This is a genomic window from Legionella navarrensis (assembly GCF_052527415.1).
Map to the genome: position 1 here is coordinate 1 of NZ_JBNVZR010000018.1, position 57,671 is coordinate 57,671.

A 57,671-nucleotide genomic window follows, 5' to 3' on the forward strand; every position below is an offset into this window, starting at 1 on the left:
CTCCTTTGCCCACCCTACCCCTGTATTTAATCAAGGCGCTCAGGATGACGTGGGGAGTTACAAAAAATGACTTGTGAAAATTAGATCTTACGAATACCATACAGCCGCTTTGGATGCGTTCACCGTATAGCTCTAGCGTTTTACTAATAAGAGTATTTAAGGAGTATTGCTCATGGATTACAGAGGTAAAAAAGTATCGAAATCTCCTGTAGGACAACCACACAAGCGTGAAAACTCAGAATACCTCGCCCATCATAACAGAGCTCTCGGTAAAGCCTGGCAACGCAGAAACGAAGAGAGTACATCGGATCTATCTACCCTGCTTCAAGGAATTTTTTGTCCAGTACCAGGCGGGCCCAGGGATCGAAGACGTCGAAACTGGATGTTATGCATCACTGTCGCGTTATTGTGCTCGGGGGCTGTGATAGCCGTTGTACGCGACATCCAGGATAGCACACCCAGTTCGTCAGAGCCTCCGGATGCGTCGGATGGCGGTCGAGCGTCTATTGATACATCCAGCGGAAGCAGTGTTATGACAGTTTCTTCTGATACAAGAAGAAATACGGCCTCCTTTCGCTTTTTTGAGCTCCCTTCGCGCCCGGCAATGCCTGCCGTTCCAATCTATCCACACACACAAGGCAGCATATTCGTAACAAATAACCAAGGCCAGGACTTTCATTTAATTGAGAGCCATTCATCGGAATATCCGGGATCGGCACATGATTTATCATCTGCACATGATTTATCCTATGATGATTTCTTTCGCCGTTGCATTTTTGAACAGTTGGGCATAAGGCTAAGTGACGGGAGCGGTGGATTTTATACTCACCATAAACTGCGCCATCAAATTGAATACGGAGATACGGGTTTCGCCAGACACCTTGTGGCGGCCATGATCAGGATAAGAGTGAGACACCCATATGCGTCGTCTGGTTTTTCTGATAAGAAAATCCAGGATGCCGTAAGGGCGCATGCAAATGCCATAGAAACCCTGTGCTATTTATACATACATTACTGGAGTGAAGGGTTGGAATTAACATTAGATGCCTCTGACATTTCGCAGATGAAGGACATCTTTGAATTGCTTGTTCACTCATCGCTGCCAGTGGGTAGTGAGGCTTTTTATATCAATAAAGACATGTATTCCCAGCTGATGTATATTTTCCTTGACGTATGCAGGGAAACATTAAAGGCTATTGAGGATGAACCCACCATGGCGAGGTACAAGAATGATATTTCCAAGGTGTTTATAAATCAGTTGGCCTCAACAGTTAAGGCATTTGAGGTTAACCTGAGGACACTTGAGCAACGCATGTTTGATTCCAGCTGCGGCGAAGAGTGCGATGAGGGTACGTCAATTGCCGTATCCACAAGCTGTTCTGAGCACGAATGTCTGAAATTTTTTTAGGTAACTTCAATCCATATTTCAGTTCTTGACGGATACCTGCCCCGACTACCAGCCCTCAGGTGGTGTATCTGAACCAAATCGGCAGTACACGGTTCAGGTACACCATAAATTTCCACAAACCCACTTGCGACTCCTCGGTACCGGATGGGTCGGTTTTCAATTCCGGATAGGCAATGCCAAAGCCGAATAATCCTGGCCCGATGATGCCTGTATGGGGGTTGTATTCTACCTGCTCGTAATCACCAATGATCAGCGAGTTGCGCCGCTGGAATCCTACGGCATAAATCACTTTGTCGCATTCCGGCAGATAACGGGCAATATGATGTTCGCTGGTGTTATAGCGGACCAGATTATCTGGCAGACGGCCATCAATGTTTTCGCGAGCCCAGGTGGCGGTCTGGCCTTTCAGGCCTGTGTTGTCAAACAGAATCCAGTCGCCCATGTCAATCGCGTAGCGGCAGGGTGAGCGGTAGAAGTTAATGACTTTTTGAACACCCAGTTCGACCAGATGCCGAACGATGATAATGGCGGAGTGAGAAGAACCAAACACCGCGTAGGTTCCCTTGCTGTTGACAGCCTCCGACAGACGCTCTTTATCAATGGCGGTTTCAAAAGGGATGACGTCAACACCCGGATAACTCAGGCTGGACGGCACGGAACCCGTTGCCAGGATGACGTTGCGCGCCTTGAAGTGTTGCGTATCAGACGACAGCGTCCAGACCCGATCAGCCAGATCCATGCGCCGGATGCTGCCTTCCATGCTGACCACTTGTTGACGAAGATGATCGGAAACCCATTGCAAGGGTTGCACTACTTCATGCAATATACAGGTCTCGTCGAGAGGCAGATGATTAATTGAAAACCGGGTCGGTGCTTCCTGATACGAAAATGAGTGGGCGTTGCGCAGAAAGTCGGTAAAACGGCCTACGGATGTGTTACTGGATACGTTTTTCCACAGGCTACCCAGATCGCCCACGTGGAAATGAGGATCAACCCATAATATGGTGTCTGGAGCAACGCCGTTATCCAGCAGTTTGCCCACAGCAGCAATACCGGCAGGGCCTGCGCCAACAACGGCCCATTGCATGTGTTTTTTAATTGACATGTCAGCTGTCCAGTTAGAAATGAAATGTCATCCATTATGATCGATAGACAGGAATTATGAAAGTTAAATCCCGATTTGTCTGCAGCCAGTGTGCTGCTGTTTTTTCCCAATGGTCTGGTCACTGCACACAATGCGGCGCCTGGAATTCCGTCAGTGAAGAACAGGCACCCTCCGCCGGGCGCAGTATGCGCATGGGGAATTACGCCAATCAGCGCTCAGCCGTGACCGCAGTTGAGGATGTCGTGCTGCACGATAACAACGATGTACGTATGGATTGCGGTATATCGGAATTGAACCGTGTGCTGGGCGGTGGCCTTGTGGATGGATCGGTGGTTCTGATCGGGGGTGATCCTGGCATTGGTAAATCGACTCTGTTACTGCAGACCCTCGCTAATTTATCCCTGCAGCAAAACGTGCTGTATGTCACGGGAGAGGAGTCTCTGCAGCAGGTGGCCATGCGCGCCAGGCGGTTGCAGCTCCCCTTAAGCGGCCTGCGTCTGCTGGCGGAAACCCAGGTGGAAACAATCCTCGCTCATGCTGAAAAAGAAAAACCGCGGGTGATCGTGATTGACTCTGTGCAGACCATCTTCACCGACAGCCTGAGCTCCGCTCCCGGCGGCGTGGGGCAGGTGCGCGAATCGGCCGCCCAGCTGGTTCGCTTTGCCAAAATGACGCAGACGGCTGTGTTTCTGGTTGGTCATGTGACCAAGGAGGGGGCTATCGCCGGCCCGCGTGTGCTGGAGCATATGGTGGACAGCGTGTTGTATTTTGAAGGTCAGAGCGACAGCCGATTTCGCGTGATTCGGGCAATAAAAAACCGTTTTGGCGCGGTCAACGAACTGGGTATTTTTGCCATGACGGATCGTGGCTTAAAGGAAGTCGCCAATCCTTCGGCTATTTTTCTGTCCCGTCAGCCCGATCCCACACCAGGCAGTGCTGTGATGGTTACCTGGGAAGGTTCTCGACCCATGCTGGTTGAGGTCCAGGCCCTGGTTGACGAATCGCATGGCCAGCAACCTCGACGTGTTACAGCCGGACTGGAGCATAATCGGCTGGCCATTTTGCTGGCGGTTTTGCATCGGCATGGCGGGATTGCTACCTTTGACCAGGACGTGTTTATTAACGTCGTGGGTGGCGTGAAAGTGACGGAAACCGGCAGCGATCTGGCCTTGCTGGCCTCCGTGGTGTCCAGTTTACGTAACAGGGTGTTTGATCCCGAAACCATTATATTCGGTGAAGTTGGGCTGGCGGGTGAAATCCGTCCTGTGCAAAGTGGGCAGGAACGCCTGCGTGAAGCGGCCAAGCATGGATTCAAACGTGCCATCGTTCCCTTCGCCAACGCACCAAAACAAGGCATGCCAGGCCTGGAACTGGAACCGGTAAAACATTTGCAGGACGTATTGCAGAAGTTATGACAGATTTTATCAACCAAGGGTAACACCATGATTATATCAAACATTAAAGCGCGGGAAATTCTGGATTCAAGAGGTAATCCAACAGTTGAGGCCGATGTTACTCTCAGCAGCGGTGATGTTGGGCGTGCCAGCGTGCCGTCAGGGGCATCAACCGGAAAACGTGAGGCCTGTGAGCTGCGGGATGGTGTGAGTAATCGTTATGCCGGTAAAGGGGTAAGCCGGGCAGTAGAGCATATTAATCGTGATATCAACCGCGCTCTGCAGGGGTTTGATGTCAGGGATCAGGAAGCCCTCGATCGCCGCCTCTGCCTGCTGGATGGCACGCCGAATAAATCCCGCCTGGGCGCTAATGCCCTGTTGGCAGTCTCTCTCGCTTCAGCACGAGCCTGTGCCCAGGCGTCAGGTCAGCCCCTGCATCTGGCTCTGAATCAGGGTGAGCCTCTGCTGATGCCGGTGCCCATGATGAACGTTCTGAACGGTGGCGCTCATGCCGATAATAACGTGGATATTCAGGAATTCATGCTGATGCCTGTTGGCGCAACCAATTTTGCCAGTGCTCTGCAAATGGGAACAGAAACCTTTCATGTGTTGAAATCGGTACTCAAACAACGTGGTTTAAGCACCTCCGTTGGTGACGAGGGCGGTTTTGCTCCCAATCTGAGCTCCAATCGTCAGGCACTGGACATGCTCACGCTGGCAGTTGAGCAGGCTGGTTTCAAGCCGGGACGTGATATGGTGTTTGCGCTCGACGTGGCTGCTTCAGAACTGTATCGCGACGGCCAATATCATCTGACTTCAGAAAACCGGGTGCTCGACAGCGATGGCATGATTGCTTATTACCGTGAGCTCATCGCCAGTTATCCCATCGTCAGCATTGAAGACGGCCTGGACGAGGGCGACTGGTCAGGCTGGCAGCGCTTGACAGCAGAATGCGGTAAGGAAATACAGCTGGTCGGCGATGATTTGTTCGTCACCAATCCGGGAATTCTGCAGGAAGGGATTGATTTGCATATGGCCAATGCCATCCTCATCAAGCTCAATCAAATTGGTACCCTGAGCGAAACCCGGCACGCGATTAATCTTGCCCGGCAACATGGTTATGCCTGTGTCATGTCGCATCGTTCCGGGGAAACGGAAGATACATTTATTGCCGACCTTGCGGTGGCCACGGGCTGCGGTCAGATCAAAACCGGTTCCCTGTGCCGCACGGATCGGGTAGCAAAATACAATCAGCTGCTGCGTATTCAGGAAATGTCCTCGCCCGCCTGGCCGGGCATGCGCGCTCTGGCGCCCATGGCTGCCGGGCTAAAAGAATATTCATGAGTGTCGTCCCCGCGCAGGCGGGGACCCAAGGCACAATGTAGACAACCCTCCATATTCCCTATATAAATACAATGGTTATTTCTTATTTAAGTTTATTTTGGAGTCTTTATGAAAAGGATTTTTACCGGTGCTTTGTTTTTTATGCTTACATGTCCTTTAGCGCATGCTGATAGACATGTACAAGGGAGTATTAATGTTTGTTATACAAATAAAAACCTCTCTAAAGATATGATTTATTCTTCTTATAAACAGTTGATAGAGATTGATAATATTTTAATGAAAATGCAAGATGATGCCGTAAAGTCAGCGAACGCATTAAATTCAACAAGTGAGCGATATGAGTTTGATGTAAATTATCAATCGAAACTGGAGGCATTAAAACAGCTTATAAAAGCAGATCAATACTTAAATCTTACTCCTTCACCTGATAACAATATAGAAATAACTACGAAGACAGCTACTGGTGAATGGGTATTCACGTCACTGAAGCATCTTGATATGGATAGCCTGGGACTAAAAGGGATAAATTTAAAGACCAGGGCTAATGCTGAACAGGCACTTCAATATATTGAGAGAGCAGTCACTATTGTTAAGCAGCAGCTTCCTGATTCACAAGATACATCAAACTGGCTTGTAAAACCTTCTGTTAATCAGAATGCTGATGAAAATGATATTATTGATTGTCTGTATCTTAATAATGAATCCGAAAAACAAAAACTTCTGTCATCTGTTGCTGAATTGAGATTTTTTATAATAGAACGGTTGATGAAATTGATAGAGCTTACAGATGAGGCGATGATGGAAGGCGCCGATCAGCTGCGGGTAGATTCTGAATTTCAGCAAACGCTTAATTATTTGTTTACTGATATAACGCATTTCAATATATTGAAGAAAAACAGTGTATTAACTAATAGCGAAATCAGCAATCATAACAATGACAAGACTTATAAATTTTCGAAACTGAGAATAAAACAATTTAAGTTAGAGAAAAGTCATATTTATGATATTAAAGAAGCTCACGTAGTATTAGCTAATATTCATAAAATGTCTGACTATATAAGAGACATCATACTTCAATAGTTAAGGCTGATTAGAGGTCCCTGACTGCGCGCTCTGGCGCCTGGGTATCTGGATTAAATCGAGGGGCCTGAGGGAGCGCTTTCTTCGTCCGGTTCAGGAGGATTCTCCACTACGCTGGAGGACGAAGGCGCTGCCTCAGCAAGGGCTTTGAGGGCGATGGCCATTTGCAGGGGTTGGGCAAACTGTCGCGACAACAGGCCAGATATCTGTACTTCAAAAAAGCGATCAATCTGGTTGACCAATAGAGAGACACCCTCTTCTGTTCGCAGATCCGACTCTCTGACAAATGCTGGAAGCGCCGACTGCAGTAGGGTGAGCAATGGCTCGGCTATGTAGAGCTTATCGTAGATAAAGCGATTCGTGTAGTTATTGGCCAGCATGGTGGGCTCTTTCACTACGGCATCGTATTGTCTGTCGTTAACGTCGAGACCTGAGGCCTGCAAGCGCTTCACGAAATGATCATTGGCCCGCTTGATGCTGGCAATGGCGACCGTGTTAGCCTGGCCGACAATGCCGTTTGTGTCCACACCGGGCCAATTTTCTTTTATAATCGCCTTCAACATTTTTGAGAACAGTTGCTTTCCCAATATCCTGTCCTGTTCGGAGTCGTATTCCTGGGTGATTTGACTGATTTGCTCACGTGATTGAAATTCAAGTTTGCCAATGTCACTGGTCAGTTCGCGTATTTTCTTTACGTTGTTCGTCACGCGTTTTTTCCGCTCTTTATCCTTCTGGATTACACCAGCCAGACGCTGCAGTGTTTCACCAATGCGCTTTTCGACAGCCAGTTTTTTCAATGAAACGGTGCTGCTGCCCAGAAACGCCAGTTTATTCATCAGAGTATCGCGCCGTTTTTTCCATTTTTTTTCTGTTTCATCCCGGTCGGGAAGGGCTCTCATGACCTCAAGAATAACGCCTTTGAACCAGTCAGACAGCGCCTTCTGCATGGCGGAATCATCCTTTGATGAGCTCATGCTGCGCCAGGTGGGATCGATGCTGTCGTCGAACAGGCTTTTAAGTTCATTAAGAAGCTGGCGTTTGAGCGGGTATAATTCAATATTTTTTTCTACTGCTGTGGTCAGCAAATGAAAGGATTTTAAGGTATGAACAGGGAAGTTGTTCTGGTCAACTCTGACCCGTTTCGCAATGGCGAGAAATTCACCTGTTTCGTGTATAAAGGTATCCCGGTATTCGTTTTGAGTTAAATTGGCTTTGTCCATGACGTGATCCAGACTCAGGTTTTTGGACTGTTGTGGTGTAAAAAACCTGGGCGACGTGCTGGATGAGCGAGAAGGGATCAGGGGCGATGCCCGCTGGGAGGTGTGCGTCGTACTGGTTGAACTGCCGTCCTGATTCGAGCTGGATTGAGAGATCTCGCTGGCTGATGATGCTCTGTCAGCCATTGCGCACTCAACAAGACGCAGCCAGATGCCATTACCCGGGGTTCTTAATTCATCCGTCTGTGTGATGATACTGATAATTAACTCAAAAATGGGCGACGGATGACGCGCCAGAAAGTCTGTCATGGCCTCTTCAACCGGATCGTAAAACTGGGCAATCTGGGCTAACCGGCTCAGGTTGCTCTTGATTTCGTCTTGTTCGACACGTGCTCCTTCCTCGCTTCCTGCAGCCCGGCCTGGCCGGTAAAGAAAATCAGGAGCATCTCTTACCTGCTTCAGGGCTTTTGATATGGCGGGGTTTGACGCGATAAGAGGATTTTCATCTATTTCCACGCAGAGTCGCGTCAACAGATCGGCATCCATCACATTCACTGCCTCAGCCAGTCTGTTTTCTATTTGCTGATTAGAGGGGAGGGCATGCTCGTAATTTCGAGTGACGATAAGCAATCTTCCCAGAAGCTCTTCCAGCTCGTGTAATCTGGCTGGAATAGACCGCTGCCCGTCGATGACCAGATGTACGCTATACCCACCCTGTTCGATGAACTGACGGGCGTCTTTTATCTCGATGTGATTTTGGTCAACGCCGACACCCGGCTTGTCCTTGAAGATCTGCCGGAATACCTCTTGGTGCTCTGGGGGAATGTCAGAGGTGACTGTGTTCGTGTCCAGGTTGAGCGTCCAGACCAGCGGTTTTCCATTATATTGAATTTCCTGTAAGGAAATATACATAGTGACGCCTGCGTTGTTTTGCATCGTATTGTCTCTATAGTATAAACCAATTGTTCTGTTAATGCATTTTCTGGTTATTTTATGATCCATTCTGGGCGGGGATCGATGTCTACAATCTTCGCTGACTGGCGTTTTCTACGCAGAAAGTGATACCTTTCAGATTCGCTGTGTTTTAAAGGCAGCAGCGGCTTCGGTAACTGGTTAGCTTCCAGAATACTCCGCAGTTCCAGCAGGGTGCTTTCACTGATTTCTGGGTTTCCGTCCGTGTTCAGTTCATGGATGTTGGAGAGGCGCAGTGCCGGAAACAGCGATTTGATTCTGGCATCGTCAAGGTTGTTGCCCGCCAGGCTGAGTGCGCGCAGGGTTTGGGGCAACCGGCTCAGAGCCTGAGCAAAAAGCGATGTATCCATCATATCAAAATAGTTAGATGCCAGAGAAATCCGGGTCACGCCGGGAGGCAAAGAGAGAAGATCGAAACCTGGCCTGTCTTTTTTCTTCATCCGGTATAAGTCATTATGACTTAAATCCAGCTCCCTTAGAGTCGGGGAAAAACCAGACAGAAGATCACTAAACTCTTGTTTGCTCAATTGATAAAGTCCATTTTGACTCAAACTCAGACTGCTTATGGTCTTAAGTTTTCCCAGATCCTTTATCACCCGGGAGTACATTTTTGCTTTGAAAAACAGATGGTTAGTGCTTAAATTCAGAGTGGTCACGTGCATTGGAATGGTTTTAAGAATTCTGCCCAGACCCTCACCCGCCTTATCGCCCAAAAAATTATTACTTAAGTCGAGTGACTGGTATTCTTCGCCAATCGAGGCAAGCGTATGAACCGTTTCCTGCCATAATTTAAGATGCAACTCTTGTTTCGACAAGTCGAGATGGGTGCTGGGGTCGGGCATGGGCGAGCTCCTTTCATCAGTGTTTCGTACAGGCTTCGGCCTGAATAGGTGTAAATTTTTACCAGATTATAGGTTTTTTTGGATAAAAAATCTACACTGATTTGATGTCACGGCCGTTGAGGGCCATTCTGAATCGGTAGCCCGTATTAGCGACAGCGTAATACGGGAATAACATGCCACCTGTCCCATATTCCCGCAGTCGCTAACAGCCTGATTAAATCGTTTCACCGCCAATCGGTCGATTGCAGGCGCACAGTTTATCGGTCTGCAACCCGTCAAGAATACGCAGAATTTCCTGTGGATTACGACCAACATTTAAGGCATTAACGCTGACGTGCTGAATGATGTTGTCGGGGTCAATAATGAAGGTAGCGCGCAGAGCCACACCGGCAGCAGCATCGCGCACGCCCAGGCCATCGGTTAACAGGCCGCGCGTGTCGGCAAAACTGTATTGGTTCAGGCCCGTCAAATCCTTGTGCTCACGCCGCCAGGCCAGTTTGACGAACTCATTATCGGTGCTGCCGCCTAGCACCACGGTATTCCGGTCAGCAAATTCTGCCTGCAGTCTGGCGAATTCCACAATTTCTGTGGGGCAGACGAAGGTAAAGTCCTTTGGGTAGAAAAACAGAACCTTCCATTGACCAGGAAAGCTGGCTTCTGTGATGGTTTCAAAGGCACTCACGCCATTTTCTTCGTGATGATTAAAGCCCGGTTTGACCGCAACAACGGAAAAGTCAGGAATATGCTGGCCGATGGTTAACATGATGTGTCTCCTCAATAACAATTAAGTCTCAACATAAGTATATTCAGCTGCTATAATTATTTAAAATGAATAAAACAAATGATTGTAATCGGTATAAGCGATGAATAGATTGCCCAGTCTTAAACAACTGCATCATCTGGTGACCCTGTATGAGCACCAGCATTTTGGCCGTGCTGCTGAGGCCTGCTTTATCAGCCAGTCAACCTTGAGTGTATCCATCACTAATCTGGAAGACGTGCTCGATACCCCTCTGCTGGAACGGGATCACAAAAGTTTTTTGTTTACTCCCATGGGAGAAGAGGTTGTGCGCCGTGCCCGTTTGATTTTGCAGGAATGCACTGAGCTGAGTGAATATGCCCGCAGCCAGGGAGAGCCTATGCACGGTACTCTGCGTCTGGGCTGCATTCCCACGATTGCTCCTTTTATTCTGCGCGATCTTCTGGCGGCCACACGCAAGGCTTATCCCAATCTTAATCTGCTGATTCGGGAAGACACCACCGACAATGCCTTGAAATGGCTGGCCGAAGGGCGCCTGGATCTGGTAATTCTGGCTCTGCCTTACGCTACGCCCGGCATGAGCACACGGGTTATCGCGCGTGATCGTTTTCGTCTGGTATTACCGGCAGGCTGGCTGAAAAAGGGGTTTGACAGGGATATATCCTGCTGGCCGGATCACAGCATCTTTCTGCTGGAAAAAGAGCACTGCTTAACCGGGCATGCCATGCAGGCCTGCCGGTTACAGGACGGAAAAAAAATCAACCCGTTTTTTGCCACCAGCCTGCATACGCTGACGGAACTGGTTGGCAGCGAGCTGGGGGTGACTTTTTTGCCGGAGCTGGCCATTGCCAAAGGTATACTGGATGGCCGCGATCTGGTCTCTCAGCCCGTGCCCGGTGGTAACGCCTGGCGGGAAATCGGGGTGGTCTGGCGGCCTGCGTCTGTGAAGCAGCAGGCCTGTCAGCTGGTCAGTGATCTGCTTGAGCAGGTTCTTAATGGAATTTTGAGTCAGGTGATACATTCAGACCCACCGATGGCGGTTTGATTGTCATTGAGGTCGGGTGATAGAAAAATCCTGCACTGGAAGAGCTTGTGCCTGTGCTGCCTGCGGGCCATGAACAATCCTCCAGGCACGATGCTGGCATACTGCCCATGTAAGGCGACTCTTTTTTCGGTTCGTGTGAGGCATGTGGACGATGGGAGGGCGGTTCCTTATCAGCATAAGCGATAGGGTCGGGTATGGACGATGATGCCGCACGACTCGTATCAGGCTGGCTTTCTTCGAGTTCAGGTGATCCATGTGGCTGACATCCTGTCTGTTCGATATAAATATCATACGTTTGCTCTGTGAGTTTGACGACTCGGGCATCGTATCGGTATATGGCCTGAATCAGCTTGAAAAATGCGGAAACATAGGTCGCATGGTTGCTCATATTCAGATCATCCGTTGCTCGTGGTTTCAAAAAGGCAGGTACGCTCGTTTTATGGTTGCCACGCAAAATAACCGGGAAAATGCCATGGGCTTCTTGAGTCTCTATCGCATCGCGATATTCAATGCGTGCGAGCTCCTTGGACAAGGGGTTGCCTGGATCTAACAAGGGAACGTCAGGGGTACAGATCACCAGGATAAATTGCGCCCTGTCTCGACCATCGATATTGTCCAGGAATACTGAAATGCTACCGGCCCCATGATCGATGATATCCAGCTTGACGGTAAAACCAGCCTCCTTTAAATGCTGCGCCAGCCTCAACACCCGGCGGCGATTAATATCGCCAATTTGCTGATGGGAATGCCAGATAAAAATGCTTATGTCTTTAGGCGAAGGTTCTAACGCATCCAGATTCTCTTTTAATATCTCCAGATTATTTTTGAAAGAATTACACCGTGTTTCGTATTGCTTGCGGAGATTGGGATCCAGCTCGGAAATGAGCATCAACTCATCCAGCTGCCCGATAATTAAACTTAGCTGTAACGGTTGCATAGTAGACTTTACACGCTCCGCCTCATTACGAAAAAATTTATCATATTCAGCTATTTGCTTTAAAAAAAGGCTGGCTCCTTTTATTAAAGACTCAGTTAATACCCAGTCTGAATATGTTCTCTTCAGAACACATAAATGTCGTTCTAATGAGCCGAGCTTTACTCTCATTTCAGTCAAAAAATTCTGCCATGTTTTCTTGTAATCAGGATCAATGTCGGATAGTAATCCATGATCCTGAAAGGCGAAATCTGCTTTGTCGAACCATTCATTGAACAATTCAAACTGCTCTGTATATTTTTTACATATTCCAGGCATTTTTTCTCCTTGTTTTGGAAGCGCGGTTATTCAAAAAGGACTAAAATAAACCAATCTTAGCGAAGCGGACTATAACAACATTCACAGGTGAATAACCCCGTAAAAAATACGGGATATGCAGATAATATGCGTCGGTGGCCGGGGCGGGCCTGCCAATTGGTACAGCCCCAGGTATTGCTTTTGTTATCACGGCTCGTTGTCATCAGAGCGATGAACCACATCTTCTGATTTGCTCTTTAATACGAAACATGCCATTTTTATAAATTAACTCTTGATTGACACGGATCGCTATGTGGCTTGTCTGGGTGGCGTTGTCCCGGCCCTATACCTTTATTGTTATGGCCCTTATACTGCTTATCATTGGTCCTCTGGCCATCCTGCGCACACCCACGGATATATTTCCAGCGATTGATATTCCTGTTGTAAGCGTGGTGTGGGGATACAATGGTTTGCCACCTGATGACATGGCCAAACGTATTACCACCGTATTTGAACGGGTAGTGCCAACGACTGTTAACGATATTGCTCACAGTGAGTCGGATTCGCTGCTCGGAACCAGCGTCGTTAAGCTGTTCTTTCACCCCGGTGTTAACATCGACGTAGCCCTGAGCCAGGTAATCGGCGTGGCGCAGACCATACTGAAACAATTACCACCCGGTGCGACCCCACCCCTGGTGTTGAGTTATAACGCTTCAACGGTCCCTGTGATGCAGCTCCTGCTGTCCAGCGCTATCTTGCCCGAGCAGGAGCTCAATGATCTGGGTAACAACGTCATTCGAACCCAGCTGGCGACTGTTCAGGGTGCCGCCTTACCCTATCCCTACGGCGGAAAAATACGCCAGATTCAAGTTGATCTCGATCCTCAGGCCATGCAGACCTATGGCGTGTCGGCACTGGATGTGAACACCGCTCTGGTCACGCAAAATCTGACTTTACCTGCCGGCACCCAAAAAATTGGCCCATATGAGTACCTGGTTATACTGAATTCCAGTCCGTCCAGTATGGAAGAATTAAATAACCTGCCGATTAAGGCCTTTGCCGGCGGTGTTGTCTATATGCGCGATGTTGCTCATGTCCGCGATGGTTTTGCACCGCAAACCAGCATTGTTCGAGTGAATGGACAGCGTGCGGTGATGATGTCGGTTCAAAAATCTGGTAATGCGTCTACTCTGGATATCATCAATCAGATCAAAAACCTGTTGCCTTCGATAAAAAAACTGTTGCCGGAAACATTGAATCTGAGCGTGACCGGTGATCAATCCCTGTTTGTGGTGGCGGCTATCGATGGCGTGATCAAAGAGGGCATCATCGCCGCTGCTTTGACTGGATTACTGATCCTTGTCGTGCTGGGCAGCTGGCGGAGCACGTTTATTATTACCTTATCCATTCCTCTGTCGATACTGGCTTCCATGACCATGCTGTCGATGCTGGGTGAAACCATTAATATCATGACCCTGGGAGGGCTGGCACTGGCGGTAGGTATCCTGGTTGACGATGCCACCGTGGCTATTGAAAACATCAACTGGCATCTGGAGCAGGGCAAGGAGGTTGAACAGGCGATTATCGATGGCGCGCAGCAAATTGCCATTCCGGCTCTGGTGTCTACTTTGTGTATCTGCATTGTGTTTGTGCCCATGTTTTTTTTGGGAGGGGTGGCTCAGTATCTGTTTTCACCAATGGCCGAGGCGGTGATCTTTGCCATGCTGGCCTCCTGGCTTTTGTCGCGCACCCTGGTTCCAACGCTGGCAAAATATTTGCTGCACAAACCAGATGAGGGGCAGCGCCGTCTGGAATCAGGCAATCGATTTACCCGTTTTCATCGTAAGGTCGAGCTGAGATACGAGCAGCTGCGTCAGCATTACCACCGCAGACTGGCCTGGGTTTTAAAGCACAGGATGCTGTTTATGCTCAGCTTTCTTGGTCTTATCATTGCCTCATTGCTGGTTTTGACGCCCTGGCTGGGGACGGACTTTTTCCCGGCGGTTGATGGTGGTCAGATCAAGCTGCATATCCGGGCGCCAACAGGAACCCGGGTAGAAGAAACAGCGCGCCTGGCCGACAAAATAGATGATGTTATTCGCGAGGTCATTCCAGAAGAGGATTTGGAGGGTATCGTCGATAACATCGGTCTGCCTGTCAGCGGAATCAATCTGTCCTACAGCAATTCAGCTGCAATTGGCTCAGGGGACGCTGATATTTTGATTTCACTGAAAAAAGGCCATAAGCCGGTAGAGGATTATGTAAGCGAGCTGCGTCGTATTTTAAAAGACAGATTCCCGGGGGTTGTGGTTGCGTTTTTACCTGCGGATATTGTAAACCAAATCCTTAATTTCGGTTTGCCTGCACCCGTTAATGTTCAGGTGATTGGAATGAACGTTGATGCCAATCGTGTATTTGCAGCCCAGCTGCTTGAGAAAATTGAGCGTATTCCGGGCATTGTGGACGCTCGTATCCGCCAGGTGTTTAACTATCCAACCCTGAAGGTAGACGTTGATCGTACGCGTGCCAGAGAACTGGGTTTGAGCCAGTATGATGTGGCCAGCAGCCTGTTGATTAGTCTGTCGGGCAGCTTTCAAACCATGCCCACCTTTTGGTTGAGCCCCTTGAGTGGCTCTTCTTACCCTATTGTTACCCAGATTCCACAATATGAGATAAGTTCCCTGCAGGCCCTGCGTAACATTCCTGTTGCCAATGCCGCAACAAAGGCGAAACCTCAGATTCTTGGCGCGCTGGCGAGTATTAAGCGCAGCATGTCGCCAGCTGTGATCTCTCATTACAATGTGCAGCCGGTCATTGATATTTTTGCCTCCATTCAGGGCAGGGACCTTGGGGCAATAGCCGTTGATGTGAACGCTGTTATTGCCGATGCGGCGAACACCATTCCCAAAGGGTCGTCTGTAGCGGTGCGAGGTCAGATACAGACAAAAACGCAGGCCTTTAATGGTTTGTATGCCGGCCTGTTTTTTTCCGTGTTGCTGGTTTATTTATTGATGGTTATTAATTTTCAATCCTGGGCGGATCCGTTCATCATCATCACGGCCTTACCTGCTGCTCTGGCGGGAATTGTGTGGATTCTGTTTCTTACGCATACCAGCCTGAGCGTGCCGGCCTTGACCGGTGCTATTATGTGTATGGGGGTGGCAACGGCCAACGGCATTCTGGTGATAAGTTTTGCAAGGCAGCGATTGCATGAAGGTTTAAGTCCTGTGATGGCGGCTCTGGAGGCCGGCACCACGCGTCTGAGACCCGTTTTAATGACCGCGCTGGCAATGATTATTGGTATGATGCCCATGGCACTGGGTCTCGGCGAGGGAGGGGAGCAAAATGCACCTCTTGGTCGTGCTGTGATTGGCGGCTTGATATTTGCCACTTTTGCAACGCTGTTTCTGGTGCCGGCGGTCTTTTGTCTGATTCATGGCAGAAGGCAACGAATAAAACAGCAGAAAGGAGATGCCCTTGGCGAGGAACACTAAACCAGGCAAACGGTCCGTTCTCATTGGAGCAGGTCTTATCGCCCTGGTAATCTTTCTTGTTTTGCTGCGCGTTCGTTCGGATTCGGTTCTGGCGAAAGAAACGGATTACCAGGCCATTTCGGTCGTGCAGACCATGATAGTGAAGCCTGGTACGGGATCGGAAGAGCTGGTCTTACCAGGTAACGTGCAGGCCTGGCATGAAGCGACGATTTATGCCCGTACCAGTGGCTACATCAAAAAGTGGTACGTTGATATTGGCAGTCACGTGAAAAAAGGCGAATTGCTGGCAGAAATTGAGTCGCCAGAAATCGATGCCCAGCTGCGACAGGCAGACGCCGATTTACGCACCGCCATTGCAAACGAAGCTCTGGCCAAATCAACAGCTGAGCGCTGGCTGTCTTTAGTCAAATCCGATTTTGTGTCGAAGCAGGAAGCAGAGGAGAAAGTCAGTGCAGCCAAGGCCTTGACGGCTACGGTCAATTCCGCACGCGCTAACAAGGAGCGTTTGATGCAACTGGTCAGTTTTGAACGGGTGGTGGCACCTTTCGATGGCATCATCAGTTCTCGAACAACGGATACCGGAGCTCTGATTGACGCCGACAGCACGGCAGTACCCTTGTTTCGTATTGTTCAATCAAGTCCCTTGCGTGTCTACGTTCAGGTACCCCAGAGCTACGCCGCCGCCCTGCGGCACAATATGACGGCTACGTTGCATTTTCCAGAATATCCCGACAGGCACTACACGGCTACCCTCCTCAAAACTGCCTCTGCCATCGATCCCGGCACGCGCACTCTGCAGGCTCAGTTTTCTACCGATAACGAGAAAGGTGAGTTGTTGCCTGGCAGTTACACGGAAGTACATATCAAACTGCCCATATCAACTCAGTTGCTGCGTATCCCGGTCAATGCCTTGTTGTTCCAGTCAGCCGGCCTGCAGGTTGCTACGATAGATAAAAACAATCGCGTCAGGCTAAAGCTGATTACGGTCAGCCGTGATTTTGGCAATGAGCTTGAAGTCAGCAGTGGTCTGGAAGCAGGCGAGCGAATCGTTCTCAATCCATCCGACTCCATTTTTGATGGTGAACAGGTGCGCCTGGCGCGTTAATAAGACTTGTACCGACGCGCGCGATTTTTGAAATAATTGCGTACACCCTCATTGCAACCTACAATGATAGAATTCTGGTTTAATGAGATGTGTATGCGATCAATCATTTTGATTTTGCTCTTGGCCCTGTTGGGTTTGCAATACAAACTGTGGCTTGGTGATGGCAGCATTCTGCAATGGCGAAATCTACAACAGAAAATTGCAGAGCAGAGCAGGGTCAACGATAAAAAAATGGCCCGAAATCAGGCCATGGAAGCCGATATTATTGAGCTGCAAAGCGGTGATCAGGCCCTGGAAGAACAGGCGCGCTTTGAACTGGGCATGGTTAAAAGCGAAGAAACCTATTATCAGTTTGTCGAGTGATTTTTTTCAGACGGCAATCAACTCAATGCCCGCCACTTCGGGTTTGCGATCCCATAAGGCCAGTACATAGCCACCGCCGCCTGAGCCCGTTGGCTTAACGGCCAGGGCGCCATGCGCGGTCAGAATGTTCATATGCTGTGACAGGGTATCACTCACCAGCCCCCACTCTCGGAAGCAGGCCGCACTGTCTTGAATGGCTTCGGCCAGCTGCAGCAGGGACTCAGGATTGCTGTTGGCCAGGGCGATGCGTGCCTTGCTGACCGCTGCCTGCATTTGATCATCCAGGGCGGTCGCTTTGTTCCAGTCAGACAGCCACAGGTCATTAACCTGCTGAATGCAATGAGAGGTTATACCAACCTGACCACAGGATGATAAAAACCACTGCGGTTTCCAGGTCTGAGCCAGCTGCTTTTCCTTTCCCTGCTGAAAATACACACCTTGCCCGGCGGATACGCCGGCTATATCAAGCCCACTGCTCTGGCCATGAAACAAGTGTTCCAGGCTTTTGGCAAACGAGGCTACCGTATCATTAATGAGCAGGTTCTGAGCAGCAAACCAGCGTGCCATGGCGACACAGAGAGCCGCAGAAGCACCCATGCCAACGCCAACGGGAATATTGCATTCCAGCTGAAAATGCCCACTCAAACGGTTGAGCGACTGGCCCAGCAGTTTTTGCCCCTGCTCCAGAACGCTCCAGAACAACAGATGCATGTCATCGCCACTGCTGCCGCTGAAATTGGCGCTCAGTTCGCTGCTGGCTGGCTGATAGGTGAGTTTAAGTGTTTTTTCCCGAATTGGAAAAACCAGGGCGGCATGCCCGCGTAATACCGCATGTTCGCCGGCCAGAATCCACTTACCATGAGTCGTTGTCTGAAAACTACAGAACATCGTAATTACCAATCAGATTGTTTAATTTAAACGCTTTAGCCATCTCGGCCTGATCCGGGCGATACAGCAAATGAATGTTTGGGCCGGCATCCATCGTGACAAGAGGGCCGTCACCTTCGCGCTCCCAGTGTTTTTGTATGAGAGTTAACACGGTCCTCGACTCAGGCGTCATGTATTCAAAGGGTTGATCGCAGGTCGAAAATAATTGATGCATGTCATGAAATTCCCGCCAGCAGATTTCATAACAGCTTTTCCAGTCCATGGCCCGCATGGCAATCAACAGCACTTTAAGATTATCTTTGGCGCGGACGCTGCGCGTATCATAAAAGCTGCTGCTTTTGATGCGTTGATGGGCTTCGCTGGATGATACGGACTTTTCAGCGTGATTGATAATAATCACCTGATGAATCAGGTTTGTGTACGGTAAGTCGATGGCATAGACCTCATCGTCTTCCCAGTATGCCCAGGGAGAATAAAACGAGCGGCAGGATGATCCAGAGCCCAGACGACTTAACTGCGCCTGGTCTTGAACCGACAGCTCCTCTACGCCACGCAGCTCACACAAGGCACGCACGGCACACTTGGTCAAGGCCGCGAAGCTGGACGCTGAACTGGCAAGGCCGCTGCCGTGAGGAAAATTATTGGATGAGCGGACAAGAAACGCACCTTTATATTGAAAATGCTGTTTCAGCATGGCCAGGTGCTGTAGAAAACGCTTTTGCGACGCCAGCGAGAGTTGAAACGGTGCCGCGCCGGGTGCGGGCAGGGGTTCCCAAATGTCTTTGTGGCCGGGATACTCTTCCATCGTTACGCTGGTAAGCAGATTGTTCAGGGTATAAGACAGAGAGGGGTTGTCCGGCAGATTGGATGCGGTGTCTTTTTTACCCATGTATTTAATCAGCGCAATATTGGCAGGTGCCTGAGCAAACCATGACATCGGGGGTTCTCCTGTGAGTTAGTGTTATTACCGTCCCGGCTCGTCGTTCCAGAGAACTTTATGAAGCTGCAGTTGAAAGCGCACAGCCAGCCTGTCATGGACTATCCAGTCTGCCAGTTCAGTTGGGTTTAACTGTCCCCAGCTCGGTGAAAACAAGACCTGAACCTTATCGTTTAAATGGTACTCTGCCATGATTTGGCAGGCCCAGTCATAATCGGCACGGCTGCATAAAACAAATTTGATTTGATCGCTTTTTTTGAGATGCGGAATATTACTGAATAAATTCCTGTCACACTCCTTCGAATCCGGCGTCTTTAAATCCATAACAATCATCACACGCGGGTCTACGTCTGCAATATCACGTGCTCCGCTGGTTTCTATTGACACCTGATAGCCAGCATCGCAGAGTCGTCTCAATAAATCCACACATCCCGGTTGAGCCAGAGGCTCGCCGCCGGTAACGCAGACATAAGGGCATTCGTAGGCCTTAACCTGGGACAGTATGTCATCCAGATCCAGCAGTTTTCCGCCATGAAATGCGTAGGCGGTATCGCAGTACTGGCAGCGTAAGGGGCATCCCGTCAGGCGAACAAAAACCGTTGGCAGGCCAACGGTGGTCGATTCACCCTGCAGGGAGTGAAATATTTCGGTGAGACGTAACTGATTACTTCGTGTCATGAGGCGTTAAGCGTTCTTAGTTTGGTGGATGCCAGTTGTGCTGTGGGTGTATCCGGGAAATTTTTGATCACTTGCTGCAGGCGTTGTCTGGCCTCACTTTCCTGCCCGGAAGCGGCCAGAGCATAACCTATTTTAAGCGAGCAGGCTGCTGCCTTGCTGGAAGATGAAAAATTTTTCAGTACAATTTCAAAATGTTTAATGGCCTGTGGGTAATCCTTTTTCACCATATACAGTTCACCCAGCCAGTATTGCGCATTGGCGGTGTAACCACCCTTGGGATATTGGTCGGTGAAATCCTGCATGGCAACCAGCGCCTCATCAAAGCGCCTGGTCTTGACCAGATCATAGGCAGCCAGGTAACGGATTTGCTCGTCTACCGGGTTTGTGCGTCCTGCCGGTCTGGTGGCTGTCTTGCTGATGACAACAGGCTGTGTTTTCGTAGGGGATTGGGATTGAGTCGCTGACGTTGCGGCACTCTGACCAATTGATAAATCGACCGGTGCGGATTCAACATGTGCCTGAGCCTGCGTTGATGAGCCGCTGCTGCGCAGCCTTGCATCAAAATCCTTATAAAAAGCAAGCTGCTGCTGTTTCATCAGCTGTAATTCGTGTGTCTGTACGTCGAGCTGGCCGCGCAACTCCTGAACTTCCTGCTGCAGGCCTTTAATCTTGTTTAACAGTTCTACGTTGCTGTTGTCGGACGGATCATCGTATTTCCGAACGCTGTCCCGGTCTTGAGCAAGCGCGATTTCTTCGCCGTTATCGCTGTCTTCGAATGGTGTCTCTCTGGCAACAGGCCGCTCATTGGCCGCCTGTTGCTCATCCAGAATGGCAAAGTTTTCGCTGTCGTCCACCACAGGCGCCTGGGCAATGCCCTGAAGCGGTAGAAGACAGCTGAAACACAGAGCCAGTATTCGATTAAGCGAAGCCATTATCGAGTAGACTCATAGGTTAATTCTACGCGACGGTTTTGCAGATGATCAGCTTCGCTGTGACCGAAGTTGGCAGGGCGTTCCTTACCATAGCTTACGGTGCGGATCTGATCGCGGCTGACGCCTTCACGACGCATTAAGTCAGCAACGGTGTTGGCACGACGTTCACCAAGCGCCACGTTGTACTCACGGCTGCCGCGCTCGTCAGTATGACCTGCCAGCAGAACACGTGCACCAGGGTGCGATTTCAGGTAGTCGGCCTGAGCAACGAGTGAGTCCATGTATTTAGGCGCAAAGCTGCTGTCGTCGTAAGAGAACAGGTAGCGTTGATTATGTGGTGCCTGAGTGGTGTACGACTCACCTGGCTCCTGTCCGGCAAAACGGGTAAACTGGCCCAGGCCGTGTGCAGACACGTCGCCGTCATCAAATCCGGTACCGCCAGCACCACCGTGATGCTTTGAGCAGGACGCGAGTAGGACAACGCTTGCAATAACAAGCCCCATTTTAAGACATGATTTAATGTTCACCGAGTTTCTCCTTGTTATTCTGAGCCCAGACAGTCTTGGTTAAGACCCAATGGCGGCTCATTGTACAATTGTTTTTGCGATTTCGCCATAGTCTGTTGCCTTAAACAAGAACAAGCGTTTTAATTTAAAATGAGATACAATCTGTGGCAAATATGATCACCAACAGAAATAAGGTTTGTATGACCACGAATTACGAAGCAGCATGTGCACCATTTGAAACGATTCTGGATTTTTTACGTTATGGCATCAGTGAGGCCAGCCGTCATGACCTTTATTACGGACACGGCACGGACAATGTCCTCGATGACATGACCGCTCTCGTCCTGGGCAGCCTGCATTTGCCCTACGACAGCGATTACCGCCTGCTGTCTGCAAGACTCAGTGCCGAAGAAAAAGTGATGCTGGCACAGCTTCTGGAACGGCGTATTCATGACAGGGTTCCGGTTCCTTATCTGACCGGGACCGCTTTGTTTTGTGGTCTGGATTTTTACGTTGACGAGCGTGTGCTGATACCTCGTTCTCCTGTTGCCGAGCTGATTAATCAGCAATTTTCTCCCTGGATCGATCCAGACAGGGTTGAGCGGGTGCTGGATCTGTGCACCGGAAGCGGCTGTATTGCCATCGCCTGCAGTTACGCGTTTCCTGACGCGCAGATAGACGCCGTTGATCTGTCGCCGGATGCTCTGGATGTTGCCGACATCAACAGGGCGCGTCATGGCCTTGATGATGACGATATCCGCCTGATTGAGTCCGATTGTTTTGATAAGGTTCCTGATGTGCGTTACCAGATTATTGTGTCCAATCCGCCGTATGTTGGTGATGAAGAAATGGACAGCCTGCCCGATGAGTACCGGCACGAACCCGATATGGCGCTGCGAACCGGTCATAATGGACTGGCCATAGTTGAAAAAATTCTGGCAGTAGCGCATAACTATTTAAGCGATGACGGTATTTTAGTGGTCGAGGTAGGCAACAGCGAAGAAGCGCTGGTAGAAGCATACCCGGATCTGCCTTTTACATGGCTGGATTTTGAACAGGGTGGTCACGGTGTCTTTCTGTTGACCTGTGCACAGTTGAAAGCCCACGCAGGGCAGATAGATTAAGGTTATCTCATGAGCGGCAATACCTTTGGAACATTATTCACAGTAAGCAGTTTTGGTGAAAGCCACGGCAAGGCACTGGGCTGTATTGTGGATGGTTGTCCTCCAGGTCTGCCGCTGACGGAGGCGCTGATTCAGCCCTTTCTTGACAAACGTAAACCAGGTCAATCCAAATACACCACGCAACGGCGCGAAAGTGATCAGGTTGAGATTTTATCCGGTGTGTTTGAGGGCTTGACTACCGGAACGCCCATTGCCCTGCTGATTCCTAATGATGATCAGCGCTCCAGCGATTACACCGAAATTAAGGATCTGTTTCGGCCCGGGCATGCGGATTATACCTATCATCACAAATACGGACACAGAGATTACCGTGGCGGCGGCCGCTCATCGGCCAGAGAAACGGTTGCCCGAGTGGCCGCAGGCGCCATTGCCCGACTGTATCTTAAGCAGACACTTGGTCTGACCATCACCGGCTATCTGAAGCAGATGGGGACGCTGGTGCTGTCCGTGGATGATGAATCGGAAATCGACAAAAACCCGTTTTTTTGTCCCAACAGTCACCAGGTTCAGGATCTGGCCGATTACATTGATGCCCTGCGGCGTCAGGGTGATTCGGTTGGTGCACGCGTGAATGTTCGTGCTGAGGGTGTTCCTGTTGGGCTCGGCGAACCGGTATTCGACAAGCTCGATGCTGCACTTGCGGCTGCCATGATGTCGATTAATGCCGTCAAGGGTGTGGAAATCGGTGCCGGTTTTGAGGCCGTTACGCAACTGGGCAGCGAGCATCGAGACGAAATAAGGGCACAGGGCTTTTGCAGCAATCGTGCCGGCGGTATTCTCGGTGGCATTTCCAGTGGACAGGATATTGAAGTCAGCATGGCCTTAAAGCCAACCTCCAGCATCATTAAGCCGGGTAAAACCATCAATGTTCACGGTGAAGAAACTACAGTGGTGACCAAAGGACGCCACGACCCCTGCGTCGGTATTCGCGCCGTACCCATTGCCGAAGCGATGATGGCACTGGTCCTGATGGATCACTATTTACGACACAAAGCACAGAATCTACAGACGAGGTAAATATGAGCAGACGATTAAACATAGCAGTAGTTGGAGCAACAGGTGCGGTGGGTGAAGCCATGCTGACCGTGTTGCAGGAGCGAAATTTTCCGGTGGACAAAATCTATCCTCTGGCCAGCGAGCGTTCTGTTGATAAAACGGTGATGTTTAACGATCGCCCGTTGCATGTCATGGATTTGGCCACGTTCGACTTCTCTAAGGCGGATATCGCTTTGTTTTCCGCTGGTGGCTCTGTTTCCAAAGAATACGCGCCCCGAGCAGCCGCAGCCGGCTGCGTGGTTGTCGATAACAGCTCCTGCTTCCGCTACGACGACGACATTCCGCTGGTGGTGCCTGAGGTTAACGCGCATCGCATTGCCGACTACAAAAAGCGGGGTATTATCGCCAATCCCAACTGTTCGACGATTCAGATGGTGGTCGCTCTGAAACCATTGCATGACGCCGTGGGCATACAGCGTATCAACGTAGCCACCTATCAGGCCGTCTCGGGTACCGGTAAAAAAGCCATCACGGAACTGGTTACCCAGGTTGGCGAGCTGCTCAATGGCCGGCCAGCCAAAGCATCTGTGTACCCGCAGCAGATTGCCTTCAATGTTCTGCCGCATATTGATGAATTCCTTGAAAACGGTTACACCCGTGAAGAAATGAAAATGGTCTGGGAAACCAGAAAAATCATGGAAGACGAGAGTATCGTGGTGAACCCAACCACGGTGCGCGTACCGGTGCTGTATGGTCACTCGGAAGCGATTCACCTCGAATTGAAAGCGCATTTGAGTGCTGCCGAGGCACGCAGACTGCTGAAGGCCGCGCCGGGCGTAGTTGTGGTTGATGATCGATCAAAACTGCAGTATCCAACGCCCATGACCCATGCGGTGGGCCGTGATGAGGTATTTGTCGGACGTATCCGCGAAGACATTTCTCATCCCTGCGGATTGAATCTCTGGGTGGTCGCGGATAACATCCGCAAGGGCGCTGCCACCAACGCCGTACAAATCGCTGAAATTCTGCAGAGCGAATATTTATAATATATACTGGGTATTATGAGTACATTAGACGATGATCCGGATGACGACATGACTGATCGCTTACCCAAACAGAGACAAAGCGAGTCATTCCTTGTTGAAGGCACTCGCAGCATGGAGCGCCAGCGTCGCGCCATGGAACAGGACGGTCATCGTAAATTTGCCCGCGTAAATGCCAAAGAACGCAGCGATGAGCCGGCTGTTGCTCCAGAAGGGGAGCTGCAAAACAACATCATGCAGCATCCCTGGCTGGATTCGCCTCGTTTTGACGGTATTGATCCGGGTCTGAATCCCGAACCGCCTTTGAACAGCGAAGCACGTCGTGAATACGATAACGAACGACGCGAGCAGGAAATGGAAAAGCAGTTGCGTCTGGGTAATATGCCTAAAATGTCAACGGCTCCCAAACCGAGACCACAATGACCATTGCTCAGGACATCATCAGTTGCCGCATGCCTGATTTCGAGCATTATCTGCGCGAGGGCGAATCGCTGGATGACGTCGATGAGTATGGCTTCACACCCCTGATCGAGTGCGCCATTACCCGGCAGCCTGACATTGCCGCGCAGCTTATCACGCGCGGTGTGGATGTTAATAAAGTGGACGTAGCCGGGCGTACCGCACTGCATTGGGCCGTAGATAACAACGATCTGGAATTGACGCGTCTGCTACTCACCCATGGCGCCAATCCCAATGCCTATACCAAAGCGGGTTTATCGGTTCTGGTTTACCCTATTCTGCGCGGGCAGGACTCCATCAAGCATCTGCTGTATCAATATGGTGCCCGGCTGGATTTTGCTCTTGATTTTATTCTCGGAAAACTGCTGGGGCATCGCTACGAACTGCAGGGGGATGTGGATATTGTCAATGCAGAGGGTGAGTTTGTTGAACTGGATTACGAGGGCTTCATTCTTGAATTTACCGAGGCTGTGATAAATGATTCTCTGAGGCGTTTTACCAGCAGCTATTCCACCCGAGGCCTGCGCGACCATTTTCCGGCTCTGCATCGTATTATGGATGCCTTTTCCATCGCGGCTACTCTGCTGCAGCTGCAAAGCCATGCTCATTTAAGCGAACAGCATATTAATCAGCTGTCCCGCAGCCTTCAGGCTCCCATGCTGATTCTGCCTGCCGCCAGCCGCGGTCATGCCATGTGTTTTGTGCGCTACCATCAGTGGTGGGCGAAAATTGATCGTGGTGAAAACTCGCTGAAAGAAGGCAGCGTTAATATTTATCGCATCACCCGGCCCGACGCGATTAATGTCGCCTTTTTACGTGAGTTTTTGTTTAAAAAGCAAAGCAGACGCTTTTTCCATCATATTATCAATCAGCAACTGGGGCTGCTGCCCGTGGCGCAGATGCCTGTCAGTTCACAAATCAGCGGTAATTGTTCATGGGCAAATGTGCAGGCAGTGGTTCCTGTTGCCTATGCCCTGCAGACCATGTCGCAGACAGAAGCCTTCAATGGCAACGAAGCCATGAGGCTGTATGATGCCTGGGTGGAATGGGATAAGGATCGCGCCCTGGATGAATGCCTGCAACGCTTTTATCTGGCCAACCCCTTACGTAAGGCCAGCATCGCGGCCATGCTGGGAGCCGTACTTTTTCAAGCCTGTGATGCCAATAATGCGCATCATCTGGCCAGGGCTGAAAAAATTCTGACGGTACTGACCCTGCCTGATTATTATTATGTATTGGAAAGCTATCTGGTCACCTACTGCATTAAACGCCTGACGCGTCGTGGAAATAATCTTTTAAAGATTCTGGAAGACTGTGGTTTCAACCCCAACATAGGCATCACGCCCGTCGCAACCGGCTTGAAAGATTAAGTAAAATACTATTTAATACATGATGTTAAATAATCCCGCAGATATTTTCCCCTATTTATTTTTTCTAACGTCTTGATTTTTACGAACGAGGAGAACAATCTACCAGACGTTTGTCTTTTTTTGATAAAAAATAAGATAAATCGGATTTTGATGGAATTGCGTGTTAAAGCCATGAAATAAAACAGCTGGTGTAACGCGCTCGAAAAGGAGCGATATATGTCGATAACAAAAGCAAAAATTGAAGAACTTCTCGCACGGTACAAAAAGCATCACGAAGGGATCTTTCGGAAAAAAATCCCCTGGGCCACGGAGCCGCACATTGCCGAGTTAAAACCCTTTGTGGACGCACTGCCTCAAGGAGAATTAAGCCCTGAAAATCGAGTGAAACTGGCCGTTATTGTCAGAAAAAAGCAGGATCGTAAATCAGACGCAGGCAGCTCACTGACATTTGCTCCACTGGCCATGGATCTCGGCGGGTATGAGGCACTTGATATGCTCGCAGATAATCACCTGCTGAACGCAGGATGTCTGAACTTTGTACAAAAATACCCAGGCTGTGGTCTTGATATCGCTAAGTTTCTCAGTACCATGTCGAAGATCATGTCTGAGCAGTTATTGTCTGAGTTACAGGCCACCTTTGAACACTGTAATGTAGATATGCCTGGCTATCTGATGCGTTTTTACCTGGACTCTCGCAAAACCGTTGCAGATTACATTCCCCTGTTACGCATGATGAATAAAAACGGGATATTTACGGATGACATTATCCAATCCTGGCCCGCGATAAGCGTAATGACTACTCGCCATCTTCTCGAGCTGGAAGACGCTCTGGAGAAGCTGGCCAGGCTCAATCCCGAACTGAATCTCCTGCAGGCCGCCATGGATCTCAGTCAAAACCACAGTTACAGCTCTCTTTTGGACATATTGAGCAAGCCGCTTCAACCCACCGTAGACAAGGCACTGAAAGCCCTGTCTGTCTGGGATTCTAAACTGCTTACCTTAAACAACATCCATTTATTTATGCAGAGGGATATGGCCGCATTAAAAGCATTTTCAACGGCTTCCCTCCATTTGCCTGCTTCGCAGACAAACCTCTATGTCTTTATGCTGGCCCCTGTTTCCGTTATTTCATCATCGTTTTTACCCATGGTGCTATGTAATTTTAAAATCATCAGACGAGAGGTGACGCCCTTTTTGGCTGACATTTTAAGCACATCGAAAGACTATTTTAATCTGGCTATTGCCCTGATCACCTTGAAGGATGTGCCGTTGGACGACGGGCAGTTTTCTTCTGTTATCAGGCTGATGCTTAACAACCGTGAGCAGAGCCTGGCACTGGCCAGAGCCGTGGTCTATTCCATGCAGGAACCAGGTTCTTTTTCAGCCGATTTTGACCTGATAAGCCAGTTTAGCGCGCATCACGATCAGTTGCTGATGGCTCATAAATGCATACAAAACTATGGTCTTCTGACATCAGATGCCTTCAAAATCTGTGAAAAAAATACGATATTTGCTCATGGCCTGAGTCAGTTTCTGGTTCAATGGCACAGGCTGTATGGTACAGAAAAGGCGCCCTCCGCGGCGGTGATAAATAAACCCGAATGCGCGGAGGCAACGGCTCAGGTTCTTGATTTTTTAAATACGGAACAATTAACAAACGATACCATCGTGAATGCCATTTGCGATGCTGGGCCTGTCGATGGCGCTCTGCTGTCGTTTCTCCGTACCATCAAGCAGGCAGGCCAGTTAAATCTGAATAATTTAAACTCTTTATTACCTCGTCTCTGGGCCATTTCAACGTTAAACGAAGCGGCTGACTGTCTGGTGCGTGGTGACGTAATACTGGATCAGACGAATTATGATACCTTGCTGATTGAGCCAGATAATGCCAGAGCCATGGCACTTCATCTGGGTGGAAAAGAGCTGGAGCCGGAAAAACCGGGTGCGGAAGGTATCTCAACATTTACAGCTCAGGACTTTGAACTGGCGGATCACCTGCCCGAGAAAATACATCCGGTAACATCGCGTGCGATTGGACATGCGTTCCCGTCTTTTTTCTCGCCTGTGGTCATGGGTTCCAGCATGGTGTCCTTAAAAGACCCAGCATATCCACAAGAGTTATTGGATGACCCGCTTTTTTCGCCTGCTTTTTAAGGCAGAACAACCTGGAAAGAGCGTTTACCGGCAGCGCTCTTTCGTCCATACAAGGAAGGGATATCATGTACGTTACGTTTTCAGGTATAAATAATAAATCAAAAGCGCTGATGTGGAATTTTCATAAAGAAGAAAACCGGGCCACCTGCGCATTTTATGGAGCTGAAGAGTGCCGTGCTGAAGAAAAGACGGAGATCGTGGAGCAGTTGCGTCTTGCAGGCTTTGATGGCCTTTCTTTTGAGGATAATCTGCCTGTTATTGTAAATGTTGAAGCCTTTTCTGGCCGCCATGCCATGAGTCGTGTCTCAACGGTCAATTTCAGTGAAACCGTTCATGCCATAGTGGAAGTGTCTTCTGAATCGATTGCCGAGTCTTCTTTGACACAGACCCCCGATACGAAGCCTGCTGAAATCATCGTTCCCCCTCTGAGTCTATCCTCTTCCAGTGATGGGACGAGCAAAAAATCAAGTCCGAGGCAGAATTTCTTTTCTAAAATTATACAAAGCTATTCAGCGAGCAGCACCACGGTGGCCAGTTCATCCACTGCCAGCTCAGTAAGTCCGCGGACACCAAGAGGAAGCCGAATACCGTTTCTATCCCCTAAACATTCTCCCCATGACCGAACACCATCGGTATATAGAATGTTTTCGTCACCTGTTTTGCCGGTCGTTCAGCCAGTAGCTGCTTCATCATATTCCGTGCCAGTTGTTTCCCAGCCAAATGATTATTTATCTGTAGAACTTGATCGATTGGTTCCAGCAGGCACAGAATGCACAATCTGGCGCGAAACGCTGGTACACTTGATAGGGGAAGGCACTGAAATAAGCACCTTTTTGCTAAAAAATCGTGAGACCTTACGCGATCGCTGCGCAATTTACCTGCGAACCAATCTGAATCTTTGTCATGCTGTCAATGCGCAAATTCATGAAGAGCTATACCCACAGAAATCACGAATCATCCACTTGCTCGATGTCATGATGAAAGAGCATTTTAATCCACTTTACATCGCCTGGTACACGGAAAACGAGGTGACCAGAGCTGCGGATCGGAAACCAGTTCATGACTATTTTCTGGCCTTGGTTCATGAAGCCATGCTGAAGAATAAAATCGCCCGACACTCAGATGAATGGCAAGCCATGTCGAGTAATAACGACGTGTTGTTAAGAAAGCATGAGCGATATTATCGTGCTGTGAATGAAGAACGTGCTGAGCTGAAGCTCTACCGGATCTATCTGTTCTTTTCAGAAAAAATCAGAGACAGGGTGGCGGGTGATTTTCCACTGATCATAGATGCGCTGATGTGGATGGCACAACGGATTTCAGTTACTGACAATCAGATCCTGCTGAGACGCTGTGCCGTGTTGAAAGAGCTGGTTATGGAAATGGATGATATAGAAACACGAGGCGAGATTGTTATGGCCAATTTAGAATCAGATTTGCGTATTAACAAAGCTCTGATATCCGGCTATTTCTCCTTTTACCATTTGATTTATGACTGGTTGAAAGGAAATTTGACGCATTCAGCCAAAACCAGCAGTAGTGATTTCACAAAATGCTGTATCACTCTGACCCAATCCATTGTATCAAGTGTGATTATGCGATTGTCGCAATTGCCAGTTACTCCATTAGACTTGCGTTTTATTACCAGGTTGAATAGTGATGACAGGAATTTTTATCTTGCGCCTGAATGGGCCCAGGGCATAAACGAAGCTTTAAAACAGACGAACATGAAAAACGCCTACAAACATCCGGAGAAGCTCAAGAAGCGCCTGACAGACAGTGTCACTGAAGGAATTGAAAGGATGTTCGAACAGATAACACCTGAAGAGGAAGAGCAAAGGGCGACTCCGCGTTCCAGTGCGTCTCCAGGCAGTACAGGTTCACCAAGACACTGAAAGGCGCCCCGGATCTGGCTGTCGTGATCCGGGGCAGTATTGATTACTGCTTAATTATCACCAGATTCGCTGGCCTGGCTACTGCTGGATACCGCTTCAACAGCCGGAGCACTTTCTTTTCTTTTAGCGGCATCGGCTCTCGGCGGGCGTTGACCCGATTGCGGGTTGCTGTTGCCAGGACTGCGTTTGCGCTGTTGATTGCTGCCCGTGCTGCCCGCTCCAGCCTGGCGGTTTTGCTGCGGATTGGCCGGGTTAGCTGCGTTGCCAGATGGGCGACGACGTCTGTTACCCTGACCAGAACCTGTCTGACCCGAACCAGTCTGATTGTTACGTCTGTCGTTGTTGCGGTTCTGTGCGTTGCGCTGCTGGTGATGAGCGGGGCGTGTGGTTTTCTGCTCCACAGGCGCCGTAACATCGTTTGCAGCCTGTTCACCGCCGCCAAACAGATCAGCCCATAAACGTCTGAAAAAGCCGGTTTGCGGGCGTTTTTTAAGCGTATGCAGACCACCAAAGGATTTAACCGCTGGTTCATCCTGTTTAACGCCATCTGACTTATCACGCACCAGAACGGTTTCCGGCTCCTGAATCAGGGTGTAGCTGGGCTTTTTGTTTTTGCCTACGTTGTCTTCTTTCAGACGGGCAATGCTGTACTGCGGTGTCTGCAGGTGTGGATTAGCAATGATCAGTACCTTTACCGAATGTCGCTTTTCAATGTTAAGGATAAAATCCCGCTTTTCATTCATGATGAAGGTTGCCATCTCAACCGGCAGCTGCACATGTACTTCAGCGGTTTTTTCTTTCAGGGCTTCTTCTTCGATGAGGCGGATAATGGACAAACCGTGCGATTGTATATTGCGAACCGTTCCACGGCCTTCACAGCGTGGGCACACTTCCTGAGCACTTTCACCCAGTGACAGACGCAGACGCTGGCGGGACATTTCCAGGAGGCCAAAGCGTGAAATACGTCCGACCTGAATTCGTGCCCGGTCAGCCTTCAGGGCTTCTTTCAGACGATTTTCAACATCGCGTTGATTTTTGCCCGACCCCATGTCAATAAAGTCGATAACAACCAGACCACCCAGATCGCGCAGACGCAGCTGGCGGGCAATTTCATCCGCTGCTTCCAGATTGGTGTTCAGGGCTGTAGCTTCGATGTCAGAACCGCTGGTGGCCTTGGCAGAGTTAATATCAATGGAAACCAGCGCCTCGGTGCGGTCAATAACCAGCGCACCACCCGATGGCAGAGCAACTTCACGCTGATAGGCCGTTTCAATCTGGCTTTCAATCTGGTAGAAATTAAACAGCGGGATGGGGCTGTTATACAGTTTCAGGTTTGGCAGAAAATCAGGCTTAACCTGTTCAATATACTGTTTGGCCTTGACGTAGGAAATCTGGTCATCAATGATGATTTCGGCAATCGATTTGCGCAGATTGTCGCGAATGGAGCGGATAATCACATCGCCTTCCTGATGAATCAGGCAGGGCGCCAGTTGAGTGGAGTAGGCGTGTTGAATCGCCTGCCACTGGTTGTTGAGCATGTGCAGGTCGTCCTGCAAATCTTCCTGGCCTTTGCCAACACCGGCGGTGCGGATGATAAGCCCCATTTCTTCCGGAAGCTGCAGGGCGTTCAGTGTTTCACGCAATTCATCCCGGTCATCGCCTTCGATACGACGTGAAATACCACCAGAGTTAGGGTTGTTGGGCATCAGAACCAGATAGCAGCCGGCCAGCGTGATGTAGGTTGTGAGGGCCGCGCCTTTGTTGCCGCGCTCTTCCTTGTCTACCTGAACCAGCAGTTCCTGGCCTTCACGAATCAGAGCCGTAACAGGTGGTTTTTCATCGCCGTAATCCTTGATGTTTTTATTGAAATACTCGGGAGAAATTTCCTTTAAGGGGAGAAAACCCTGGCGTTTGCCGCCATATTCAACAAAAACCGCGTCCAGACTCTGTTCGCGTCTGGTCACAACAGCTTTATATATGTTTCCCTTTTTCTTGATATCAGACGGGCAGTCTATATCGAGATCGTACAGGTGATTGTCTTTAACCAGTGCAACTCGAATCTCTTCAGACTGAGTCGCGTTTATAAGCATTCTTTCCATCGTTTAGCCCCTTCAAGGGCGCCACACTCTCAAGTCAAGCATTTCCCAATATAACCGGCACGCCATCAAGGCGGGTCGGGGCAGACCGCACGCATGTTACCAGCAGATATTGCGGTGCATGTCCAATCGCTGACATTGCAGGACCGTGTGTTTCCTGTCTGCAACATAGGCCAGAACGGTTGGCAAACATGTCTGACATGCGTGGGTATCTGGTGAGTTTGTTTTAAAATTGGCTCTGATACCGGGTTGCTTCCATATTTTGTCAACTCGAGGGAAGCGCGTTTCATTATCAATTGTTGTAAAAACCGATTTTAATGGTCGGCAGGTAATCATTTCTTATTGTTTATGCGTTATAATTCGGTCGTGAGAGAAATAAAAATATCCCCACGATTAAGTATAGTATCAAAAAAAACGGTTACAGCAAACAGGTTTAATACACAATGAGTGATGTACGTTACACTGAAATCAGCGCGGAAGAAGAGGGGCAGCGCCTGGACAATTATCTGTTACGGGTGTTAAAAGGCGTGCCTAAAAGTCATATTTACCGCATTATTCGTGGCGGTGAGGTGCGGGTTAACAAAAAGCGTGCTCAGGCCGCGACCCGGCTGACACAGGGCGATATTATCCGAATTCCTCCCGTGCGAACGACAGAAAGCCGGGAAGTATTCGTGGGCGCTCAGCTGGAGCAACGATTAAAAGACTGTATTGTGTTTGAAGACAACGGATTACTGGTGGTGAACAAGCCGGCAGGCATTGCCGTGCACGGTGGCAGTGGTCTAAGCCTTGGGATGATCGAAGCCTTGCGCAAAACCCGCCAGGACCTGCACTACCTGGAGCTGGTTCATCGTCTGGACAAGGAAACATCGGGCTGCCTGCTCTTTGCTAAAAAAAGATCCGTATTGCGTGCCGTTCAGGCGTTACTGGCCGAGCGTGAGGTCAGTAAAACCTATTGGGCGCTGCTGGCAGGTCCGTGGACAGATGCCCGGGTCCGCCTTGTTGATGAGCCGCTGTTAAAAAACACGCTGCAGTCTGGTGAGCGCATGGTGACGATCGATCCGGCCGGAAAACCATCTCAGACGTCATTTCGTTTGCTGGAAAACTATGACCAGGCCTGTTGGGTTGAGGCATCACCCAAAACCGGCCGCACGCACCAGATTCGTGTTCACAGCGCATTCCTTGGGCATCCCATCGTGGGTGATGAAAAATATGGTAATCCGAGCCTGTCGCCGGATATATTACCGGGTAAATCGCGACTTTATTTGCATGCCCGGGCAATTCAATTTAATCTGGATGGGCAAAAGCATCGGTATGAGGCAAATCCTGATGAAGGCTTTGCCAATACCTTAAAACTATTACGTGCCGGGAGCATTCGAAGTCATGACGAAACAATATGACTTGGTAATATTCGATTGGGAAGGAACCTTGAGCGATACCCTGGGCCAGGTTCTGAACTGTGTAGCCGAAGAGGCCAGACGTCTGGGATTTGGTGAACTGGACGAGGAGGTCGCGCGTCAATCCGTAGAGCTTGGACTGGTGCATGCAATTAAAAAAGTATTTCCGGCTCTGTCTCTGCCTCAGTATGATCAGTTAATTGAGGCGGTGCAGCACTCGCTCATGTCGCGTCACAGCGATGTCTATCTGATTCCGGGAGCCCTTGCCATCGTCGAGCGTCTGCACAAGGCGGGTGTGACCATGGCCGTTGCAACGAACAAAGGCAGCCAGTCTCTGCAGCGGGCCATGCATCTGACCGGTCTTGACAAATACATCCCCTACACGCGTTGCGCGGGACAGTTTCCACCCAAACCGTCTCCGGACATGGTGGAGGATTTATTGCTTGAACTGGGGGTTTCCGCTAAGAGTGCCTTGATGGTAGGAGATTCCATTTCTGATATTGAGATGGCAAACAGCATTCAGATGGATGCCATCGGCGTGAATTTTTACGATAAAGATCCATCGTCACTACTGTCCGCCGGTGCCGTCAATGTATTTGATGACTACACGTTATTAGCGGACTATTTACAGTTGTCTGAATAAAGGGAGCATGTTTTTGTGAGTACGCTGACCAGTTTACCCAATTTGCTGACGTTGATGAGAATCATGTTGATTCCTGTTTTCATCAGCGCATTTTACTTACCCTTTTCCTGGTCTCACGGTCTGGCGGCGTTTATTTTTGCTCTGGCAAGTTTTACTGACTGGCTCGATGGCTATCTGGCCCGTAAACTGAAGCAAATGTCGCCCTTTGGTGCCTTTCTTGATCCTGTAGCTGATAAGCTGCTTATCGCCAGCACGCTGCTGCTGCTCGTGGGAGCCCGGGACATTGACTACATCACCTTGCCGGCCATTATTATCGTAGGTCGCGAAATAGTGGTATCCGCGCTGCGGGAGTGGATGGCCGAGGTCGGAGCCCGAGCGAGCGTAGCGGTGGGTTATATAGGAAAAGTCAAAACAACGCTGCAAATGGCCGCCCTGTTGTTATTGATGCTGTTTGATCCTGCTCATACTCTGTGGGGTGGAATTGGCTTCATTCTGCTATATGTGGCAGCGATTCTTACTATATGGTCAATGGTTATTTATCTTATGATCGCCTGGCCAGAATTATCTAAAAAAAATTAAATAATAGTGTTGACAAGGCGTTAGAAAACGGTAGAATCTCCACCCGTAGAGACGCGGGAATAGCTCAGTGGTAGAGCACAACCTTGCCAAGGTTGGGGTCGCGAGTTCGAGCCTCGTTTCCCGCTCCATATTAAAGCGACATTCAAGTCGCTTTTTTTTTCAGGAAGACAACGGGTATCCCTGACGCTTCTGATACATCGATTTTGGCTGTGTGGCAGAGTGGTTATGCAGCGGCCTGCAAAGCCGTGTACGCCGGTTCGATTCCGGCCTCAGCCTCCAAAATTATGCCCAGGTGGCGAAACAGGTAGACGCAAGGGACTTAAAATCCCTCGGGAGTTAAATCCCGTGCCGGTTCGATTCCGGCCCTGGGCACCAGTTACTCATTCTGTAAGGGTCCGCAGGAGTTCAAATCAGTACCTGACTGAATTGATTAATAATAAAACAGCATTGACTTCCCTCTCTCAACTCCCTCCCAGCTATTCGTTACTTTTAGCATTTAACCGCGAGGACTTTAGGTAAGGTTTATTCTTCCTCTTCCAGAAAGTATTCATTTTTCGTATTCTTTTGTGGCTATCCTATTATTTTTTGAGAAACGGGAAAACAAGCATAGTTTCAGATTGGCAACGTGAAAATGGATTGCATCTTTATAATGCAAGTGAACTATTAAAAATGCCTATAGAAAAAAGACTTGGATGCCTCCGATCTGGCTTAACAGATCTTAATATTTTACACCAGCACTATCGAGTACATGGAGATATAAAATGCCAGAATTTTGTTCTCAACCCATCTGATGGATCGCTGCAATTAATTGATTTTGGTACTTCACATAAAAGAGGCTCATCTAAATCTTTTGCACTGACTCCTGCATATAGTGACCCTTATTCTCATGGAGACGACTTCTGCAAAGATCTCTATGCCATGGGTATTGTAACAATGTATTTATTCCCAGAAATATATGCCGTTTCTTTCGATACCTACAGGGCAAATGTATCTATTAATAAATCGGACTACACGGTTGCTGAACAAGCAATTGTTAATCTCGTTAATTCAATGATGAATTCCGATGTTAGTTTAAGATGTACAAGTGGGGATGCATTAACCTACTGTAATGAGGTACTCGATCATTTTAATCATATTGATGAGAGATTTATAGAGACAATAGCAAACGCCACTATCAATCGTGCTAAATCAACAGTTGAGGATATATTGCGTATGTAAGTAACAAATAGCTTTTAAAAAATGTTTATTAAGAGTGCGTAGACAGGCATGATAATGTACCTTAATCAAGTCAGCTGCATGTAGGCAGGAATAGCTGCTACATACGGCTGACATCTAATTTCTGGAAGGTTTGCAATTATATGTCTTTTGATAAAATAGTCTGTGTGGGGAAAAATTATCTTGACCATGCCAAAGAGCTTGGAGATGCAGTGCCAGAAAAACCCGTATTGTTTTTAAAGCCAGCAAGTGTTCTTAAGCAAGCATCCGGTTGGGGTGAGCAAATGCATCTTGATTTTCATTTTGAAGATACCGAAGTGCAACCCGAGTGCGAAATTGTGCTACGTATGGCTCATGATGGATATAAAATGACATCTGAAGAAGCCAAAAGCGCTGTTTCAGACATTACTCTTGGTCTGGAGATGACTTTAAGAACACGCCAGTCTAATCTGAAAAAACAAGGCCATCCCTGGACTACAGCAAAAGTATTTAAAGATGCCGCTATTCTTGGCCCATGGATTCCTTATAGTCAATTTAGCGAGTATATGGAGACGGAATTTCAATTGCTTATTGACGGGACCCTGCGGCAATGCGCTAAAGGGTCTGACATGATGATGAAACCAGAAGATTTAGTAGTTTACATTAGTCAGTTTTTCCCCTTGAAATCAGGGGATGTTATTTATACAGGAACTCCAGCAGGAGTGACCTCAATATCAAGAAACTCTACTGCTGAAGTACGCTGGCACAATCATTCCTACAGTGTAAAATGGGAGTAATGCAGGGAGCACACATTTTTATGATAGTTGCTTAACTGGTGTGTCCGAAATTGCTTGACCACGACATTATCAGGGGGAAACTGCTTTTTGACAAACCTGATTGAGCGCAGCATACATTTCCCTTAGCAGGTGTTGCATTTTTGGATCATCCAAATGATAAGCTTCGCCAAGTTTTATCGGATTGGTGAAGCTTACCCAGGTTTGGCCGGTGCTGTCGGTCGTTATCATGATGCGTAAGGGTAAATCAAGGGCTATCGCTGGATTTGACTGCATCAGTGCTGTTCCTTTGGCTGGGTTTCCTACAAGCAAAACTTGAGTCTCCTGCAGAGCGTGGCCAAATTTTGAAGCTTCTTCACTCTGATCGATCCGAACGAAAACCTTACCGCCTTTGGCCTTGATAATGGCGGCTATGTTGTCGGCGGTTTGTTGGGTGGAATAGGGGCTTTGTATGGTTTCAGACCAATAGGCGCCTTCCGGAGCGGCCAGCCTGGCGTTAATAGCGCCGGCAATTTTACGGGACAGTATATCCAGATCGTTCAAATCTCCCTTGTTGGCGAGGAGGGTGACGCAGACTAATTCATCTTTTGCAGTAAAACGACTTAAAAAGGCAGAATAACCGGGTATATTGCCCTTAATCTGCATCATGCCTTTGTGACCATTAAAAAACCAGCCGGCATTTCCAGGCGCTGTGCCACTGTTTTTCAGGCTGACAGGATTATAAAGAAATGCCCGGTCCTCTGGGTTTTTAATTAATATATCGCCAGCCAGTGCGATATCCCAGAGACTGATATCTTCAGCGGACGCGACAATGCCGCTGTTTGAAAATGTCGAAGACCAACTGACTGGCTTGACTGGCGTCATTGTTTCATTTACCTCAGAATAGCCTGTTGCAGGCTCCGTAGGGTTTATCAGCCTGGCATCGTTTAAAAATTGACTATGTTTAAATGGCTCAGTGCCATTATTTATTTCATTTTTTATAGCATTAACGTTATTGATGAAAAAAGTCTGCTTCAGCCCAACGCGATCGATTTGATTTTTGGTAATGTATGCTTGGTACGACATTCCACTTGTTTTTTCAATGACCAGGCCAAGCAGATAAAAATCAGTTGCGCTTTTGTTAACCCTGGTTCCCGGCGCGAATAACAAATCCCTGTCCTTGACCAAAGCAATAATATCAGCTGGCTTATAATCTCTGCTGAAGTCAAAATCATGGCTCTCGCTAAAGTCAGGGATACCGGAGCTATGGGTAAACAAATCACGAATAGTAATATTTGCCCATTTCTGTGGCATATCGAAACCATTTAGATACTGGTTTAGCGGCTTGTCCAGCTCAAGTTTTCCTTCCTCTTTTAACTGCATGATGGCCACGGCAGTATAGGCATTGGTTATTTGACCAATATTAAACACGGTATTTGTGGCAACCAGGCGTTTTGAATGGGTGTCTGCAAGTCCGTATCCCACCACACGGGTTATGTAGGGAGCCTGTACAATAGCGAGCGCCAGTTCGGGAATATGATTGTCTTCCATGTATTTTATGACGAGTTCGTCAACTGATTGACCATTGTACGTGGTGTGAAAATCTCCGCGCCCGGTTGCAGAATATGATGATGCTGACATCATTCCTCCCATTATCCCTATAGTTAAGATTTTGCGCCAATTGACGGGACCCATTGCAAGCTCCTTTTGCCTCTGTGTTTGAACTGTGTATTGAGAGATCCTTTAATCACAACCTGACAACAGGACATGTCGTCAGCGCTCGATAATTGCTGCAACACCCATGCCGCCGGCAGTACAAACGCTCAATAACACACGTCCTTTGCCTTTTTCCTTCAGCATTTTGGCTGCTGCGCCAACCAGGCGTCCGCCGGTTGCGGCGAAGGGATGGCCAAGCGCGAGGCTGCCGCCTTTGACATTCATTTTTTGCGGATCGATACTGCCCATGGGTTTATCCCTACCCAGAACATCCCGGCAATACTCTGCAGATTCCCAGGCTTTCAGCGTGCATAAAACCTGGCCGGCAAAGGCCTCGTGTATTTCATAGTAATCGAAGTCCTGCAGATTCAGCCTGTTTCGGGCCAGCATGCGACTTACGGCGATGGTTGGCGCCATGAGCAGGCCTGCGCCATGAACGTAATCCACGGCAGCCACTTCGCAGTCAGCGAACCAGGCCAGTACCTCCAGATCCTGCTCTTTGGCCCATTCTGGCGAGCCCAGCAGGACGAGAGACGCGCCATCGGTCAGGGGGGTTGAGTTACCGGCGGTCAGGCTGCCTTTGTCGGATTTGTCAAACGCGGTTTTAAGGCTTGCCAGTTTCTGCATGCTGGTGTCTTTGCGTGTGATGGTGTCGCGCTGCAGGCCATCCAGATGTGTGATTAAATCATCATAAAACCCCTCATCGTACGCGCGGGCGGCGTTTTGATGGGAGCGATACGCCAGCTCATCCTGAGCTTCGCGTGTGATTCCCCATTCCTTGACCATCAATTCGCAATGCTCCCCCATAGACAGGCCGGTTCGCGGCTCCCGCACCTCTGGAAGCAGGGGCTTCAGCAGGCTGAAACGAAACGCGCTCAGGGCTTTGAGTTTTTCCTTAAATCCTTTGGCCTGTTGAAATGCAATCAGAAACCGCGTCAGTTTTCTCTGACCTATCAGAGGGATATCGGAGTTGGTGTCTGTTCCACCGCCAATGCCGGCTTCGATTTGTCCGCCGGCAATTTTCAGGGCAATGAGGTTAACGGCTTCGAGGCCGGTACCGCAGGCACGCTGAATGGTTAAGCCCGGTGTGTCGGGTGACAGTTCACTGCCCAGCACGACTTCTCTGGCCAGATTCCAGTCGAAGGGATGGTTCATGACCGCGCCGGCTATCACATCTCCCAGCAATTGTCCCTGGATCTGAGTTTTTTTAACCAGATCAGTCAAGACAACACCCAGCAGATCCTGATTGGATTTACCCAGATAATGGGTCTGTGATTTGACAAATGGGGTTCGAGAGCTGCTGAGTATGGCGACGCGCTTTTTCATGCTCACAGGAATATCCTTAAATGAGTTCTCTGTACTCTAAGTATATACCTATTCTTCCTTTGCCATGCGGCTCATCAGGTTGCGTACGGCCTGTTCGGGTGTTATGTGAGCATTGAGCAGGGCGTTAACCTGGGTGCAGATGGGCATTTCGACCTGATGCTGGTCTGCCAGCAGGCAAACCTGCCTGGCGTTGTGTCGGCCCTCAACCACCTGGCCGATGTGCCGCTCGGCTTCATCCAGTGACACTCCGCGGCCCAGCTGCAGACCAAAACGGCGATTACGTGACTGATCATCGGTGCAGGTTAATACCAGATCACCAACGCCAGCCAGACCGATGAAGCTGTCTTCACGGGCGCCCAGCGCCAGTCCCAGACGACTCATTTCAGCCAGACCACGGGTAATCAGCGCGGCTTTGGCGTTGGAACCATAACCAAGACCATCGCTGACGCCGCAGGCAATGGCCAATACGTTTTTGACCGCTCCGCACAGTTGCACACCAGGCAGATCGCTGCTGAGATAAACACGCATGTTTTTATCGTGCAGGGTTGCCTGAATGGAACGCTGAAAGCCTGGGTTGTTTCCTGCCAGCGTCAGGGCGGTAGGTAAATGGCGCGCGACTTCCCCGGCAAAAGAGGGGCCGGCAATTACGGCAACCGGGTAGTCGTCGCCCCAGCGTCGAGCCACCAGCTGGCTTAAAAATCCGTTAGTATCCGGATCCAGGCCCTTAGTCAGCCATGCAAGGCCACTTTTGGGTTTGCTGATGCGGGATAACAGTTCTGGGAAAGCATGCGAAGGAACCGCCACAATGACTATCGATGCCTTTTCGAGGCAGTCTTCAAGTGAATGGGTCGGTTTCAGCAGAGCCGGAAAGGGAACTCCGGGAAGGTAGGCTGTGTTAGCCCTCTGTGTTTCCATGTCTGAGACATGTTGTGGAGTATGTCCCCACAACATGACCTCGTGCCCGCAACTGGCCAGATGAATGGCCACAGCTGTACCCCAGGAGCCAGCCCCAAGGATAGCAATCGGTGAGCGGGCATTGCCTTTCATTAGTGTGCCGTTTCGGCTTGTTTCGCTGCGGCTTCCTGCTTGTCCTGCATTTGCTGCATGAACAGGGCATCGAAATTGACTGGAGCCAGAACCAGCTGCGGGAAGCTTCCGCGAATAACATTGGAGGTGATGGCTTCACGGGCATAAGGGAACAGGATATTGGGGCAGAAGCTGCCTAACAGATGTTCCAGTTGTTGTGCAGGGGCGCCCTGAATGGTGAAGATTCCAGCCTGTTTGATCTCAGCCAGAAATGCAACAGCATTTTGATTGTTGACGGTTGCTGTAACGGTCAGAATCACTTCATACACGCCTTTTTCCAGTTCGTTGTACTGGGTATTCAGATCCAGAGACAGTTCTGGTTCCCATTTTTGCTGAAAACAGGCCGGGCTGTTTGGAGCTTCAAAGGAGGCATCTTTTACATAGATTCTTTGAACCATGAATTGCGCTTCGCCTGCCTGTTGTTCTGTTGCTGATTGTTCTGTCATGATAAATCCTTAACGTGATAAAAGCTTGTCTAATTGCCCTGTACTTTCCAGAGCGTGGAGGTCGTCGCAGCCGCCAATGGCCTCGTCGTTAATAAAGATTTGCGGCACAGTATGGCGGCCGCTGAGCGCCATCATCTCGGCGCGTTTTTCAGGATGTTCGTCGATGCGGATATCCTGATAGGAAACCTGTTTTTTATCAAGCAGAGCACGCGCCCGGATGCAATAGGGGCAATAGGCTGTGCTGTACATGAGAACCCTGGCCATGATGATTACTTCCCTTTAACCAATGGTAAATCAGCATTTTGCCAGGCTGTCATGCCGCCAGCCAGCACCATGGGGCTTGTGAATTCCTGTGAGCGCAGTCTGCCTGCCAGAGCAGCAGATTGCTGTCCGTTACCACAGACCAGAACGATGGTTTTGTTTTTGTATGCGTTCATTTTGGGTAATGAAAAATCGTCTGCTGTGGCGGGCTGTGCGCCAATAATGTGTCCTTTTTTGTAATTGTCGGCATCGCGCAAATCAAAAACCGTGGCATCGTCATTGTTAATCAGAGCGACCAGGGCCTGCGGAGAGATTTCTTTAGCCTTGTTTTTCTGAGCAACCCGTTCGTTGATAAAAATCAACAGCAGGATAACCAGAAAAGCCAGCCATAGTTCCCAGTGATTAATAATAAATTGACCTAAGTGAGCCATATGTTACTCGGTTCCGATGTAATAATAATGCGATGAATTATCCCTGGATCGCAGGGATAACGCAAGTTTCATTTTTTACGACTCTGGCCATTTTAGATTTTGTCGCTTTCATGAGTTTCGTAATAAGCCATCACCGCTGGCAACGGTCTGCTGACGGCAGCCGATGGGGCTTTTATCTGCAGTATGGCCGCCAGGGTTGGTGCTATATCATTGGTGTAGACGGGCTCCGAGACACGCTGTGGCTTAAAGGCCGGGTTAACGAACAGCAGCGGTACGAAGCTGTCATAGCGCCAGGGTGTGCCGTGGTCAACGCGCACACTGTCGTTGCCGGCAGACTGGTAGGGCGGCTGAACCAGATAGATGTCACCGGCACGGTTGGGAATCGCCATTTTATCGACTTTTGCACTCAGCCAGTCTTGCTCAATCCCGCTGATTGGCAGCGGATAAGCCCGGAAAATACCCTCTTGCTGGTTGAGCATTTCAACCAGAGTATTGCTGACTGCCTGAAGCGATACCTGTGCTTCTGCCAGTACGCGGTGATCGAGGTAAAGGTAAGGCAGGCGAATGGCCTGCAGCGCTTTGGCGGGTAATTTGTGACGCTCAGCCAGGCGGGTCTCTATCAGCTGGCGCAGGGCTTTTTCATCCACAGGCGCCACGTTGTTCATGTGGTTCTGTGCCAGATAAGCGGGTGAATCGGCTATGCCGTGGTCAGCGGTCAAAACAATCAGAGTATTTTCAAGACCCACTTCTTTGTCGATATTGCTCAGGAGGGACGCGAGGGTTTTATCCAGCCGCAGCAGATTTTCTTCTGATTCCAGGCTGTTGGGCCCGAACTGGTGGCCGATGGCGTCAACGGAGGAAAAGCTGATGCCGAGATAATCGGTTTTACCGGCAGTCTGTCCCAGCTTTTCTTCACGAATCAGCCGACTGGCAAAATCAGCGCTGAATTCATCGGTTTTGGGCGTCATGGACAAGTGCTTGTAATACAGTGAATTGCCTGGTGCTCCGGTTTGGTGGGGGAAAGTTTTGCCAAAATCCGGATAGTCATTCGTGATGACAGGCGTGTCGGCAAAGCGGTATTTCACCGGCTCCTTACTTAAGGTCCAGGCTTCGACTGGATCCTTGTACTGTGCGTTCCAGTCGCTGACCCAGGATGGATAGCTGGCATAATAATACTGGCTGGTCACGAAACCACCGTTTTCCCGATCAAACCAGAACGCCTTGCCAGCGTGCCCAGCCAGGCTGATGGCGGCGCGATCTTTCAGAGAAACGGCAAAGGAGCGTCCGGTTTTGCTGAGCACGACTTCATCGCTCAGGGTAGACGACAGGATATTGCGAGGAGAGCGTCCCTCCAGTGTTTTTTTGCTGCGTGCGGTGGGCAGGATGGCACTTTTATTATCCCCTACGCAATACATGTCCTCACCACTGTCGCGGTCAAACCATTCGTTGCCTATGATGCCATGCAATGAGGGATAGGCACCGGTTGAGATGGTGGTGTGGCCAACGCAGGTGATGGTATAGGCATGTGGATGATGGGCGTTTTGAAAGTTAATGCCATGAGAAAGAAGGTAGTTAAAGCCGTTGGGGCCGAAATCGTTCTGATATTGATGCAGCAGGTCGCCGCGTAACTGATCGACCACCAGTTGAACGATTAATCTGGGTGCATCCGGCTGCGCGCCAGACGCCTGAGAGCCCAGTAAAAAAATCAGAGGAATGATGCGCTTCATGAACAGGTTCTCCTTAGGTTTCTGGCAGTCTAGCACGGGACCTGTGTCGGGGAAAAGTTGATGTTTTTTTTAATGCAATCATAAGGTTGTAAATTGTCTAGTTAGTATAAAGAAAATTCATGACGTACGCTGGTTTTTGGTTTACACTGAGAATCGGTGAGGAGTTCTCACTCAAATCTTGCAATGGATTTTAAGGAGAAAGAAATGGGATTTAAGCCTAAAGACTGGGATTTATTAAAGGACGATTTTTATGATCTGGTGTGGGGTTTATTGGTTCATCACAATATAATCAAACAAGAAGCTGTTCCAAAAGATAAAAGTAAGCTGAACATGACTTTGGTAAATGATCTCACCGATGATCGCAAGCCAGAGATTCAATTTTTAATTCGTGTAATACAATTTCTGGATGAACAGCTGCCTTCACCAGACCATAGGGATTACTCAAGGTCAAGAATAGAAAACTCGCGTAAATTTTCTGGATTTTTTGATATCATTCTTCGAGAGATTTATGATTCCTATAAACGCAATGTGTTTCTTATGCCGCCATTTAATAATCCCAACAGAAGTTACGTATACAAACATGGCCATAAGGTAATTGGAATCACAGACGTAAATGTTCTGGATCCAAAGTCGAAAGCTCTTTTTGTCGAAAGGGCTTGTACACTTTTATCTCAACAAATGTATGAACAGGAAAATGGCGAAGATAAATTACGGGCAACTCATCGTTTTTCAGATATTACAGGATTTGATTGTTCTACATATTTGACGTTGGGCATACAGATAGTTTCAGAAAATAAGCCTAAGCATGTCATGTTAAAAAAGACAGAGCTGGCGGAGTCACAGAAAGCAGCTGCTGAGGCTGAAAAGAAAAGACAGGCCGAAGCCGATAAAGCCGCGGGTAAGACAACATCCATCTTTGGCTCGTTTTTTTCTAAGCCAGCTACTGCAGGAGCGGTCAAGGATGATCCTGTTTTAGCCGCTCTGGCTCAGGAAGAAGAGGAAGCCGCGTCTGCTCTTCCATAACGCACACAGTAAGGCATTCGGCATGCCCGGTTGACTTCCGGGCATGCCTGTTCGCGTTGAAACATCAGCCTGCAATCGGATGGCCCTGCGCCTGCCAGTCCATGATGCCACCGTCTACCGAAAACACATTTTTATAACCCATATCCATCAAGGCATGCGCTGCATAGAGCGATCGCACACCTCCCTTGCAATACAGGTAAACAGGAGCGTTACGGTCTGCCTGGGCTTTTTCGATGCTTTGTGTCAATTCGTCTTTGGGAATCAGAATGGCGCCGGGAATGTGTCCGCCTTGCCACTCGTATGGCTCGCGTACGTCAATCAGGCACAGGTCAGGGTTTTGTTCCATGTGCTGTTTTAACTGATGTACGTTAATGGTCGACAGGTGATGTTGATTCATGATCTAATAGGTCTCGTCAGGGTAGAGTGATGAATAAACCAGTATATGGCTGCTGTAATAACACCGCCAAGCAGGGTAGCGAAAGCCCAGGTTGCTGCTGATACCAGTGCCGTGTGCTGACCGGAGGCACGCAGGCTGCCGGCATCACGGGCGACGGCGCCGGCAAAGAGCAGGTGCAGGATCCCACTGATGAGGATCAGCAGGTATTGCAGCGTTTCCAGTTGGTTGGCGTATTGTTGTACCAGAGCGTTCAACATGACTTTGTGGCCTGCGTTGGTGGTTTGAGTAATCTTACCAGAAATGAGAAGTGCGCGCACGAAGATGAGGGACAGGTTACCTGTAAACAGGACTGAAAACTGAAGCGGACTTGTCTTTGGAAAGGGATCTTATCGTGCCGGGGTTAACTAAGGAGCCGTTATGAAAAAATATTGTTTTCTCGCTGTTGCTTTATGGGCAGGTCAGTCGTTAGCCACACCCAGTGAGATCATCGTTGTACGTCATGGGGACAAACCTCTGGAGCCGGCAGCCAAATGGGCAGATGTCTCTCATCCCAGTCTTTCTTTAAATGCAAAGGGGACGGTACGCTCGGTTGTAATGGCGCGTTATATTCTCAGTAAGTTTGGCAAACCCGATTACGTATTTGCCACGGCCGCGGCAAATGACCGGCACGAAGAGTTATCCGTACGCAATATACAAACGGCAGGACCTCTGACGACCATGTTGGCTGAGGACAATCCTGAAGGCTATAAAATGTACTTCCCCTATACTGCGACAGAGTACGCCAGACTGAGTAAGGATCTTCTCAGCGACAGTCGCTACGATAACAAAAAAATTGTGATTGTCTGGAATCACCACCACATTCCCGCCCTGCTTAACGCTCTGGGCATCAAAGACAAAATACCCGTCTGGCCACAGAACAATTTTGATACGGTTTATGTGCTTGATTATGCAAAGAATGGCCAGCTGTCCAGCTGGAAGCGTCTCGACAATCAGTATCCCGTTTCTGACAAGGTAACCTGGGAGAGCCTGGCTGCCCTGGCCAACGGGTAGTCCGGCACTGTTTCACGAAAAGGGAGAACACGAATGCCTCGACTCATCCCGGCGCTGATTTTTTTTCTGTCTGGCTGGCCGCTTCAGGCTGCACCGGCGTTTGATGCGGTGGCTCTGGGGGTTCGAGGCGGTGTTGATGACGGTAACTTATCAGCCTGGCTGCTGAAGCCCGTAGCGGCTGACAATTACGTGTCGCTGGATTCGGGCACCCTGGTCAACGGCCTCACGAAGGCCTTTGGCCGCAATGCTCCGGATATTCTTGCTCATCACATCCCGGCCTATTTAATTTCGCACGCGCACCTCGACCATTACATCGGCCTCGTTCTGGCGCAGCCGGAACTGCGTCAGCAGCAGACGGTGATGGCGAGTCAGGAAACGATGAAAACGCTGTTATCTTATATATTTACCTGGGCGACCTGGGGTAATTTTGGTGATGAAGGTGAGGCACCCCGGCTGGGTTTTCAGCGCTATCACCGCCTGCCCTTGCTGACCTGGGAAACGATTCCGGGCACCGACATGGAGGTTAAGGCCTTCCCATTGAGTCATGGCAAAGGCTATCCATCGACAGCCTTTCTGATCCGTCATGATCAGAATTTTGCCATATATTTTGGTGATACCGGTGCTGATGTTCTTGAGAAATCAAGCAATCTGAGCGCGATTTGGGCGGAGCTGGCTCCTTTGGTGCGCCAAAAAAAGCTGCGGGCTGTTTTTCTGGAATGTTCTTTCCAGGAGTCGCGGGCAAACGGGGAGTTATTTGGTCACCTGAAACCTTCACTGTTTATGGATGAGCTGAGGCAGCTGGCAGTGCGCGTTGATGAAAAACAGCCTGAACAGGCTTTGGCCGGGCTGCTGGTCTTTGTGACGCACGTTAAGCCGGCGCTGGGGTCGAAGGGAGGCGACGGCACGGCCAGAGCCGTGCTGTCTGAATTGCAGGCGAAGAACACGCTGGGACTTCGCCTGGTGTTACCGGTGCAGGGTGAGCATTATCAGTTGTAATTCGACCGCTCAGCTCTGAACCGAGGCATTGCTGTTTTCATTCTTTGCCTGTTTAACCTTCAGGTCAAAGCGATCCGCATTCATTACTTTTACCCAGGCTTTAATGAAGTCATTAATGAATGTTTCCTTAGCATCATCCGTTGCATAAAACTCCGCAACAGCCCTCAATTCTGAGTTGGCGCCAAAAATGAGATCCACGGATGTGGCCTTCCATTTCAATTGCCCCGATTTTCTATCGAAACCTTCATAGATGCCATCTTCGCTCTGAGATTTCTTCCACTCTGTGGACATGTCCAGCAGATTGACAAAAAAGTCATTGCTCAGGGTGCCTGGCTTGTCCGTCAACACACCATACTGGTTTTGCCCGGCGTTACCATTAAGCACGCGCATGCCACCAATAAGAACCGTCATTTCCGGAACACTCAGGTTCAGCAGGCTTGCTTTGTCTATCAGCATTTCCGGTGGAGATTTCTGATTGTTCTTGTCGAAATAGTTACGGAAACCGTCTGCTGATGGCTTAAGAACCGCAAAGGAGTTGACGTCGGTCATCTCTTGTGTGGCATCTGTACGTCCGGGCGTAAATGGTACCTGAATGTTGAAGCCAGACTGCTTCAGCGACTGTTCAATAGCAACATTACCCGCAAGGACAATCAGATCGGCAAGGGATACTTTCTTGCCTCCTGTCTGAGCCTTATTAAACTCAAGCTCAATCCCCTCAAGGGTTTTTAAAACCTGCGCCAGCTGAGCCGGATCATTGACAGGCCACTCGTTCTGAGGGGCAAGGCGAATTCTGGCTCCGTTGGCACCACCGCGCATGTCGGTATGACGGAAGGTAGAGGCCGAAGCCCAGGCTGTTTTTAGCAGATCCGCGTTGGTCAGACCAGAATTGATAATTTTATTCTTAAGCTGGTCAATATCCTGCGTATCAACCAGGGTGTAATCAACGGCTGGAACCGGATCCTGCCAGATCATGGTCTCTTTGGGAACGAGGGGACCGAGATAACGTGATTTGGGTCCCATGTCGCGGTGAATCAGCTTAAACCAGGCCCTTGCAAAGGCATCGTTGAATTCCGCCGGATTATCAAGGAAGCGTTTGGCAATTTTGCTGTATACAGGGTCAAATTTAAGAGCGAGGTCGGTTGTCAGCATCACGGGAGCGTGTCGTTTGCTGGCATCAAAGGCATCGGGCACCATCGATGACGCACTTTTGTTGTCGGGGATCCATTGCGTGGCTCCAGCCGGGCTTTTAGTCTGGACCCAGTTAAAGGCAAACAGGTTTTCCAGATAGTTGTGGCTCCATTTCGTGGGAGATACCGTCCAGGCACCTTCCAGACCACTGGTAATGGCGTCTTTACCTTTGCCGGTGCCGTAGCTGTTTTTCCAGCCGAATCCCTGCTGATCGATGTCAGCGGCGGCTGGAGCTGGCCCCAGATTCTGAGTGGAAGCAGCGCCATGCGTTTTACCGAATGCGTGTCCTCCTGCGATGAGTGCGACGGTTTCTTCATCGTTCATCGCCATACGTCCGAAGGTCTCTCGTATGTCTTTTGCCGCTGCGAGTGGGTCAGGAACACCGTTTGGCCCTTCCGGGTTGACATAAATCAAGCCCATCACCGATGCGGCCAGCGGTTTTTTAAGCGTTCCATCCGGGGCCTTACGGTTACTCTCCAGCCATTTTCCTTCAGAACCCCAGTTGATATCTACCGCCTCCCAGGCATCTATGCGGCCACCGGCAAATCCCATGGTTTTGAAGCCCATGGATTCCATGGCGACATTTCCTGCCAGAACCAGCAAATCAGCCCAGGAAATTTTGTCGCCATATTTTTGCTTGATTGGCCACAGCAAACGACGTGCCTTATCGAGATTGGCATTATCCGGCCAGCTGTTTTGAGGAACCAGACGCTGAAAACCACCATTGGCGCCGCCGCGACCATCAAAAATCCGATAGGTTCCAGCCGCGTGCCACGACATTCGGATAAACAGTGGGCCGTAATTGTTATAGTCGGCTGGCCACCACTCCTGTGAGGACGTCATTAAGGTTTTGAGATCAGCAATAACGGCGTTGAGATCAAGGCTGTTAAATGCCTCCGCATAATTAAAGTCTTCTCCCTGTGGGTTAGAGGTGGCATTGGGTTGTCGAAGAGGGCTCAGGTCGAGCATTTTAGGCCACCAGTATTCATTGGTTTTGGTGGTATCGTCTGCGTATAAGCCTGTATTGGACAGTGCTGCCGTTAAGACGGTAATAAATGATGCAATTCGTTTTAGCATGGCCGTTAAATTCCTTTTTAAATGGTTATAATCACCTGTCATGGGACAAAATTTGAGGCAGCTCATTGATTAATGGATAATTCCTGCTCTTCACCTGAGAAAAGACCTCTGGCCAGGAATAGGAATGAGCCAGAGAATATATTAAACGGATATTTCACCTTGAACAAGGCGTGAATGACCCAGGCTGTCCCATCTTAACTTCAGTTCAAATTAAGACAGGACAGCCCTGCACGAACGACATGTGAGTCTGAGCCGGTGTAGCCCGTATGTCATGGCGGGCGAAGAAGCAATTCGCAGTTCAGGCCTCCGAACCTGTGCCCGTCATTGCGATCGCAGTGACGAAGAGGTTTAATAAGGGTTGCGAGTGCGCCTGTCTCTCTCAATTTCAAACCTGAATCGTTGCATCTTTTTTCAAGAGCGGTATAGTCCTTGCATTAATTTTTGTTTTGTGAGAAACCCATGCCTGATTTCGACAGCCCGGTTCCCAATTTAACGACGGCTCACTCCGGGCCCTTGTTTCATATAGAGAAAATTCTTCTGAATCAAGTGGCCTCTATCGAATCCTGGTTCCGCCAGAAATGGCGGGAAACGCCGCCACCTTTAACCTCATCGGTTGATTTACGCCATGCAGGGTTCAAGCTGGCCCCCGTCGATACCAACCTGTTTCCCGCCGGATTTAACAACCTGAATCGGGATTTTCTGCCTTTATGCATACAGGCGGCACAGACGGCTCTGGTTGAGTACCTTCCAACCTGTAAAACGATTTTGTTGTTGCCGGAAAGCCACACCCGCAACCAGTTTTACATGCAGAGCCTGGCCGTGCTGCGCTCTATACTCATCCAGGCAGGTTTTGTGGTGCGCATTGGCAGCCTCGATCCAGAGCTGCTCAGCCCCATGGAGGTCACAACCCTGGCCGGGGATACCTTGCGCATCGAACCGCTGCTTCGTGATGGTGATCGTGTGCACCTGTCTGATTTTAATCCCTGCATCCTGGTTCTGAATAACGATTTGTCCACGGGTGTGCCGGAGATACTGCAGGGTATCAGGCAGCCCGTGCAGCCCACCGCGAAACTGGGCTGGTCGTCGCGCTTAAAATCAAGCCATTTCGGTTTTTATGACGAAGTAGTGAATGAATTTGCGCAACTGACCGGACTGGATCCCTGGCTGATTAATCCTTATTTTCAGGCCATCGATAAGCTTGATTTTATGGCTCAGGAGGGTGTTGATGAGCTGGCTGATGCCGTTGAGCACATGCTGGAAAAAATCCGCAGAAAATACCGTGAATACGACATCAGCGAACAGCCCTTTGTCGTGGTCAAGGCTGATAACGGCACCTACGGCATGAGTGTGATGAGTATTAACAACGCAGATCAGCTGCGTCAGTTAAATCGAAAGCAGCGCACCAAAATGTCTGCGAGCAAAGGCAGTCAGAAAGTTGATAAAGTGATTATTCAGGAAGGGGTATATTCCTTTGAAACCATGGACGACGGTGCGGTGGCCGAGCCGGTGGTGTATATGATTGGCCAGTTTGTGGTCGGTGGTTTTTATCGCGTGCATAAAGGACGGGGAATTGATGAAAATCTGAACGCGCCCGGAATGCATTTTGAACCGCTGGCCTTTGCTCAGGCCTGTAATATGCCACGCGGTGATCTGCCGCCAGTTGAATGTCCTAATCGATTTTATGCCTATGGTGTTATTGCCCGTCTGGCCTCCCTGGCCGCGGCCTATGAAATTGCAGCAGTTCAGGAGGCATGATGAAACTGGCCGTTTTGATGGATCCACTGCACCGGCTTAAAGCATACAAAGACAGTACGGTTGCAATGATAAAAAGCGCGCAGGACAGGGGATGGCCCTGCGTTTATTTCACGCCGGGCGACATCGTCTGCCGCGAAGGGCATGCTTTTGCCCGCGTGTCGTCTATTCGAGTCAAAGAGGATCTAAAGCAGGCAGACTGGGCTGAGACCGTTGCGCTGGGCGAGCGCCCGCTGGCCGATTTTGACATCATTCTGATGCGTCAGGATCCGCCTTTTGATACCGAATATATCTATAACACCTATGCCCTGGATCTGGCTGAACGAGATGGGGTATTGGTATCGAACAGGCCGCGCAGCCTGCGTGATGCCAATGAAAAGTTTTTCACCCTGCATTTTCCTCAATGCTGCCCCAAAACACTGGTAACACGCGATAATCAGATCCTGCGCGCGTTTTGGCAGGAACATAAAAATGTGATTTTCAAACCACTGGAAGGCATGGGTGGCAGCCGCGTATTTCATGTCGATGAACGCGGACTGAACCTGTCGGTGATTCTCGAGGAACTGTCGCATCATGGCCGTGTCAGCGTGGTGGCTCAGCAGTATATTCCCGAGATAGTGACAGCAGGTGACAAGCGCATTTTACTGATCAATGGTGAACCGGTGCCTTATGCGCTGGCCCGTATTCCGGCCAAAGGCGAGCTGCGCGGAAACCTTGCAGCTGGCGCTCAGGGCAAGGTTGTACCGATTACTGAACGCGATCGCTGGATTTGTGCCGAACTGGCGCCCCGGCTGAAAGCCATGGGGCTGTATTTTGTCGGTATTGATGTGATTGGTGAGTATCTAACAGAAATCAACGTCACCAGCCCGACCTGCATTCGCGAAATCACGGCAGAGACGGGGCTGGATATCAGCGGTGACTACCTGGATACCCTAGCTGCCGTAAGGCTTCGTAAAGAATAATAGCTGTTGCATTGGACAGATTCAGGCTGCGGCTGGTGGGCAGCATGGGAATGCGTATCCCCTCATAGCGCTGGCGGATGGAATCCGGCAGCCCCCGCGTTTCCGGCCCCAGCAGCATCATGTCTTCATCCTGCCAGCGAACGTCACTGTGTGCCTGGCTGGCCTTGGTCGTGCAGGCAAATATGCGGCGTTGCTGGTTTCGCTCAATAAAACTGGCTTCATTATCGTAGTGAATCACATTAGCCCATTCGTGGTAATCCAGACCAGCGCGGCGCATGCGCTTATCGTCCAGCTCGAAACCCAATGGGTGTATCAGATGCAGCTGCGCGCCGCTGTTGGCGCACAGACGGATGATATTCCCCGTATTCGGGGGAATTTCCGGTTGGTATAGGGCAACATGCAGAACCATATACTGCTTAACCTGCTTTTTTGGCAGGAGCTGCCGGAGCAGGGGCGGGACCTGCCTCTGGTTCCTCGTCCACGTAATCGTTCGCGCCGTTATCAATATAGGCTGCGCCGCCGGTGGCGTTATCAGGTATCTCGCCGTTAATCATATAATTACGATGCTGCAGATAGGCGTCACGGATAAAGGTGTAAGGATCCAGCGCCTCAGCGATGTAGCGATCTGTATCGAGGAACTGCGATCGCAGATCCACGTATCTTACACCAAGCAGGCTATACAGCACTGCATCGTTTTTGATGTAGGGATAAGGCGTCAGCAGGGTGTACTCAAACATCATGCCCATGCCGTCACGAATAGTGCTTGGGCCAAGGAAGGGGATGACGATATAGGGTGAGCGTTTGTCCCCCCAGCGGGCAAAGGTGAGCCCCAGATCATTGCGGTGCATAGGCAGGTTATATTGTTTGGCCACGTCGAATATACCGGCGAGACCGATGGTGCTGTTGATGACAAAGCGGCCGGCATCGTTAGATGCGTTGTGCCAGTCGCGCTGTAATAAGTCGTTGGCAAAGGTTGGGATCAGGTTGATGTTGTCGTAGAAGTTATTGATGCTGGCACGAACGCCTGAGGGCAATATGGCCTTATACAGTCTGGCTGGCGGCTTTAAAACAATGTTATCGAAAACGGTATTAAAACGATGGATTTTACGGTTTACCGGTTCGTAGGGATCGTCGGGATTGGTGCCTTTGTGCATACAGCCCGTAAGGATCAGGGAGCTGGCCAGGGCCGTCAGGGTGGCAAGTAAACGCATGATTATTCAAACTTCTCAGAGCAAAAATTTATGGTACACCACTTTGTATGTATCGCCAACGGGTTTTAGCAATTGTAAAATAATTTATCAAACATCAGAGGCTGCAGACAATATTGAGCAGTTCCCGGAATCTTATTGCAAACCTGGACCCTGCGAACGAGTTGCGGGGCGTAGGGATCTGAATTGTCCACATGCTCTAATCTTTGTATTTATCCCGCAAATTCACGATAATGCCCGCCACACTATTTTTCCAGGTACCCGTTAATGACTACGATATTGGATGGATTGAACGAAATGCAACGCGAGGCCGTTACCTCGCCGCCCGGCAACACCCTGGTTCTGGCCGGGGCGGGCAGCGGAAAAACCCGTGTTCTGGTCAGTCGTATTGCCTGGCTGATTGAAGAGCAGCATCTTTCACCCCAGGCCATTCTGGCGGTAACCTTTACCAACAAAGCCGCCGGGGAAATGAAAGAACGTCTGGGGCATTTGCTGCGGGTTCCCTTGCTGGGACTGTGGGTTGGTACCTTTCACGGCTTATGCCACCGTATTCTGCGCCGCCATTACCGCGATGCAGGCCTGCCCGAACAATTTCATATTATTGACAGCGAAGATCAGGCGCGCGTTATCAAACGCGTCATCGCCGGGCTGAATCTGGATCCGGATCAATGGCCGTTCAAGCAGGCGCAATCCTTTATTAACAGCAAAAAAGATGAAGGCCTGAGACCGCAGCACATCGAGGCGGGTCAGCACCTGCCCACGAAAACGCTGCTGCGAATCTATCAGGCCTACGAGCAGGCCTGCCAGACCGCGGGGGTGATTGATTTTGCCGAGATTCTGCTGCGTGCTCATGAGCTGTTACGCGATAACCCGGAGATTCTGGCGCACTATCACCAGCGTTTTCAGGCGATTCTGGTTGATGAGTTCCAGGACACCAATACCCTGCAATACGCCTGGATCCGTCTGCTCGCCGGAAACGGTGCAACGGTGATGGCCGTAGGAGACGATGATCAGTCCATTTACGGCTGGCGTGGCGCCAGGGTAGAAAATATTCAGAAATTTGAACGCGATTTCAGTCATACCAACATAATCCGGCTTGAGCAGAATTACCGTTCCACCTCCACTATCCTTGAGGCAGCTAACGCGTTGATCGCCAATAATCAGGCCCGCATGGGCAAGTCGCTGTGGACTGAGGGCGGCAGCGGGGAAAAAATTCTGGTTTACAGTGCCTTTAACGAACTGGACGAGGCGCGATTTGTCAGTGAACGTATCGCCATGGCCATTCGTACGGGCCGCAGCGCCGATGAGGTAGCCATCCTTTATCGTTCCAATGCTCAGTCACGGGTGCTGGAGGAGGCCTTGCTGCGAGCCGGTATCGCCTATCGTATTCATGGTGGGGTGCGCTTTTTTGAGCGCGCTGAAATCAAGGATGCGCTGGCTTACGTGCGTCTGCTCGCCAATCCGCATGATGACACGGCTTTTGAGCGTGTCGTCAATCTGCCGACTCGCGGCATCGGCGAAAAAACGCTGGACGATATGCGTCAGCTCGCAAAAGCGGAAAACAGTTCCATGTGGACCGCCGCGCACCAGCTCCTGCAGCGGGGATTGCTGGCACAGCGTGCCGCAACGGCTCTGGCCAGATTCACGCAGTTAATCGAGCGCCTGCAACAGGAAAGTATGGACCTGGAGCTCGATGAGCAGATAAAGGCCGTTATTCATGGCAGTGGTCTGTATGAGCATTTTTCAAAAATTAAAGGCGATAAATCGGAATCGCGTCTGGATAACCTGCAGGAGTTGATCAACGCGGCGAGGCAGTTCCGTTACGAACAGGAGGTTGACGAAGACATGCCCTTGCTGGTGGCCTTTCTGTCTCATGCCTCTCTTGAGGCAGGCGATCAGCAGGCCAGTGAGCATGAGCGTTATGTTCATCTGATGACCCTGCATTCTGCCAAGGGTCTGGAGTTTCCACTGGTGTTTCTGGTGGGAATGGAGGAGGGTGTTTTCCCTGGCCGGCAATCGATGGAAGAACCGGGGCGCCTGGAAGAAGAGCGTCGCCTGTGTTATGTGGGCATGACGCGCGCCATGCAGGAGCTTGTTATTTCGCACGCGGAGGTACGGCGTCAGTACGGGCGTGAGGAATACCATCGTCCATCGCGTTTTTTGCGTGAGTTGCCGCAGGAGCTGTTGAACGATGTGCGGGTCAAGCGTTCGTTCAGTACACCGATACCCAGCCGGCAACCAACGGCAAGTGCTCAGACCAGCGAATCCGGCCTGCGTCTGGGACAGAATGTCAGCCATGCGAAGTTCGGCCGTGGCGTGATCATCGGTGTGGAAGGCTCTGGCGCGCATACGCGCGTGCAGGTGAAATTTGTGTCGGAAGGCGCGAAATGGCTGGTTTTGGCGTATGCCAACCTGACCATGCTCGAAGGCTGCTCGTCCTGAGATTGATCTCCTGGATTAGGCGAAGCCGTAATCCGGGAGTCTGGCTGTAAACAATACTTGAATTTAGCACCAGCTGGTGCTACGTTTCGGTTTGAAAAACTATAACCAAGGGGAAATACGTGAAGTTTTCAAATCTATTAACAGTCAGTGCTCTGGCCGTCACCATGGCCTCACCGGCAGCAATGGCTGCTGACAGCACATTTACCGATGCTCAGAAAAAGGATATTCAAAGCGTTGTGCATGAGTATCTGGTCAATAATCCTGAGGTTCTGGTTGAAGTATCGCAGGCGCTGCAAATGAAACAGCAGCAAAACATGCAACAGGAAGCTCAGGCAGCGATTGAGAAAAACGTCGATCCCCTGATGGCAGATAAACTGACCGTCGTTGGCAATCCAAATGGTAACGTGACCCTGGTTGAATTTTTTGACTACCAGTGCATTCACTGTAAAAAAATGGCGCCTGTTATCAGTGAGCTCATCAAAAAAGACAGCAATCTGCGCGTCATCTACAAAGAGTTCCCAATTTTTGGTGAAAGTTCAGACAAAGCCTCACGAGCCGCTCTGGCTGCTGCCATGCAGGGCAAATACATTGCCATGCACGAAGCGCTGATCGGTCAGGAGAATAAACTCAACGATCAAATCATTGACGATGCAGCCAAATCAATTGGTCTGGATATGACCAAATTCAAAGCCGATATGAACAGCCAGGCCGTAACCGATGCCCTGACAGCTAACCGTCAACTGGCAGAAGCCCTGCATTTAATGGGCACACCGGCCTTCATCATTGCTTCAACACCTGGCGGCAAGTTCAAGGCCGGCAGCAAGCCAGCCTTTATTCCAGGTGCTGCATCACCAGAAACACTGCAGGACTTGATTAAAAAGGCGTCAGCCAGTTAATATACCCATCCTCCCGGATTCGGTCCGGGAGGACATTTATTCTCTATGATTCAGATCATCCTTTTGTACCCGTACTGTCGAGACAAGCATGACAAAACCCGCAACGTTCCAGGATATTATTTTAACACTTCAGAATTTTTGGGCCAGGCAAGGCTGCGTGTTGCTACAACCGCTGGATATGGAAGTCGGCGCTGGTACCTTTCATCCAGCCACGTTTTTACGAGCCATCGGTCCTGAGCCATGGTCTGCCGCATATGTTCAGCCCTCGCGCCGGCCAGCGGACGGGCGATATGGCGAGAACCCCAACCGCGTTCAGCACTATTATCAGTTTCAGGTGGTCTTAAAGCCATCGCCGCTGGATATTCAGGAGAAATACCTCGATTCCCTGCGCGCGCTCGGCGTAGATCCGCTGACGGACGATATTCGCTTTGTTGAAGATAACTGGGAATCACCCACACTCGGTGCCTGGGGGCTGGGCTGGGAAGTCTGGCAGAATGGGATGGAAGTGTCTCAGTTTACCTATTTTCAACAGGTTGGCGGTTTACCCTGTAAGCCCGTAACCGGTGAGCTGACCTATGGCCTTGAGCGCCTGGCCATGTTTATTCT

Annotated in this window: 50 protein-coding genes, 3 tRNA genes and 1 pseudogene (1 of these 54 running past the window's edge); 31 read left to right on the forward strand and 23 right to left on the reverse strand. The window is 49.8% G+C overall.

Annotation, left to right across the window (positions count from 1 at the left end):
- Positions 1-172 precede the first annotated feature (172 nt).
- Positions 173-1,408, forward strand: a complete 1,236-nt coding sequence (locus tag ACQUTA_RS10600; RefSeq protein WP_444988224.1) for a hypothetical protein — start codon at positions 173-175, stop codon at positions 1,406-1,408.
- Between the two features lie 55 nt (positions 1,409-1,463).
- Here the strand turns inward: ACQUTA_RS10600 and ACQUTA_RS10605 are convergent, their stop codons facing one another.
- On the reverse strand, positions 1,464-2,513 hold the full coding sequence (locus ACQUTA_RS10605; protein WP_444988225.1) for an FAD-dependent oxidoreductase: 1,050 nt from the start codon (positions 2,511-2,513) through the stop codon (positions 1,464-1,466).
- A 56-nt stretch (positions 2,514-2,569) separates the two neighbouring features.
- Between ACQUTA_RS10605 and radA the strand changes: the two genes are divergently transcribed.
- The 3 genes from radA to ACQUTA_RS10620 all read left to right on the forward strand — a co-directional run bounded on the left by radA (position 2,570) and on the right by ACQUTA_RS10620 (position 6,331).
- Positions 2,570-3,928 carry a DNA repair protein RadA gene (gene radA / locus ACQUTA_RS10610; RefSeq protein ID WP_444988226.1) on the forward strand — a complete coding sequence of 453 codons (1,359 nt, stop codon included), beginning with the start codon at positions 2,570-2,572 and terminating at the stop codon, positions 3,926-3,928.
- Positions 3,929-3,955: 27 nt separating this feature from the next.
- A complete protein-coding gene (eno, locus tag ACQUTA_RS10615; protein ID WP_444988227.1) occupies positions 3,956-5,251 on the forward strand; it encodes a phosphopyruvate hydratase in 1,296 nt (431 codons plus the stop codon).
- 108 nt (positions 5,252-5,359) lie between these two features.
- Complete coding sequence (locus ACQUTA_RS10620) at positions 5,360-6,331, forward strand: flagellin family protein (RefSeq protein ID WP_444988228.1); 972 nt, start codon at positions 5,360-5,362, stop codon at positions 6,329-6,331.
- Positions 6,332-6,384: 53 nt separating this feature from the next.
- On the opposite strand, the gene ACQUTA_RS10625 is transcribed toward ACQUTA_RS10620, so the two are convergent.
- From ACQUTA_RS10625 to ACQUTA_RS10635, 3 genes are all read right to left on the reverse strand, one after another.
- Positions 6,385-8,460, reverse strand: a complete 2,076-nt coding sequence (locus ACQUTA_RS10625; RefSeq protein WP_444988229.1) for a hypothetical protein — start codon at positions 8,458-8,460, stop codon at positions 6,385-6,387.
- Positions 8,461-8,534: 74 nt separating this feature from the next.
- Positions 8,535-9,362: a leucine-rich repeat domain-containing protein gene (locus ACQUTA_RS10630; RefSeq protein WP_444988230.1), complete on the reverse strand. Its 828-nt coding sequence runs from the start codon at positions 9,360-9,362 to the stop codon at positions 8,535-8,537.
- A gap of 214 nt (positions 9,363-9,576) precedes the next feature.
- Positions 9,577-10,125 (reverse strand): peroxiredoxin, encoded by a 549-nt coding sequence (locus tag ACQUTA_RS10635; protein WP_444988231.1) that lies wholly within the window; start codon positions 10,123-10,125, stop codon positions 9,577-9,579.
- 100 nt (positions 10,126-10,225) lie between these two features.
- On the opposite strand from ACQUTA_RS10635, the gene ACQUTA_RS10640 reads away from it, so the two are divergent.
- The gene (locus tag ACQUTA_RS10640; RefSeq protein ID WP_444988232.1) at positions 10,226-11,167 is read left to right on the forward strand and encodes a hydrogen peroxide-inducible genes activator; all 942 of its coding nucleotides are present in this window, start codon (positions 10,226-10,228) and stop codon (positions 11,165-11,167) included.
- Here ACQUTA_RS10640 and ACQUTA_RS10645 read toward each other — a convergent pair.
- Positions 11,115-12,056, reverse strand: coding sequence for a toll/interleukin-1 receptor domain-containing protein (locus tag ACQUTA_RS10645; protein WP_444988233.1), 942 nt, complete (start codon positions 12,054-12,056; stop codon positions 11,115-11,117). The genes ACQUTA_RS10640 and ACQUTA_RS10645 overlap by 53 nt on opposite strands.
- 653 nt (positions 12,057-12,709) lie before the next feature.
- On the opposite strand from ACQUTA_RS10645, the gene ACQUTA_RS10650 reads away from it, so the two are divergent.
- From ACQUTA_RS10650 to ftsB, 3 genes are all read left to right on the forward strand, one after another.
- Positions 12,710-15,892 (forward strand): efflux RND transporter permease subunit, encoded by a 3,183-nt coding sequence (locus ACQUTA_RS10650; protein ID WP_444988234.1) that lies wholly within the window; start codon positions 12,710-12,712, stop codon positions 15,890-15,892.
- Entirely contained in the window at positions 15,870-16,997 is a 1,128-nt protein-coding gene (locus ACQUTA_RS10655; protein WP_444988235.1) for an efflux RND transporter periplasmic adaptor subunit, read from the forward strand. The genes ACQUTA_RS10650 and ACQUTA_RS10655 overlap by 23 nt, the downstream gene beginning before the upstream one ends.
- A gap of 93 nt (positions 16,998-17,090) precedes the next feature.
- Positions 17,091-17,360, forward strand: a complete 270-nt coding sequence (gene ftsB / locus ACQUTA_RS10660; protein ID WP_444988236.1) for a cell division protein FtsB — start codon at positions 17,091-17,093, stop codon at positions 17,358-17,360.
- A gap of 6 nt (positions 17,361-17,366) precedes the next feature.
- On the opposite strand, the gene ACQUTA_RS10665 is transcribed toward ftsB, so the two are convergent.
- From ACQUTA_RS10665 to ACQUTA_RS10685, 5 genes are read right to left on the reverse strand one after another with little or no spacing between them, the layout of a single operon-like run.
- Entirely contained in the window at positions 17,367-18,248 is an 882-nt protein-coding gene (locus ACQUTA_RS10665; protein ID WP_444988237.1) for a mevalonate kinase family protein, read from the reverse strand.
- Positions 18,238-19,185 carry a diphosphomevalonate decarboxylase gene (locus ACQUTA_RS10670; protein ID WP_444988238.1) on the reverse strand — a complete coding sequence of 316 codons (948 nt, stop codon included), beginning with the start codon at positions 19,183-19,185 and terminating at the stop codon, positions 18,238-18,240. Before ACQUTA_RS10670 ends, ACQUTA_RS10665 begins: the two co-directional genes overlap by 11 nt.
- 27 nt (positions 19,186-19,212) lie before the next feature.
- Complete coding sequence (gene queE, locus ACQUTA_RS10675) at positions 19,213-19,863, reverse strand: 7-carboxy-7-deazaguanine synthase QueE (RefSeq protein WP_444988239.1); 651 nt, start codon at positions 19,861-19,863, stop codon at positions 19,213-19,215.
- The gene (gene ybgF, locus ACQUTA_RS10680; RefSeq protein ID WP_444988271.1) at positions 19,860-20,798 is read right to left on the reverse strand and encodes a tol-pal system protein YbgF; all 939 of its coding nucleotides are present in this window, start codon (positions 20,796-20,798) and stop codon (positions 19,860-19,862) included. Before ybgF ends, queE begins: the two co-directional genes overlap by 4 nt.
- Positions 20,795-21,298 (reverse strand): OmpA family protein, encoded by a 504-nt coding sequence (locus ACQUTA_RS10685; protein ID WP_444988272.1) that lies wholly within the window; start codon positions 21,296-21,298, stop codon positions 20,795-20,797. Before ACQUTA_RS10685 ends, ybgF begins: the two co-directional genes overlap by 4 nt.
- A 203-nt stretch (positions 21,299-21,501) precedes the next feature.
- Here ACQUTA_RS10685 and prmB point away from each other — a divergent pair, with 203 nt between their 5' ends.
- From prmB to ACQUTA_RS10720, 7 genes and pseudogenes are all read left to right on the forward strand, one after another.
- Positions 21,502-22,425: a 50S ribosomal protein L3 N(5)-glutamine methyltransferase gene (gene prmB, locus ACQUTA_RS10690; protein ID WP_444988240.1), complete on the forward strand. Its 924-nt coding sequence runs from the start codon at positions 21,502-21,504 to the stop codon at positions 22,423-22,425.
- A gap of 9 nt (positions 22,426-22,434) precedes the next feature.
- Positions 22,435-23,502 (forward strand): chorismate synthase, encoded by a 1,068-nt coding sequence (gene aroC / locus ACQUTA_RS10695; protein WP_444988241.1) that lies wholly within the window; start codon positions 22,435-22,437, stop codon positions 23,500-23,502.
- A 2-nt stretch (positions 23,503-23,504) separates the two neighbouring features.
- Positions 23,505-24,527 (forward strand): aspartate-semialdehyde dehydrogenase, encoded by a 1,023-nt coding sequence (locus tag ACQUTA_RS10700; protein WP_444988242.1) that lies wholly within the window; start codon positions 23,505-23,507, stop codon positions 24,525-24,527.
- A gap of 45 nt (positions 24,528-24,572) precedes the next feature.
- Positions 24,573-24,947: pseudogene (locus ACQUTA_RS10705) on the forward strand (Smr/MutS family protein); the annotation flags it as partial.
- A complete protein-coding gene (gene ankH / locus ACQUTA_RS10710) occupies positions 24,944-26,353 on the forward strand; it encodes a Dot/Icm T4SS effector AnkH/LegA3 (RefSeq protein ID WP_444988243.1) in 1,410 nt (469 codons plus the stop codon). The pseudogene ACQUTA_RS10705 and the gene ankH, both read left to right, overlap by 4 nt.
- Before the next feature lie 216 nt (positions 26,354-26,569).
- The gene (locus tag ACQUTA_RS10715; RefSeq protein ID WP_444988244.1) at positions 26,570-28,507 is read left to right on the forward strand and encodes a hypothetical protein; all 1,938 of its coding nucleotides are present in this window, start codon (positions 26,570-26,572) and stop codon (positions 28,505-28,507) included.
- A gap of 65 nt (positions 28,508-28,572) precedes the next feature.
- Entirely contained in the window at positions 28,573-30,402 is a 1,830-nt protein-coding gene (locus ACQUTA_RS10720) for a hypothetical protein (protein ID WP_444988245.1), read from the forward strand.
- A gap of 50 nt (positions 30,403-30,452) precedes the next feature.
- On the opposite strand, the gene ACQUTA_RS10725 is transcribed toward ACQUTA_RS10720, so the two are convergent.
- Positions 30,453-32,501, reverse strand: coding sequence for an Rne/Rng family ribonuclease (locus ACQUTA_RS10725; protein ID WP_444988246.1), 2,049 nt, complete (start codon positions 32,499-32,501; stop codon positions 30,453-30,455).
- Positions 32,502-32,941: 440 nt separating this feature from the next.
- On the opposite strand from ACQUTA_RS10725, the gene ACQUTA_RS10730 reads away from it, so the two are divergent.
- The 8 genes from ACQUTA_RS10730 to ACQUTA_RS10765 all read left to right on the forward strand — a co-directional run bounded on the left by ACQUTA_RS10730 (position 32,942) and on the right by ACQUTA_RS10765 (position 37,105).
- Positions 32,942-33,895: an RluA family pseudouridine synthase gene (locus tag ACQUTA_RS10730; protein WP_444988247.1), complete on the forward strand. Its 954-nt coding sequence runs from the start codon at positions 32,942-32,944 to the stop codon at positions 33,893-33,895.
- Complete coding sequence (locus tag ACQUTA_RS10735) at positions 33,879-34,535, forward strand: HAD family hydrolase (protein WP_444988248.1); 657 nt, start codon at positions 33,879-33,881, stop codon at positions 34,533-34,535. Before ACQUTA_RS10730 ends, ACQUTA_RS10735 begins: the two co-directional genes overlap by 17 nt.
- Before the next feature lie 15 nt (positions 34,536-34,550).
- Entirely contained in the window at positions 34,551-35,114 is a 564-nt protein-coding gene (pgsA, locus tag ACQUTA_RS10740) for a CDP-diacylglycerol--glycerol-3-phosphate 3-phosphatidyltransferase (protein ID WP_444988249.1), read from the forward strand.
- 53 nt (positions 35,115-35,167) lie between these two features.
- A tRNA-Gly gene (locus ACQUTA_RS10745) sits at positions 35,168-35,242 on the forward strand.
- Between the two features lie 77 nt (positions 35,243-35,319).
- Positions 35,320-35,393 (forward strand) — tRNA-Cys (locus tag ACQUTA_RS10750).
- Between the two features lie 7 nt (positions 35,394-35,400).
- Positions 35,401-35,489, forward strand: a tRNA-Leu gene (locus ACQUTA_RS10755).
- Between the two features lie 294 nt (positions 35,490-35,783).
- On the forward strand, positions 35,784-36,332 hold the full coding sequence (locus ACQUTA_RS10760) for a protein kinase domain-containing protein (protein ID WP_444988250.1): 549 nt from the start codon (positions 35,784-35,786) through the stop codon (positions 36,330-36,332).
- Positions 36,333-36,472: 140 nt separating this feature from the next.
- Entirely contained in the window at positions 36,473-37,105 is a 633-nt protein-coding gene (locus tag ACQUTA_RS10765; protein ID WP_444988251.1) for a fumarylacetoacetate hydrolase family protein, read from the forward strand.
- Between the two features lie 69 nt (positions 37,106-37,174).
- Here ACQUTA_RS10765 and ACQUTA_RS10770 read toward each other — a convergent pair whose 3' ends face one another.
- The 7 genes from ACQUTA_RS10770 to ACQUTA_RS10800 form a co-directional block, all read right to left on the reverse strand.
- Positions 37,175-38,722, reverse strand: coding sequence for a serine hydrolase (locus ACQUTA_RS10770; RefSeq protein WP_444988252.1), 1,548 nt, complete (start codon positions 38,720-38,722; stop codon positions 37,175-37,177).
- A gap of 132 nt (positions 38,723-38,854) precedes the next feature.
- On the reverse strand, positions 38,855-40,123 hold the full coding sequence (locus ACQUTA_RS10775) for an acetyl-CoA C-acetyltransferase (RefSeq protein WP_444988273.1): 1,269 nt from the start codon (positions 40,121-40,123) through the stop codon (positions 38,855-38,857).
- A 48-nt stretch (positions 40,124-40,171) separates the two neighbouring features.
- Complete coding sequence (locus ACQUTA_RS10780) at positions 40,172-41,170, reverse strand: NAD(P)H-dependent glycerol-3-phosphate dehydrogenase (RefSeq protein WP_444988253.1); 999 nt, start codon at positions 41,168-41,170, stop codon at positions 40,172-40,174.
- Positions 41,170-41,655 carry a protein-export chaperone SecB gene (gene secB, locus ACQUTA_RS10785; RefSeq protein WP_444988254.1) on the reverse strand — a complete coding sequence of 162 codons (486 nt, stop codon included), beginning with the start codon at positions 41,653-41,655 and terminating at the stop codon, positions 41,170-41,172. Before secB ends, ACQUTA_RS10780 begins: the two co-directional genes overlap by 1 nt.
- A gap of 9 nt (positions 41,656-41,664) precedes the next feature.
- Positions 41,665-41,919: a glutaredoxin 3 gene (grxC, locus tag ACQUTA_RS10790; RefSeq protein WP_444988255.1), complete on the reverse strand. Its 255-nt coding sequence runs from the start codon at positions 41,917-41,919 to the stop codon at positions 41,665-41,667.
- A 5-nt stretch (positions 41,920-41,924) separates the two neighbouring features.
- A complete protein-coding gene (locus tag ACQUTA_RS10795; RefSeq protein WP_444988256.1) occupies positions 41,925-42,347 on the reverse strand; it encodes a rhodanese-like domain-containing protein in 423 nt (140 codons plus the stop codon).
- Positions 42,348-42,439: 92 nt separating this feature from the next.
- The gene (locus tag ACQUTA_RS10800; RefSeq protein ID WP_444988257.1) at positions 42,440-44,074 is read right to left on the reverse strand and encodes an alkaline phosphatase family protein; all 1,635 of its coding nucleotides are present in this window, start codon (positions 44,072-44,074) and stop codon (positions 42,440-42,442) included.
- 204 nt (positions 44,075-44,278) lie between these two features.
- Between ACQUTA_RS10800 and ACQUTA_RS10805 the strand changes: the two genes are divergently transcribed.
- Positions 44,279-45,097 carry a hypothetical protein gene (locus tag ACQUTA_RS10805; protein ID WP_444988258.1) on the forward strand — a complete coding sequence of 273 codons (819 nt, stop codon included), beginning with the start codon at positions 44,279-44,281 and terminating at the stop codon, positions 45,095-45,097.
- A 64-nt stretch (positions 45,098-45,161) separates the two neighbouring features.
- On the opposite strand, the gene ACQUTA_RS10810 is transcribed toward ACQUTA_RS10805, so the two are convergent.
- Both ACQUTA_RS10810 and ACQUTA_RS10815 read right to left on the reverse strand, forming a co-directional pair.
- Complete coding sequence (locus ACQUTA_RS10810) at positions 45,162-45,494, reverse strand: rhodanese-like domain-containing protein (RefSeq protein WP_444988259.1); 333 nt, start codon at positions 45,492-45,494, stop codon at positions 45,162-45,164.
- Positions 45,491-45,751 carry a hypothetical protein gene (locus ACQUTA_RS10815; protein WP_444988260.1) on the reverse strand — a complete coding sequence of 87 codons (261 nt, stop codon included), beginning with the start codon at positions 45,749-45,751 and terminating at the stop codon, positions 45,491-45,493. Before ACQUTA_RS10815 ends, ACQUTA_RS10810 begins: the two co-directional genes overlap by 4 nt.
- 160 nt (positions 45,752-45,911) lie before the next feature.
- Here ACQUTA_RS10815 and ACQUTA_RS10820 point away from each other — a divergent pair, with 160 nt between their 5' ends.
- Positions 45,912-46,544, forward strand: a complete 633-nt coding sequence (locus ACQUTA_RS10820) for a histidine phosphatase family protein (protein ID WP_444988261.1) — start codon at positions 45,912-45,914, stop codon at positions 46,542-46,544.
- 33 nt (positions 46,545-46,577) lie between these two features.
- Complete coding sequence (locus tag ACQUTA_RS10825) at positions 46,578-47,540, forward strand: MBL fold metallo-hydrolase (RefSeq protein ID WP_444988262.1); 963 nt, start codon at positions 46,578-46,580, stop codon at positions 47,538-47,540.
- Positions 47,541-47,549: 9 nt separating this feature from the next.
- Here ACQUTA_RS10825 and katG read toward each other — a convergent pair whose 3' ends face one another.
- Positions 47,550-49,805: a catalase/peroxidase HPI gene (gene katG / locus ACQUTA_RS10830; RefSeq protein WP_444988263.1), complete on the reverse strand. Its 2,256-nt coding sequence runs from the start codon at positions 49,803-49,805 to the stop codon at positions 47,550-47,552.
- A gap of 459 nt (positions 49,806-50,264) precedes the next feature.
- Here katG and gshA point away from each other — a divergent pair, with 459 nt between their 5' ends.
- A complete protein-coding gene (gene gshA, locus ACQUTA_RS10835; RefSeq protein WP_444988264.1) occupies positions 50,265-51,560 on the forward strand; it encodes a glutamate--cysteine ligase in 1,296 nt (431 codons plus the stop codon).
- The gene (gene gshB / locus ACQUTA_RS10840; RefSeq protein ID WP_444988274.1) at positions 51,560-52,519 is read left to right on the forward strand and encodes a glutathione synthase; all 960 of its coding nucleotides are present in this window, start codon (positions 51,560-51,562) and stop codon (positions 52,517-52,519) included. The genes gshA and gshB overlap by 1 nt, the downstream gene beginning before the upstream one ends.
- Here gshB and trmL read toward each other — a convergent pair.
- Positions 52,467-52,928 (reverse strand): tRNA (uridine(34)/cytosine(34)/5-carboxymethylaminomethyluridine(34)-2'-O)-methyltransferase TrmL, encoded by a 462-nt coding sequence (gene trmL / locus ACQUTA_RS10845; protein ID WP_444988265.1) that lies wholly within the window; start codon positions 52,926-52,928, stop codon positions 52,467-52,469. The genes gshB and trmL overlap by 53 nt on opposite strands.
- 7 nt (positions 52,929-52,935) lie before the next feature.
- Positions 52,936-53,730 carry an MlaA family lipoprotein gene (locus ACQUTA_RS10850; RefSeq protein ID WP_444988266.1) on the reverse strand — a complete coding sequence of 265 codons (795 nt, stop codon included), beginning with the start codon at positions 53,728-53,730 and terminating at the stop codon, positions 52,936-52,938.
- Between the two features lie 264 nt (positions 53,731-53,994).
- Here ACQUTA_RS10850 and uvrD point away from each other — a divergent pair, with 264 nt between their 5' ends.
- The 3 genes from uvrD to glyQ all read left to right on the forward strand — a co-directional run.
- On the forward strand, positions 53,995-56,169 hold the full coding sequence (gene uvrD / locus ACQUTA_RS10855) for a DNA helicase II (protein WP_444988267.1): 2,175 nt from the start codon (positions 53,995-53,997) through the stop codon (positions 56,167-56,169).
- Between the two features lie 119 nt (positions 56,170-56,288).
- Positions 56,289-57,065 carry a DsbA family protein gene (locus ACQUTA_RS10860; protein WP_444988268.1) on the forward strand — a complete coding sequence of 259 codons (777 nt, stop codon included), beginning with the start codon at positions 56,289-56,291 and terminating at the stop codon, positions 57,063-57,065.
- An 88-nt stretch (positions 57,066-57,153) separates the two neighbouring features.
- On the forward strand, positions 57,154-57,671 hold the 5' portion of the coding sequence (glyQ, locus tag ACQUTA_RS10865) for a glycine--tRNA ligase subunit alpha (protein WP_444988269.1). 385 nt of this gene lie beyond the right edge of the window; 518 of the gene's 903 nt are visible here — the first part of the coding sequence; it begins with the start codon at positions 57,154-57,156; its stop codon lies beyond the right edge, outside the window.

Bases quoted from the DNA above. Each gene is read 5' to 3' on its own strand.
- grxC (WP_444988255.1), bottom strand. From the start codon at position 41,919: ATGGCCAGGGTTCTCATGTACAGCACAGCCTATTGCCCCTATTGCATC.
- ACQUTA_RS10820 (WP_444988261.1), top strand. From the start codon at position 45,912: ATGAAAAAATATTGTTTTCTCGCTGTTGCTTTATGGGCAGGTCAGTCG.
- katG (WP_444988263.1), bottom strand. From the start codon at position 49,805: ATGCTAAAACGAATTGCATCATTTATTACCGTCTTAACGGCAGCACTG.
- ankH (WP_444988243.1), top strand. From the start codon at position 24,944: ATGACCATTGCTCAGGACATCATCAGTTGCCGCATGCCTGATTTCGAG.
- eno (WP_444988227.1), top strand. From the start codon at position 3,956: ATGATTATATCAAACATTAAAGCGCGGGAAATTCTGGATTCAAGAGGT.
- ACQUTA_RS10640 (WP_444988232.1), top strand. From the start codon at position 10,226: ATGAATAGATTGCCCAGTCTTAAACAACTGCATCATCTGGTGACCCTG.
- ACQUTA_RS10730 (WP_444988247.1), top strand. From the start codon at position 32,942: ATGAGTGATGTACGTTACACTGAAATCAGCGCGGAAGAAGAGGGGCAG.
- ACQUTA_RS10805 (WP_444988258.1), top strand. From the start codon at position 44,279: ATGGGATTTAAGCCTAAAGACTGGGATTTATTAAAGGACGATTTTTAT.
- secB (WP_444988254.1), bottom strand. From the start codon at position 41,655: ATGACAGAACAATCAGCAACAGAACAACAGGCAGGCGAAGCGCAATTC.
- ACQUTA_RS10760 (WP_444988250.1), top strand. From the start codon at position 35,784: ATGCCTATAGAAAAAAGACTTGGATGCCTCCGATCTGGCTTAACAGAT.
- ACQUTA_RS10800 (WP_444988257.1), bottom strand. From the start codon at position 44,074: ATGAAGCGCATCATTCCTCTGATTTTTTTACTGGGCTCTCAGGCGTCT.
- ACQUTA_RS10605 (WP_444988225.1), bottom strand. From the start codon at position 2,513: ATGTCAATTAAAAAACACATGCAATGGGCCGTTGTTGGCGCAGGCCCT.
- ACQUTA_RS10670 (WP_444988238.1), bottom strand. From the start codon at position 19,185: ATGTCATGGTTTGCTCAGGCACCTGCCAATATTGCGCTGATTAAATAC.
- ACQUTA_RS10780 (WP_444988253.1), bottom strand. From the start codon at position 41,170: ATGAAAGGCAATGCCCGCTCACCGATTGCTATCCTTGGGGCTGGCTCC.
- ACQUTA_RS10645 (WP_444988233.1), bottom strand. From the start codon at position 12,056: ATGCTCATTTCCGAGCTGGATCCCAATCTCCGCAAGCAATACGAAACA.
- ACQUTA_RS10810 (WP_444988259.1), bottom strand. From the start codon at position 45,494: ATGAATCAACATCACCTGTCGACCATTAACGTACATCAGTTAAAACAG.
- queE (WP_444988239.1), bottom strand. From the start codon at position 19,863: ATGACACGAAGTAATCAGTTACGTCTCACCGAAATATTTCACTCCCTG.
- aroC (WP_444988241.1), top strand. From the start codon at position 22,435: ATGAGCGGCAATACCTTTGGAACATTATTCACAGTAAGCAGTTTTGGT.
- prmB (WP_444988240.1), top strand. From the start codon at position 21,502: ATGACCACGAATTACGAAGCAGCATGTGCACCATTTGAAACGATTCTG.
- ACQUTA_RS10720 (WP_444988245.1), top strand. From the start codon at position 28,573: ATGTACGTTACGTTTTCAGGTATAAATAATAAATCAAAAGCGCTGATG.
- ACQUTA_RS10765 (WP_444988251.1), top strand. From the start codon at position 36,473: ATGTCTTTTGATAAAATAGTCTGTGTGGGGAAAAATTATCTTGACCAT.
- ACQUTA_RS10700 (WP_444988242.1), top strand. From the start codon at position 23,505: ATGAGCAGACGATTAAACATAGCAGTAGTTGGAGCAACAGGTGCGGTG.
- ACQUTA_RS10715 (WP_444988244.1), top strand. From the start codon at position 26,570: ATGTCGATAACAAAAGCAAAAATTGAAGAACTTCTCGCACGGTACAAA.
- ACQUTA_RS10775 (WP_444988273.1), bottom strand. From the start codon at position 40,123: ATGAAAAAGCGCGTCGCCATACTCAGCAGCTCTCGAACCCCATTTGTC.
- ACQUTA_RS10665 (WP_444988237.1), bottom strand. From the start codon at position 18,248: ATGTTCTGTAGTTTTCAGACAACGACTCATGGTAAGTGGATTCTGGCC.
- ACQUTA_RS10770 (WP_444988252.1), bottom strand. From the start codon at position 38,722: ATGTCAGCATCATCATATTCTGCAACCGGGCGCGGAGATTTTCACACC.
- ACQUTA_RS10635 (WP_444988231.1), bottom strand. From the start codon at position 10,125: ATGTTAACCATCGGCCAGCATATTCCTGACTTTTCCGTTGTTGCGGTC.
- ACQUTA_RS10655 (WP_444988235.1), top strand. From the start codon at position 15,870: ATGCCCTTGGCGAGGAACACTAAACCAGGCAAACGGTCCGTTCTCATT.
- ACQUTA_RS10850 (WP_444988266.1), bottom strand. From the start codon at position 53,730: ATGCGTTTACTTGCCACCCTGACGGCCCTGGCCAGCTCCCTGATCCTT.
- ACQUTA_RS10735 (WP_444988248.1), top strand. From the start codon at position 33,879: ATGACGAAACAATATGACTTGGTAATATTCGATTGGGAAGGAACCTTG.
- ACQUTA_RS10650 (WP_444988234.1), top strand. From the start codon at position 12,710: ATGTGGCTTGTCTGGGTGGCGTTGTCCCGGCCCTATACCTTTATTGTT.
- gshB (WP_444988274.1), top strand. From the start codon at position 51,560: ATGAAACTGGCCGTTTTGATGGATCCACTGCACCGGCTTAAAGCATAC.
- ACQUTA_RS10725 (WP_444988246.1), bottom strand. From the start codon at position 32,501: ATGGAAAGAATGCTTATAAACGCGACTCAGTCTGAAGAGATTCGAGTT.
- ACQUTA_RS10630 (WP_444988230.1), bottom strand. From the start codon at position 9,362: ATGCCCGACCCCAGCACCCATCTCGACTTGTCGAAACAAGAGTTGCAT.
- ACQUTA_RS10625 (WP_444988229.1), bottom strand. From the start codon at position 8,460: ATGTATATTTCCTTACAGGAAATTCAATATAATGGAAAACCGCTGGTC.
- ACQUTA_RS10620 (WP_444988228.1), top strand. From the start codon at position 5,360: ATGAAAAGGATTTTTACCGGTGCTTTGTTTTTTATGCTTACATGTCCT.
- ACQUTA_RS10815 (WP_444988260.1), bottom strand. From the start codon at position 45,751: ATGTTGAACGCTCTGGTACAACAATACGCCAACCAACTGGAAACGCTG.
- trmL (WP_444988265.1), bottom strand. From the start codon at position 52,928: ATGGTTCTGCATGTTGCCCTATACCAACCGGAAATTCCCCCGAATACG.
- gshA (WP_444988264.1), top strand. From the start codon at position 50,265: ATGCCTGATTTCGACAGCCCGGTTCCCAATTTAACGACGGCTCACTCC.
- ACQUTA_RS10600 (WP_444988224.1), top strand. From the start codon at position 173: ATGGATTACAGAGGTAAAAAAGTATCGAAATCTCCTGTAGGACAACCA.
- radA (WP_444988226.1), top strand. From the start codon at position 2,570: ATGAAAGTTAAATCCCGATTTGTCTGCAGCCAGTGTGCTGCTGTTTTT.
- ftsB (WP_444988236.1), top strand. From the start codon at position 17,091: ATGCGATCAATCATTTTGATTTTGCTCTTGGCCCTGTTGGGTTTGCAA.
- ACQUTA_RS10685 (WP_444988272.1), bottom strand. From the start codon at position 21,298: ATGGGGCTTGTTATTGCAAGCGTTGTCCTACTCGCGTCCTGCTCAAAG.
- uvrD (WP_444988267.1), top strand. From the start codon at position 53,995: ATGACTACGATATTGGATGGATTGAACGAAATGCAACGCGAGGCCGTT.
- ACQUTA_RS10825 (WP_444988262.1), top strand. From the start codon at position 46,578: ATGCCTCGACTCATCCCGGCGCTGATTTTTTTTCTGTCTGGCTGGCCG.
- ACQUTA_RS10795 (WP_444988256.1), bottom strand. From the start codon at position 42,347: ATGGCTCACTTAGGTCAATTTATTATTAATCACTGGGAACTATGGCTG.